This is a genomic window from Polaromonas sp. P1_A2 (genome assembly GCF_056406895.1).
This window is the reverse complement of the sequence record NZ_JBFTZI010000005.1, coordinates 334,460-388,551: the sequence shown is the minus strand read 5'-3', so window position 1 is coordinate 388,551 and position 54,092 is coordinate 334,460. Positions and strand designations below refer to the sequence as shown.

The following is a 54,092-nucleotide window of genomic DNA, read 5'->3' as shown; positions in this document are numbered from 1 at the left end:
GCGGCAAGGCGGGCCAATGGGTGGTTGACAGAGTGCTGGTCTAGAGTGATACTCTAGTCATGGATTCCAGCGCCACCCCTTCCTCCACGCCTTCCACCCCACTCTCTACCCGGGATCGCCTGCTCGAGGCCGCCACCAGGGTGTTCCTGGCCCAGGGCTTCACGGCCGCCTCCATGGACATGGTGCGCCAGGAGGCCGGCGTGAGCAACGGCAGCCTGTACCACCACTTCCCGACCAAGGCGCTGCTGGCCGATGCGCTGTATGCCCACATGCTGCGCGACTTCCACACGGCGCTGATGCAGCCGATTGCCGGCAAGGCCTCGGCCCAGGCCGGCGTCAAGGGCCTGGTGCGCGCCTATATCCAGTGGGTGCTGCAACACCCGGACCAGGCGCGGCTGCTGCACACGCTGCGGCGCGGCGGCGACATGACGGACGGCGCCGAGACCAGCACGGCCAACGAGCACGCCCTTGCCGCGCTGAAGCTGTGGATGGAACAGCGCGTGGAAGCCGGCGAGATACGGGCCATGCCTTTTCATGTGTGGATGGCGCTGGTGTTCTCGCCATCCATGTCGCTGACGCAGCGCTGGGTCAGCCAGCCTGAGCCGGCTGTCGCGCCCAAGCTGCGGGCCGCGCTGGAGCACGGCGCCTGGATGGCCGTGGCGGCCTGAGCCGACTACCCAAGAGAAATTCAACAAGGAGTGTCTGTATGAAAGTCGTGAACGTTCATCAACGCCTGCTGCATGCGAGCCCCGAACGCGTGGGTACGCTGATTGACTCGCTGGGTTCTCCGGCGGATGCGCTATGGCCGGGGTGGGACTGGCCGCGCATGAAGTTCGACAGGCCGCTGGCCGTAGGCGCCATCGGCGGCCATGGCCCGATACGCTATACGGTGGAAGCCTACACACCGGGCCAGTCGGTGCGTTTCCGGTTCACCAGGCCCAAGGGGTTTGATGGCTGGCACGGCTTTGAGGTATTGGACGCTACGCCCGCGCATTGCGTGCTCGAGCATCGCATCGAGATGCGAACGCGCGGCGCTGCCCTGCTCTACTGGCTGTTGGTCATAAGGCCGCTGCACGACGTGTGCGTGGAGGACGTGCTGTCGCAGACCCAGGTCTCGCTGGGCATTGAGCCCCGGCCTGTAGCGCGGACGGCGGGTGTACGGCTGCTGCGCTGGCTGGCCTCGGGCGGCCGCCGGCGGCCGGCACCGCCTTTTGCGGGGAGCCGGCATGCCCGCTGAGCAACCGGATGAGCTGCTGCGCTTCGGCCGCGAGGTATTGAGCCGGCAGCCTTTCAGCGCACTGCTGGATGCGAGGCTCGACGCCTTTACGCCCGGCAGCGCGGAACTGTCGGTGCCGGTGGTGCCCGGCCTGCTGCAGCAGCATGGCTTTGTGCACGGCGGTGTGCTGTCTTATTTAGCGGACAACGCGCTCACCTTCGCGGGCGGTTCGGTGCTGGGCGATTCGGTAACGGCCGAGTTCAAGATCAACTACCTGCGGCCGGCCAGGGATGCCGAACGCCTGCTGGCCGTGGCCACGGTGGTGGGCAGCGGCAAGACGCAGGCCGTGTGCCGCTGCGACATCTTTGTGCTGCGCGGTGGGGAGCGCACGCTGTGCGCCGCGGCGCAGGGCACGATTCGTAAAGCGGCCTAGGGACTGTTAACAGGCTCCAGGCCTCGCAAAACGCGGTGCCGGCGGGACAGCACAAGCCGGGCCATTTGATCGCCTTTGAACGATATATTGACAATATTGTATAAAAACGATATTGTGCAAATATCACTCAAAGGTGGTATTAATGAGCACACTTCAAACCTTTCCTGTTCAGACATCAGCACAGCTGTCAGTGCATTTGAAATCGCTGCGAAAAGCACGCGGGCTGACGCAGACCGCGTTGGGTCAGCGCATAGGCGTCAAACAAGTCCGCATGGCCGATATTGAAAAAAACCCCGGCGCGGTAAGCCTCGACCAGTTGCTTCAGGTGTTGCACGCGCTGGATGCGCGAGTGCTGCTGGCAGACTTGCGGCGCTATGCCGAGACCGACGCACCACCCGCCCCCACCGCGAACAGCCCCACGGCCGATTGGTAGCCGGGGAAAACGCTTGAGAAAATCATGACGAGGCAGTTTCAAAAGGTGGCCCATGGCATTCGCCGATCTTGATGTGTGGATGAACGGCCAGCACGTGGGCCTGTGGTTCTGGACGCGCACCGGCACCCCGGGCTTTCGCTACGACGAGAGCTGGCTGCGCTCGCCCCAGGCGCGCCCGCTGTCGGTCTCGCTTCCCATGCCGGCCGGCGGCGGCGACGTGATGGGCGCCAAGGTCGAGCATTACTTCGACAACCTGCTGCCCGACAGCGGCCGCATTCGCGAACGGCTGCGGCGGCGCTTTGGGACCTCTTCCATTCGCGCGGCCGACCTGCTGGCCGCCGTGGGCCGGGACTGCGTGGGCGCGCTGCAGCTGATGCCGCAAGGTCTGCAACCACCGCCGCACGACCGCATCGACAGCACGCCGCTGAGCGACAGCCAGGTGGAGGCGCTGCTGGGCGAGGTGACAGGCGATGACGCGGAAGGCGCCTCGCTCGCGGATGATTTCAGGGTTTCCATTGCCGGTGCCCAGGAAAAAACCGCGCTGCTGCGCATAGGCCAGCGTTGGCACCTGCCTTCGGGCTCTACGCCGACCACGCACATCTTCAAGCTGCCCTTGGGCCTGGTGGGCAATATGCGCGCCGACATGACGGACTCAGTGGAAAACGAATGGCTCTGCGCCACCCTGCTGGGGGAACTGGGGTTTGAGGTCGCGCCCACACAGATGGGCCGCTTCGGCGATCGAAAAGTGCTGATCGTGGAGCGCTTCGACAGGCGTTGGATGGACGGCGGCGCATGGATTGCGAGGTTGCCGCAAGAGGATTTCTGCCAGGCCACCGGGACGCCCGGCGACCTCAAGTATGAAAGCGATGGCGGCCCCGGCATACGCGCGGGCCTGGACTTGCTGGGCGGTGGCAGCAATGCACGCGCGGACGCACTGCATTTCGCGCAGGTCCAGCTGGCTTTCTGGATCATGGGGGCCACCGACGGCCATGCCAAAAACTTCTCCATCTTCCTGGAGCGCGGCGGCAGCTTTCGCATGACGCCGCTGTATGACGTGCTGTCGGCCTGGCCCATCATCGGCAGCGGGCCCAACCAGGTCAGCCCGCGCCGCGCCAAACTGGCCATGGCCTTGCGCAACAAGAATACGCACTACCACCTGCACGAGATCCGCACCCGCCACTGGGAGGCCCTGGCGCGGCAAAGCGGCGTGCCGGGCGCCTTCGACCAGATGGTGGCGCTGGTGCTGCAGGTGCCCGACGCGCTGGAGCGCGTGGCGGCGCAGTTGCCGCCGGATTTCCCCATGCCCGTATTCACGGCCATACGCGAAGGCATGCTGGCGCAGGCCGAAAAATTCGTGGCTGAGCTGAACTGACATCCATGACAGAACTTCTTTCCAGCCCCGCGGCCCGTAGCACCTATATCGCCCGCATCAACCGCGTGGTGGACCACATCAGCGCCAACCTGGCCGGCACGCTGGATTTGCAGGCGCTGGCCGGTGTGGCGTATTTTTCGCCCTGGCATTTCCACCGCGTGTTCCAGGCGGTGACGGGCGAAACCCTGGCCGACTGCGTGCGCCGCCTGCGGCTGGAGGCCGCCGCCCAGCGCCTGATTTTTACGTCGCAGACCGCGCTGCAGATAGCGCTCGACACGGGCTTTGCTTCAGCGGAAGTCTTCAGCCGTGCCTTTCGCACCCACTTCGGCACGACGCCCACAGCGTGGCGGCGCGGGGGCTGGCGCGAGTGGGCGACGCACCGGCAGATTGAACTTAGCAAGATTCATCAAGGCAATCACAAGCCGAATCAAGAATCCATCATGGCGTTGTTTAAAGATAGAACCCTCTGGCCCGCCGGGCCGGTCCCTTCATCCGAAAGAACCCTTGCCATGCACATTGAACTCAAAACCCTTCCCCCCATGCGCCTGGCCTATCTGCGCAACACCGGGCCTTACGGCGACGGCGTGGCACAGCTGTGGCAACGCTTTGTTGCCTGGTGCGGCCAGAACGGCTACATGAACCCGCGCCCCAAGATGTACGGCATCAGCCAGGACAACCCCGAGATCACGCCGGCGGACAAGTGCCGCTACGACGCCTGCATAGAAGTGGACGAGTCCTTCAAACCCCAGGGCGAAATCGGTGTGCAAAACTTTGGCGGCGGGCGCTATGCCTGCGGCCGCTTCACCGGCAAGCCGGGCAACGATGTGCACGAAGCCTGGACGCACATGTTCGCCGAGTGGCTGCCGCAAAGCGGCTACCAGCCGGACAACAACCCGGCGCTGGAACTGTATGACGAAGACTTTGTGATGGACCCGAAAACAGGAAACTTCAGCTGCTGGCTGTGCGTGCCCGTCAGAGCCCTGTAGTGCTATTGCCTGGCGGCGCGTGCCATACTCCCGCAAAACCACGGGGGGGCGCCGCCATGCACAAGCTTGTTTTTTCCCTGCATAAATTCTTTTTCGCCGGCCTGCTGCTGGCGGCAGGCCATTCCAGTGCCTGGGCGCAGCGCGGCAATCCCGAGGTAGCCTATGCCGGGCAATCGATAGACCAGATGATCTCCACCTTCATGGCCGAACAGGGGATTTCGGGCATGGCGGTGGCGATTGTGCAGGCGCCTTACATCACGCGGGTGACGGGTTACGGGCTCAGCGATGTCGCGTCGCGCCGGCTCTCGGCGTCGAACACGATGTTCGACATCGGCCAGATGGCGAATGCCTACCTTGCGGTGGCGGTGCTGCAACTGGTGGAGGCCAACAAGCTCGGCCTCGACGACGCGGTCTCGCGCTTTGTGCCGGGCGCGCCCGCGGGCCTCACCGTGGGCCAGGCCATACGCGGTGGCAACACGACATCGCAGTGGCTGGCGCCCCTGGTCGCGCAGGCCAGCGGCCTGCCGGCCGAAGACCACATCCGCGTGAACCAGATCGAGCGCCTGGGCCTGAAGCACACCACCTTCGGCAGCACCCTTGCCTCGCTGGCCTGGGAAAAAGACGTGAGGAACGCCCGGCCGCACAGCGCCTTTCTGAAAACCCCGGCCCTGATCAATCCCAGCGAACCGGCCACGGGTTATGCCGCAGGCGGCGCCATCGCCGTGCCCACGGGCCTGCGCATCTATGCCTCGGCGCTCGATGTGTCGCTGTGGGACGTGGGCCTGGCCGGCGAAATTTTGATCGCGTCGCCGGCGCTGCGCAGATGGATTTATTCCGCACCCGAAGGCGGGGTGTCTTCGGGGCCCTGGTATTTCCCGGGGCACAAGGGCTTGATGGTGACGACGGGTGACGGCGCCGGTTTCTCTTCGCTGTTGAGCCGTTTCACCGATGCATCCGAGCTGCTGTGCGTGACGCTGCTGGCCAACAAGGAAGGCGTGGACCTCACGCAGCTGGCGCGCCGCATTGCCGGGGCCTATGACGCGCGCCTGGGCCCGCCGCTGGCGACCGCCAGGCTACGGGTGCAGCAAAGCCCTTTCACGGTGAAGGAGACCATGGCCAGGCTTGAAAAAATCCTGCGCGCGCGGGGCAACGCCATCATCGCGCACATCAACCACGCCCGTGCCGCGCAAGACGCCGGCCTGCAGCTCGCGTCGACCGAAGAACTCATCTTCGGCAACCCCGCCGCCGGCACCCCGCTGATGCAGTCCAACCCGGCCGCGGTAATGGCCCTGCCGCTGCGTGCCGCCGCCTGGGAGAAAGACGGCGCCGTCTGGCTGACCGCCGTGGACCCGGTGGCCATCGCCTCGGAGCACGGTATCAAGGACCAGGGCTCCTTGGTCTTCAAGAGGCGGGCCGACATCGACTCGGCGCTTCGCGAGGCCGTGGCCGCGCCCTGAACAATCAATCGACCCGGATATTGGCGCGCGCCACCAGCGCGCGATAACGCGCGATCTCCGAATCCATCACATCGCGCAGCGCCTGCGGGCCCAGGAAGGCCGGCTCCAGGGACTGCTGCTGCAGCTTCTTGCCTACAGCAGGATCGGCCATCACGGCCGACAAGGCCTGCAGCAGCTGGTCGCGCACGGCCGGTGAAATGCCCGCGGGCGCGGCCAGCGCGTACCAGCCGTCCAGCAAGGCCGGCGACAGCTGCAGTTCGCCGTACGCGGGCACGTTGGGCATCTGCGGGGAACGCTTTTCGCTGATAACGGCCAGGGCGCGCAGCTTGCCCGATTGCACCAGGGGATTGACGGCTGCCAGGGTGTCTATGCCCATGCTGACGTCCGCGCGCACCACGCCGATGTCGGCCTCGGCGCTGCCTTTGTAGGGAATGGCGGAGAACTTCACGCCGGTGGCGCTGGCCAGCAGCTCGCCGGCCAGGTGCGGCGCCGAGCCGGCCCCGAAGGTGGCATAGGTCAGGGTGCCCGGGGCGGCCTTGGCTTTGGCCAGCACGTCCTTGAGGGTTTTGTAGGGCCCGGTGGACGCGGTCACCAGCACCAGCGGCGTGCGCGCGACCATGGCAATGGGCGAGAGCTGCTTGAAGGGGTCGTAGCCCAGCTTGCTGCGCACCGCGGGGTTGACGGTGTAGCTGCTGGAGCCGGAGAACAGCAGCGTGTAGCCGTCGGGCTCGGCCGCGCTGACCATGACCACGCCGATGGCGGTGGAAGCGCCCGGCTTGTTGTCGATGATCACGGGCTGGCCCAGGCGGGCGCTGAGCCGCTCGCCGATGATGCGGGCCGCCACGTCGGTGCCGCCGCCCGGCGGGAAAGGAACGACCAGCTTGATCGGCCTGGCGGGCCAGGCCTGTGCCTGCGCTTGCGACAGGCCGGGAAACGCGAGGGCGGAACAGGCGGCGGCCAGCAGGGCCGCCTGAAGCAGGGACCGGCGTGCAGCGGAAGGCATGGGGAACGGCATGGGCAACTCCAGTGGGGGCAATCAGAACAAAAACAACTCAGGCGGCGGCCGGCGCGGCGTGCCAGGGCAAGCCTGCGGGCTCGCCCAGGTCCCAATACAGGCCGGCCATGATGCGCAGGCCTTCGCGGGCGACGGGCGCCAGCAGGTGTTCGTCGGGCGCGTGCTGGGCGCAGGCCGGGTAGGAGTGCGGCACCCACAAGGTGGGCAGGCCCAGCAGGTCGGCGAAGACGTCGTTGGGCAGCGAGCCGGCCAGGTTGGGCAGGGTGACGACCGGCTTGCCGCTGCTCTGCCCTATGGAGCGCTGCGCCCAGCCCACCCAGGGGTGGTCCAGGTCCAGGCGCGTGGCCGCGCCCGTCAGCGTGATCTCCACCTCGACCCGGTTGAAGCCGTGGCGGTCCAGGTGCTTGCGCAGGATGGAGGCAAGGTCCTGGTAAGGCGTGCCGACCACAAAGCGCAGCTGACAATGGGCCACGGCTTCGCCGGGAATCGCATTGACGGGGCGCTGCGGCGAGCCGGCGCCCAGCGCCAGCACTTCGAGGGTGTTCCAGCCGATCAGGCGTTCGGCCGTGCTGAGGCCGGGCTCGCCCCAGTGGGCATCGGGCAGCGGGTCGTCCTCGCCGCCGCCTATGTGCACATCGGCCAGCGCGCGGCGCACCAACAGGGGCAGCGCGCGCGGCTTGAGGGCCGGCACCAGGATGCGGCCCCGCGCATCGACCAGCGAAGCCACGGCGCTGGCCAGCACGGTGGCCGGGTTCAGCAGGGCCCCGCCCCAGTTGCCCGAGTGGTAGGCCTTGTCGCGCGCGCGCAGGCGCAGGCTGAAATTGATTGCGCCGCGCGAGCCCAGGAACAGCGTGGGCTTGTCGGCATGCACGCGCGGGCCGTCGCAGGCGATCAGCAAATCGGCCTTGAGCTGGGCGCGATGGCTTTCGCAAAAAGCATGCAGGCCGGGCGAGGCGGCTTCTTCGCCCATCTCGAGCAGCAGCGTGACGTTGTAGCCCAGGCGCCCGCCGCGCGCCTGGATCACGCTGGCCAGCGCGGCCAGGTTGACGGTGTGCTGGCCCTTGTTGTCGGCGGTGCCGCGGCCGTACCAGCGTTCGCCTTCGCGCACCAGTTCCCAGGGCTGCAGCCCTTCGCGCCAGCGCCCTTCCTGGCCGCTGACCACGTCGCCGTGGCCGTAGGTCAGCACGGTGGGCAGCGCCGTGTCTTCCACGCGCCGCGCGACCAGGAAGGGGCCGGCGCCCTCGACGGGATTGGGCAGGACGCTGCAGGTAAAGCCGAGCGCGCGCAGGGAGTCCGTCATTTCGCCGCGCAGATAGTCGCCCAGCGCGGGGTTGGGTTTGCCGCTGTCGCTTTCGGTGCGCAGGGCGACGCGCCTTTGCAGGACGTCGAAGAAGTGGCCCTCGTCAAACCAGGCCGTGGCGCTATCAAGGCAGTCGGATCTCAGCATGTTTCATCGTTCTCAAAAAGGGGCGCGGTCATGGCGTGTCATGGGCGCGTCATGAAACCAAATGTAGGAAGAATCAGCCTTTACTACAATGAGAGATATCGCAATAGGGCTTTGCCTTTTTGGCAAAACATCCTTTCGAGCGCCCCGCCACTCCCACCCGCCTTCGCATGAAAACCAATTTTTTCAGCACGCAGATCCGCTACTTCCTTGAAGTGGCGCGCACCGGCTCGGTCAGCCAGGCCGCGGCGCAGTTGCACGTGGCGGCCTCGGCAGTGAGCCGCCAGGTCGGCAAGCTGGAAGACCAGCTGGGCTGCGCGCTGTTCGAGCGCAGGGCGCGCGGCATGGTGCCCACGGACGCGGGCGAACGCCTGATGGCCTATGCGCGCGCGGGCAGCGACGACGCCGAACGCGTGATGGAGCAGGTGCGCGGCCTGGCCGGCTACAGCGCGCGCCGCGTGCGCGTGGCCTGCACCGAGGGTTTCGCCACGGGTTTCATGCCGGAGGTGATGACGGGCTTCAGGCGCAGCCGCCCGGAAGCGCTGATCGAGCTCAGCGTGGGCTCACCCGAAAGCGTCAGCCGCCTGCTGCTGCAGGGCGAAACCGACGTGGCACTCAAGTACACCATGGCGCCGGAAAAAGGCATGACGGTGCGGCATGCGGCCACCGCGCCCATGTATGCGCTGATGCTTCCCACGCACCCGCTGGCGCGGGCCCGCGCGGTGACGGTGGCGGATGTCGTGAAGTACCCACTGGGCATCAGCGCCAAGGGCATGACGGGACGCCAGCTCTTTGACATGGTGGCCAGCATCCAGGGCCTGCAGTACCAGGCCTCGGTGGTCAGCAATTTTTCGTCGGCGCTGCTGCCCAGCACGCGCGGCGACGACATCATGCTGTCGGGCTACCTGACGGCCGCGCACCTGATACGCCAGGGCCAGCTGGTGGCCGTGCCTTTTACCGAGCCGGAACTGCGCCAGCGCGTGCTGCAGGTGCTGTCGCTGGAGGGGCAGACGCTGGCGCCGCTGGTGCTGGACTTCACCGCGCAGCTGATCGCCGCCGTGCGCGAATCGGGCGACGGCATGGCGCCGGCGCGCAGGCGCGGCGCAAAAAAGAGCGGCTGAGCGCCCTTCTTCTCCTGCTTCTTCTTTCTACAACCCCGGCAAGGGCAAGAGCTTGCCTTCGGCCGACGAAGGCGGCGCGATGCGCAGCACACGCGACAGCGTGGGCGCAATGTCCACGACTTCCACCCGCGCATCGATGCGGCCGGCTTTGACCCAGGCCGGGCCGTACATCAGGATGGGCACCTGCGTGTCATACGGGTGGGGCGAGCCGTGCGTGGCGACCGTGTTGCCGAACATCCAGCCGGGCTTGAGCGAGTACTGCACGTCGCCCGAAACCTCGGCATGCCAGGATTTACGGATCTGCTCAAAGAACGGCGCGCCGGCGCGGCTGCCGCTTTGCAGCTCACGCCGCGTGTAGGCCGCGACAAAACCGGGCTCGGCCATCAGGAGCGCGCGGGTTTCCTCGGCCAGGGCGTCGGCGCTGGCCTGCTTTTGCGCGATCAGCTGTTTGTCGAGCAGCACGCTGGAGCCTGAAAAACCCGCGGCCCATTTACCGGGGCCGAAACGTTTTTCGAGCCCGGCGTTGACGCGGCCCAGCACCTGGCTGCTGTTGACGCGGCCGGACTCGCGGCCCTGGCTGGCGTTGTATTCGGGCGCGGGCATGAAGCCGTGGTCGGCGGTGAGCACGGCGATGTAGTTGTCCTTGCCGATGCGCGCGTCCAGGTCCTGGAAGAAGGCCTGCAGCAAACGATCCAGCTGCAGCAGGTGGTCGTGCGAGAGGCGCGACTCGGCGCTGAAGGCATGGTTCACATAGTCGTGGCCCGAAAGGCTGACCGACAGGATGTCGGGAATGTCGTCCTGGCCCAGTTGCTCGCCGGCGATGGCGGCGCGCGCGAAGTCCAGCGACATCGCATCGACAAAGGGGCCGCGCAGCAGCGAGCCGTAAAAGCGCGGGCCGGGCGCGCTGTCGTCCTTCGCCCCGAACATCGCCGGCAGGCCGCCGCCCGCGGGGCCGTACCAGGGCTGCTGGTCGGGCAGCGAACGTGCGTACGCGGCCTCGGGCAGCAAGGCCTTCCACTCGGCCTTGAAGTAGCGGTCGGCCGGCTTGCCGGCGTTGTAGCGGTCCACCCAGGCCGGGTGCGCGGCCATGTAATGGGTGCTGGAGGCGAACTGCCCGGTGGCGCCCATATACATATAGGCGATGCCGGTCTTGCCGGCCGGCAGGATGGCGCCGCGGTCCTTGCCCGAGATGCCTATGACCTTGGAGCGGCTGTCGACGCGCCGCAGCACGTCGCCGACGGTTTCGGCCTTGAGGTTTTTCGGGCTGGTGCCGTCGAGGGCATTGGTTGGGTGGCCGATGTAGGTGGCTGAGGTATCGCCGGTGCAGTAGACGGGTTCGGCGGTGACGGGGTCGCGCCAGTCGTTGCCTATGATGCCGGTGCGCTGCGGATAAGCGCCGGTCAGCATGGTGGCGTGGCCGGCCGCCGTGACGGTGAAGGCATGGCCGTAGTGCGCGTTGGCGAACCAGGCGCCGCGCTCCAGGAAGCGCGCGAAGCCGTCGGGCGCGAGCTGGTCGCGGTAGTCCAGCACCTGGCGTTGCGGCAGGCCGTCGACGACCAGGAAGACCACCAGCTTGGGGCGCGGCGCGGCATCGGCCACCGTGCCGGGTGCGGCGGTGCAGCTGGCAAGCAATGCGGCGGCCAAAGAGGCCGCCAGCAGTCGTAAAAGAGTGTGAGCTTTCATGGCTGCGATGCTAAAGCAGTTCGGGCCGGCACCGCCCCCGTAATGACCCGTGCCGCGCGAGCCGCCATTGGCCCGGCGCGCCACCACGGCGGCGCGCATCATGCCCCCACATCCCCAACGCCGAGTTGCAAGAAAATGTTGCTATCCTTTTCACGAGGCATTTTTGCCACTATTCACCCGCAGCGTTTGGGGGCAGGCATTGACGGGGTTTTTGCTTATCGGGCAGGATGGCCCCATGGTGAACAGCATCGCGCCCTATGCCGCGCCCCCAGGACATCCGGAAGTCGAGCGTGTGGTGACGGCCAGCATCTGCCACATCAAGGAAGGCATCTATGCGCAGATGGAGGACATACGCGCGCACTCCCTGCCCAACAACGCCGCGGACGGCATACGCGCCATCCTGCACTACCAGAGCGGCTGGTTCGTCCACTGGGCCGAGGGCCCGTCGCCCGAGCTGCGCGCCCTGCTGCTGCGACTGGCCGGCGACCCGCGCCACCACTCGCTGCATACCCTGCACAGCAGCCGGGGCCGGCGCATTTTGCCCACGCCCTGGTCCATGGTGATGTCGCAGGCCAGCGAGTCGGCCGTGCAGTTCGGCCGCCGCGTGATGGCGCTGCGCGAGCAGTTCGAAAAAGGCGTGCAGTACGCGCCCTCCTCCGTGCTGCGGCGCCTCTCGGCGCCCATGCAGCTGCCGCAGGCCCAGGGCCTGGCCGACCCCGAGGCCTTCCACCGTGTCGGCATCTGCGCGGCCGGCGGCAACGAGGCCTTCGCCATGGTCGGCTGGCTGGCGCAACGCACCGGCGGGACGGTGGCCAAACGGCGCTTCGCGGGCGAGCAGGACATGGACGGCAGCAGCGAATATGTGGAGTTCATGGAAGGCGGCCATCCGTGCCGCATGATCGCCGTGGCGCGCAACGGCCTGACCCACGGCCTGCGCCGTGCCTTCCTGCCCGACTGGCCGTATTTTGTGATGCTGTTTTCCGGCGCGCCCAAATTCGACGATGCGCTGATGGGCCGCATGATGGCCGCCTGCGAAAACCTGCCGGCCACGCCGGCCCTGCTGGGCGTGGCGCCCAATGCCGAGACACACCAGCGCATGCAGGCCATGGCCGCTGAAGCCCACCTGGCCTATGTCGCGGCCAGCATGGCCAGGCCGGACGATTGCAATGCGATCTGGCAGGCCGTGCAGCAGCAGCTCCAGCGCGCCGGCGAGCCGCCCAGCTCGGTGTGGGACGTGCCGCGCATGGTGGCCTGAACAGCAGCAGTCGGGACACCCCGATACACTGCGGGGCATGAAAAAAGAAGCCATCGCCCCTTTCTTCGCCACGCTCAAGGCCGCCAACCCCATGCCGGTGACCGAGCTCGAATACACCAGCGTGTTCGAGCTGCTGGCCGCCGTGCTGCTGAGCGCGCAGGCGACCGATGTCAGCGTGAACAAGGCCACGCGCAAGCTCTACCCGGTGGCCAACACACCGCAGGCCATCCTCGATTTAGGGCTGGAGGGCCTGGAGTCCTATATACGCACCATAGGCCTGTACCGCACCAAGGCCAAAAACCTGCTGGCGACCTGCGAGATTCTGGTGAAGCAGCACGGCGGCGAGGTGCCGCGCACGCGCGAGGCGCTGGAAGCCCTGCCCGGCGTGGGCCGCAAGACGGCCAATGTGGTGCTGAACTCGGCCTTCGGCGAGGCGGTGATGGCGGTGGACACGCATATCTTCCGCGTGAGCAACCGTACCGGCCTGGCACCCGGCAAGAACCCGCTGGAAGTCGAAATGAATTTGCTCAAGCGCGTGCCCGCCGATTACCTGGTGGACGCGCACCACTGGCTGATCCTGCACGGGCGCTATGTGTGCCTGGCACGCAAGCCGCTGTGCTGGCAATGCGCGGTGGCGCCCTGGTGCGACTTCGAACCGAAGACGCCGCCGCCGGCGGCGTAAGTCTTTAACGCGCGAAGGTTCCGTCTGCCCGAATCATGGTCAGGTTGACGAAACGCGAGCCCAGGTTGCTCTGCTTGCTGTAGGTCAGCGCGAAGCCGCCCAGGTCTTCATTGGTGAAGGTCTCCAGCGTGCTGATGAGCTTGGCGCGCGTGATGGGCGCCGGGGTTTTCTGCAGTGCGCGCACCACCAGCTTGGCGTTGAGGAAACCTTCCATGCTGTTGTAGCTGAACTTCTTGTCGGCGGTTCCCAGGATCACGGTCTGGTATTCCTTCACGACGGCATTGCCGAGTTCGGTAAAGGGATAAGGCACGACCTGCGAGACGATGGTGCCGGCGGCCGGCTCTTTCAGCTCGGCGTGCAGGCCCGAGGAAACGCTGAGCACCATGAACTGCGCGCTCACGCCCTTGGCCTTGTAGGCCCTGATGAAGGCGGCATTGGGCTTGGCCTGGGCGATCAGCATCACGGCCTGCGGCTGGGCGGCGGCGATCACGTCCACCGCCTTGGCCACGTCCACCGTGCCGCGCGGCACCGGGGCCACGGCGGCAGGCGCCGCGCCGCGCTTTTGCATGGCGGCAATGAGCGCGTCCAGGCCTTCCTTGCCGAAGGCGTCGTCCTGGTAGGCGACGGCGATCTTGTTGATGCCTATGGTCCAGGCGTGGTTGACGGCCGCCTCGATCTCGTCGGTGGTGCTGGCGCGCACATGGAACACATTGGGCACATAGGGGTCGCGCAGCGACTTGGCGCCGCTGGTGTTGCCGATCTGGGCGATGCCCGCGCCCTGCACGATGGGCACGATCTTGAGCATATTGGCCGTGCCGCGAAAACCCACCAGGGCCACGGCGTTCTGCTCGATCAGCGCCTTGGTGTTCTCGGCGGTCTTGTCGGGGTTGAAGCCGTCGTCCAGGCTCACGAGCTTGACCTTCTCGCCGCGTATGCCGCCCTTTTTGTTGATGTCGTCAAAGTAGGCATTCATGCCGCGCACATAGTCGGTGGTGAGCGCCGCGCTGGTGCCCGAAAGGTCGCCCGAATGGCCCAGGATGATGTCGGCCGAAGCGCCCACGCTGGCGGCGCACAGAAAAAAACCGGCCAGCACACGGCCGGCCCTTGAAAAATTCACAACTGTCATGAAACGATCCCTAGCCTCTGCTGATAAAAAACTTGTTTGTTGTTAATAAAAAAACCGGCCCGGGGGCCGGTTTCTACCCAGGCGTCCAGTATCAGGCGTCAACCTTAACCTTGGCTTGCTCGGCCACCTGCGCCCATTTTTTCTGCTCGGCCTTGATAAAGGTGGCGAACTTCTCGATGCTGCCGCCGCCGTCCTCGGCGCCGTACTGGTCCATCTTTTCCTGCACGTCAGGCATGGCCAGCACCTTGTTGACGTCCTCATTCATGCGCTGGACCATGGCGTGCGGCATTTTGGACGGGCCCATGAGGCCGTACCACACGGTGGCCTCGAAACCGGGAAAGCCGGACTCGGCCATGGTGGGCACATTGGGATGGCCCTTGGCGCGCTTGAGCCGCGTCTGCGCCAGCGCGATGGCCTTGCCGCTTTTGACATGCGGCGTGGCCGAGGTCATGGTCTCGAAGCAGTAGTTGACCTGCCCGCCTATCAGGTCGACCAGGGCCGGGCCGGAGCCGCGGTAGGGAATGTGCAGCGCGAAAATCTTCGCCTGCAGCTTGAACATCTCCAGCGCGAAATGCTGGGCCGAACCGCCGCCGGCCGAGGCGAAGCTGATCTGGCCCGGCTTGGCCTTGCACAGCGCGACCAGGTCCTTGACGGTCTTGGCGGGCTGGTCGGCGTTGCAGATCAGCATATTGGGCGTGACGCCGACCATGCTGATGGGCACGTAGTCGCGCTCGGGGTTGTAGCCGAGCTTGAGACCCAGCGCCGGCGCCAGCGCGTGGCTGTTGATGTGGGCCATGAGCAGGGTGTTGCCGTCGCCCGGCTGTTTGGCCACATAGTCGGCCGCGATAACGCCCGCGGCGCCGCCCTTGTTTTCAATCACCACCGAGGTGTTCCACATGGTGGAGAGCTTTTGCCCGACCACGCGCGCCAGTGCATCGGTGCCGCCGCCGGGCGGAAAGCCCACGATGATGCGCACCGGGCCGGACGGCAAGGTCTGCGCCTTGAGCATGGGCGACGCCACCAGGGCGGCCGTGGCCGCCGTCGCGCTGATAAAAGTTCTGCGTTGCATGGTTTCCCTCTGATTCAGTAGTAGAACGAAGCGAAGTGACAGTTTGAAGGCGGATGGCGGTGACGGCTCTCAGGCCGCCTTGCGCTGCGGCACCACGGCCGCATGGCTGGAGAAGTGGTCCATGGCGGCCTGCACGCCCGAACCCGCGAGCTTGACACCAGCAAGTTTCAAGCCCATCTCACAACCCGACAAGGCCGCCATCAGCGTGAGGTCGTTGCAGTCGCCCAGGTGGCCTATGCGGAACATGCGGCCCTTGACCTTGCCCAGGCCGGTGCCCAGCGAGCAGTCGAAGCGCTCATAAATGATTTTGCGCACCGCATCGGCATCCACGCCTTCAGGCGTCATCACACCGGTCAGCACCGGCGAATACACGGCCGGGTCGGCGCACTGGATCTGCAGGCCCCAGGCCTTGACCGCCGCGCGCACGCCGACGGCCCAGCGCTGGTGGCGCGCGAACACGGCTTCCAGGCCGTGCTCGAGCAGCATGTCGCAGGCTTCGCTGAGCGCGTACAGCAGGTTGGTGTTGGGGGTGGACGGCCAGTAGCCGGTCTTGTTCATCTCGATGATTTCGTCCCAGGCCCAGAAGGCCTTGGGCAGCGTAGCCTTTTTGCTGGCTTCGAGGGCCTTGGCGGAAACGGCGTTGAAGCTGATGCCGGGCGGCAGCATCAGGCCTTTTTGCGAGCCGCTGATGCTGACGTCCACGCCCCACTCGTCGTGGCGGTAGTCGGCCGAGGCCAGGCCCGAGATGGTGTCGACCAGCAGCAGCGCCGGGTGTTTGGCCGCGTCCATGGCCTTGCGCACGGCCGCGATGTTGCTGGTGACGCCGGTGGAGGTTTCGTTGTGCACCACGCAGACGGCCTTGATGCTGTGCTGGGTGTCGGCTTTGAGGCGCTCTTCAATCAGGGCGGCCTGCACGCCGTGGCGCCAGATATCGGCGCCCGGGTAAGAAATGACTTCGGTCTTCAGGCCCAGGCGCGCGGCGAGTTTTTGCCACAGCGCGGCGAAATGGCCGGTTTCATACATCAGCACGTGGTCGCCGGGGTTCAGGGTGTTGGAGAGCGCCGCTTCCCAGGCGCCGGTGCCGGAGGCCGGGTAGATGATGACGGGTTGTTTGGTCTGGAAGATCTTGCGGATGTCGGCCAGGACCTTCAGGCCCAGCGCCGCGAATTCGGGGCCCCGGTGGTCTATGGTGGGCAGGCTCATGGCCCGCAGGATGCGGTCCGGCACCGGCGAAGGGCCGGGAATCTGCAAAAAATGACGTCCCGTGGGATGAAAGTCAAGCGTCAACATGGCGGTCTGCTCCTGAAGTAAGTCCCTATTTTTTGCATACAAAATTCATTTGTCAAGTCATCAAAGGACTAAACATCGATTTGACAGGGGTAAATTTTGCATACAAAATTTGTCCATGGCTGCTGAAATCATCCCCATCCCGCGCGCCGCCCTGCATGAACAGGTGGCGCACCGACTGCGCCAGATGCTGGTGGAAAACCGCATCCAGCCCGGCGCCAAGCTCAATGAGCGCGAACTCAGCGAGGTGCTCAACGTCTCGCGCACGCCGCTGCGCGAAGCCATCAAGATGCTGGCCGCCGAGGGCCTGGTGGAGCTGCTGCCGAACCGCGGCGCGATCGCGGTGGAACTGACCGAAACCGACGTGCTCAACACCTTCGAGGTGATGGCCGGACTGGAAGCGCAGTCGGGCGAACTGGCCGCCGAACGCATCACCGAGGCTGAGCTGGCGGAAATCAAGGCCATGCATTTCGAGATGCTGGCCGCCTACACGCGCCGCGACCTGCCCAATTACTACCGGCTCAATGCCGCCATCCACAGCGCCATCAACGCGGCGGCCAAGAACCCGGTGCTGGCCAGCACCTATGCGCAGGTCAATGCGCGGCTGCAGGCGCTACGCTTTCGCTCCAACCAGGACGAGGAGAAATGGAAAGCGGCCGTGAAGGAACACGAACTGATGATCGAAGCCCTGCAAGCGCGCGACGGCGCGGCCATGCGCAACGTATTGCTGCGCCACCTGACCAGCAAGCGCGATGTGGTGGTGCAGCAGCTGCGCGCCATCAACGCCACGCACAGCAAGAGCGGCGCCAAGGCCTGAGCCCGGCCCGTCTCCTCCCTAACAGTCCCCCACCCAAAGGCGAAAAGCCGCGATGAACGCTCCCCTCCCCCTCAAGATCAGCCGCGAGGCCACGGCCCAGGCCTATGACGACGTGGCCCGCGTCAGCAACGAAGTTGCCGGCCGGCTGGCCGCGCGCCTGGCCGCCGAAACCCAGGGCGAGGTGCTGTTCTCGCCGGCGGACCGCGGGCGCTATGCCACCGATGCGTCCATCTACCAGGTCACGCCCGTGGGCGTGTTTGTGCCGCGCACCGATGCCGACGTCAAAACCGCGCTGGACATCTGCCGCGACCTGCAGGTGCCCATCGTCCCGCGCGGCGGCGGCACCAGCCAGTGCGGGCAGACGGTGGGCGCGGGCCTGGTGATAGACCATGCCAAGCACCTGCGCAACATCCTGGATGTGAACCCGGGCGAGCGCACGGCCGAAGTCCAGCCGGGCATCGTGCTGGACCACCTGAATGCATCGCTCAAGCAGCACGGCCTCTGGTACCCGGTGGATGTGTCCACCAGCGCGCAGGCCACGCTGGGCGGCATGGCCGGCAACAACTCCTGCGGCAGCCGCAGCATTGCCTACGGCAACATGGTGCACAACGTGCTGGGCGCCAGCGCCTGGCGCTCCGACGGCAGCCTGCTGGAGCTGGGGCGCTACGACACGGCAAGCGGCGCCGCGCGCGAGTTAGGCGACTATGTGAAAGCACTGTCGGACCAGCTGCGGCCTGAGCTTGAGGCCCACTGGCCCAAGGTGCTGCGCCGCGTGGCCGGCTACAACCTGGACATCTTCAACAACCAGAACGAGAAGCCCTACACCCAGGACGGCTCGGTCAACCTGGCCCACCTGCTGGTGGGCAGCGAAGGCACGCTGGCACTGACAAAATCGCTCACGCTGCGCCTGGCCGAACTGCCGCGCACCAAGGTGCTGGGCGTGGTGAACTTCCCGACCTTCTACAAGGCCATGGACACGGCCCAGCACATCGTGAAGCTGGGCGGCGATGGCACGCTGAGCGCGGTCGAGCTGGTGGACCGCACCATGATCGAGCTGTCGTTGCAAAACCCGGCCTTCGCACCCACGGTGCGCACCGCGCTCATCGGCCAGCCCGACGCGATTTTGCTGGTGGAGTTCTCGGGTAATTCCAAGGCCGAGCTGGCGCCCAAGATGCACCAGCTGGTCGAGCTCATGGGCGACCTGGGCCTGCCCGGCTCGGTCGTCGAGATGATGGACGACGCGCCGCAGAAAAACCTCTGGGAAGTGCGCAAGGCCGGCCTGAACATCATGATGAGCCTCAAGGGCGACGGCAAGCCGGTCAGCTTTATCGAGGACTGCGCCGTGCCGCTGGTGCACCTGGCCGAGTACACCGATGCGCTGACGCAGGTGTTCCGCAAGTACGGCAGCAAGGGCACCTGGTATGCCCACGCCTCTGTCGGCACGCTGCATGTACGGCCCATCCTGGACATGCGGCGCGAGGGCGGCGCCAAGATGCGCGCGATCGCCGAGGAGGCCTCTGCCCTGGTACGCCACTACAAGGGCGCCTACAGCGGCGAGCACGGCGACGGCCTGTGCCGCGGCGAGTGGATTGAGTGGCAGTTCGGCCCCAAGATCAACGAGGCTTTTGCGCAAATTAAGAATTACCTGGACCCGCTGAACCTGCTGAGCCCGAACCGCATCATCAACCCGCCCAAGATGGACGACACGCGGCTGATGCGCTTTCCGCCCAGCTACAAGGTGATACCGATCAAGACTGCGCTGGACTGGAGCGCCTGGAACGTGCAGAACGACCCGGTGACCGAGCAGACCAGCGAGCCGGGCACGGGCGGCGACCCGGCCCAGGGTTTTGCCAAGGCCGTGGAGATGTGCAACAACAACGGCCACTGCAGAAAGTTTGATGCCGGCACCATGTGCCCCAGCTACCGCGCGACACGCGACGAAAAACATTTGACACGCGGGCGCGCCAACACCTTGCGCCTGGCACTGTCGGGCCAGCTGGACGGTTTAAAAGCAGAAGATGCCTTTACGAGCGAGGCCGTGCAGGAGGCCATGGACTTGTGCGTGGGCTGCAAGGGCTGCAAGCGCGATTGCCCCACGGGCGTGGACATGGCCAAGATGAAGGTGGAGTTTTTGCACCACTACAAGGCCAAACACGGCTATACGCTGAAAGACCGGCTGGTCGCCCACCTGCCCGATTACGCGCACTGGGCCAGCCGCTTTGCGCCGCTGCTCAACCTGCGCGACAAGGTGCCGGGCCTGGCGGGCTGGAGTGAAAAGCTGCTGGGCCTGTCGGCGCGCCGCACGCTGCCGCAGTGGCACAGCAACACCTTCTGGAAGCGGCTGGGCGCACAGGCTGAAGCCGGCGCAGCGCCGCAGGGCCGTCTCCACACCGCGAGCCGCGAAGAGGTGCTGGCCGCCGCCAGGCCCGTGGTGCTGTTCGTGGACACCTTCAACGGCTATTTCGAATCGGAAAACGCGCTGGCCGCGCTCACGGTGCTGCAGGCGGCCGGCTACACGGTGCATGTGGCGGCCAAAACCACGGCCGACGGCAAAAGCCTGTGCTGCGGCCGGACCTACCTGGCCGGCGGCATGGTCGACAAGGCCAAGGCCAAGGCGCGCGAGGTGGTGGGCGCCCTGCTGCCCTTTGCCGAACGCGGCATCGCCATCGTCGGCCTGGAGCCCTCCTGCCTGCTGACGCTGCGCGACGAGATGCTGGTGATGGGCCTGGGCGAGGCGGCGCAAACCATCAGCCGCCATGCGCTGCTGCTGGAAGAATTCCTGGCGCGCGAGGCGGCGGACGGCTTGCTCGAGACGCTCAAGGGCCGGCTCAAGCCCGCGGACCAGCCCATTCTGTTGCACGGCCATTGCCACCAGAAAGCCTTTGGCGCGGTCAGCCCCATCCTGGACGTGCTGAGGCTGATCCCGGGCGCGCAGCCCGAACTGATCGAGTCCAGCTGCTGCGGCATGGCCGGCAGCTTCGGCTACGAGGCCGGCCACTATGAGGTATCGATGCAGATGGCCGAGCTGAGCCTGTTGCCGGCGGTGCGCAAGCAGCCCGATGCCATCGTGGTGGCCGACGGCACCAGCTGCCGCCACCAGATCAAGGACGGGGCGCAGCGCGAGGCCATCCACGTGGCGGTGCTGCTGGCGCGGCAGTTGCAGGCTTAGGTCTCGTCCTCTAGCGCGGCCCGGGCACTTTCGGGCCGCTTCCCGGCCGCCGCGCAGGAGCATGTCAGAATAGCCCGCAAATTATTCCAACAAGGAGGGCTTTCATGAACCGTTTGTGGATGCGCATCTGCGCGCTGGCTGTCTGTCTGTCCTGCGCCGCCGCCATGGCACAGGCCCTGTCGAAAGAAGAAAGCGAAAAGATCTGGGCCGAGGGCCGCGCCGCCGCCAAGGAAGGGCCGCAGGACATCGCGCTGGCAAGCCAGGCCGTGCTCAAGCTGCCCGCCGGCCGCATCTTTGTGCCGCAGCCCCAGGCGGGCAAGCTGCTCAACGCCATGGGCAACCCGGGCACCGACTCGCGGCTGCAGGGCCTGGTGTTCCCGGCCACGGGCGACAGCTGGTTCATGACGGTGCGCTTCGAGGCGGCCGGCTATGTGAAGGACGACGATGCCAAGGACTGGAACGCGGACGAGCTGCTCAAAAGCTACCGCGAAGGCACCGAGGCCTCGAATGCCGATCGCAAAAAAATGGGTTTCCCTGAAATCGAGATCGTGGGCTGGGCTGAAAAACCGGCCTACAGCGCCGCCACCCACCGCCTGGTCTGGGCCATGTCCAGCAAGGACCGCGGCGCGCCCGCAGGTGCGGCGCAGGGCGTGAACTACAACACCTACGCGCTGGGCCGCGAAGGTTACTTCAGCATGAACCTGGTCACGGCGCTGGCCGACCTGCCCAAGGACAAGCCCGCGGCGGCGGAGCTGCTGGCGGCCCTGCAGTACGACCAGGGCAAGCGCTACGCCGACTTCAATTCCAAGACCGACAAGGTGGCCGAATACGGGCTGGCCGCGCTGGTGCTGGGTGTGGCCGCGAAAAAACTGGGCTTCTTCGCGGTGATTGCGCTGTTTTTCGCCAAGTTCGCGAAGGTGATCGTCCTGGCCCTGGCGGGTTTGGGCACGGTGTTCGTGAAGTACTTCAAGCGCAAACCGGCCCCTGTGCCTGCGCCTATGCCGGCGGTCAGCCGGGCCGAGCAGGACACCGTGCCCGCCGCGTTCGGCGGCGGCGCACCGGACGTGCCGCCCGCGCCACCCAAAGCCTGAGCAGCGAAGCGGCATGGCCAAGCTCCTGTTGCTGCTTTTCACGGGCGCCAAGTTCGGCAAGCTGCTGCTGACCGGCGGCAGCATGCTGGTGTCGGTGTTCGCCTATGCGCTGCTGTTCGGCTGGCGTTATGCGGTGGGCTTTGTGCTGCTGCTGTTCGTGCATGAGATGGGCCACTACATCGCCGCCCGCCGGCGTGGCCTCAATGTGGGCGCGCCCACCTTCATCCCCTTTGTGGGCGCCTGGGTGGAACTCAAGGACATGCCGCATGACGCGGAAACCGAGGCCTATGTGGGCCTGGGCGGCCCGCTGCTGGGCACGGTGGGCGCGCTGGCCTGCTACTTCCTGGCGCGCGACCAGGACAGCAACCTGCTGCTAGCCATCGCCTATTCCGGCTTCTTCCTGAACCTCTTCAACCTGATCCCGCTGTCACCGTTTGACGGCGGGCGCATTACCGCGGTGCTGTCGCCGCGCATCTGGCTGCTGGGGGTGCCGGTGCTGGTGGCACTGTTCTTCTGGCGGCCCAGCCCCATGCTGATCCTGATGGCGCTGCTGGCCGCGCCGCAGCTGCTCAAGGCCATACGCTACAAATCGGACAGCGAGGAGGCCCAGACCTATTACGCGGTCAGCGCGGCCACACGTTTCGAATATGGTTTTTATTACCTGGCGCTGGCGGGCTTCCTGGCCGTGATGACGCACGACGTGCATGAAATGCTGCGCGGCGTGGGCGCCGTTCGTTAGGCGCGTGTGGCGGGCGCTTCAGTCCGGCACGAACCTGGCGTTGAAGCTGGCTTCGTCTTCGGCCAGCTCCAGCGTGACCAGCTGGCCCATGCGCATGTCGGCCAGCCGGCAAGCGCCGAACAGGCTGTATTTGCCTTTGAGCTGGTAGCTTTCCATGTCGATCAGCATGTAGGAGTGCGGCACAAACACCTGGTGCAGGAAAATCGTGCGGTGCCGGTTACGCGGCGACGGAAAGAGCTTGTAATGCTCGGTAGTGATGCTTTGTGCGGCCATGGTGAAGTCAGGAAACGGGTTGCCCGAAATGGCGCCCTACCCCGACTGTAAGCTCTAGCCCTGCCGATTCCTGTTTTTTTTGAACGCCCTTTTCGCATGGATCCCTATGACCGAGCGCCATCCCACCCCCGGTAAAGAAGAAATCGCGCTGCTCGAGCCCTTCGAGCGGCTGGGCCTGGACCAGATCGAAGTCGTGTCCACAGCCGAGCGGGCAGCCCAGGCCCTCAAGGACCTGACCGGCGCCACCGTGCTGGGCTTTGATACCGAGTCCAAACCCACCTTCGCCAAAAATGAGGCCTCGGATGGGCCGCACATCGTGCAGCTCGCGACACTTCACAAGGCCTGGATCTTCCAGCTTGAAGACGCCGAATGCCGGCGCGCCGTAGGCCTGGTGCTGAGCTCACCCGCCGTGATCAAGGCCGGCTTCGGCCTGGGCGACGACCAGCGCCGCATCATCCGCAAGCTGGGCACGGACCTGCAGGGTGTGCTGGACCTCAACGTGGTGTTCCGCGAGCGCGGCTACCGCAAGGACATGGGCGTGCGCGGCGCCGTGGCCGTGATGTTCAACAAGCGCTTCCTCAAGTCCAAGAAAGCGGCCACCTCCAACTGGGCCAATGAAAGGCTCACGGAGGCGCAAATCATTTATGCGGCCAATGACGCCTATGGGGCGCTGCGGGTGTACCGGGCGCTGGGGCTGGATTGACGCAAGCTTTACATTAACCCCATCAAGGAAATTCTCATGAAAAACACCTACGTGCTGTCTTCGCTGCTGCTGGCCGGCGCCCTGCTCTCCGGCTGTGCCGCCGAACTGCTGAGCAACAGCGAAAAGCTGATCATCGTCAAAGGCCGCCCTTCACAGCTGCCCGATGCCACGGAGATCGCCGAAACCGAATGCCAGAAGCGCGGTGGCCGGCACGCCCGCTTGATCACCAAGCCGGCTGAGGGCCAGTACGGCTTTGAGTGCGTGCGCTGAGGCGCATCTTCTCCAACACCGCCCGGGGGGCGGCGGCTTAGCGGCCCTGCAAGGCAGCCCCGGCCCAGCGCAGAAAGCCTTGGCCCGCCGCGGTAAAACGCGCGTGCGCGCGCAGCAGTTCGAGCCCTTCGCGCGCCTGTGCCCGCAATTCATCCAGCCGGCTTGCAAGCTCGCGCCGCGCCGCGGCATCCAGGTAAGGGGCCTGCAGGTAGCGGACCAGCGCCATGACGCAGTGCAGGTGTACATACACCCCCTCGAAGATGCCGACCACCGGGCGCGGGTCGGTGCGCCAGCCGACCGGAAAGCGCGCGCCGGTCTGCACGGGCTGCAGCAGCGGAACGGCTTCCTCGACATAACGCAGCTTGACGTGGCTGTGCTCGTGGACCAGGCTTTCGAGGGTACGCAAGGTATCGGACGGGTGTATCCATGCCGCCCCCTGCATGGAGGAGATCGTGAACCCTTCCATCTGCCAGCCCGGCGGCGGCAGGCGCGGCACCACCACGCGCATCATGCAGCGCCAGTCCTCGTACTCCTCGGGCCAGGCCGACAAAAGGGCCTGCGCCGCCTCCACGATGGGGCGATGGCGGCCCTGCGGATAGGAGCGTTCGCGCGCGTCGGTTTCCTGTTCGCGCACGGTGCTGCCGCGCTCGGGTGTGCGGGTCTCGTCAAGCGACACCCGCAGGCCCGGCAGATCGTTGCGGACCACGATGTGGGACCGCGGCAGCAGGGCCTGCGGCGCGGCAAGACAGGAACTCAGGGTCTGGCCGCCCGAGGACGGCCGGCTCAGGTGGACCCACGCGCCTTTACGCCGGCATAACCAGGCGCCGTCGGCATGGCCGGCCGGCAGTTCGACGCTGCCGGCGCAATCCCAGGTCTCGATGCGGCCGCCGCGTGACATCAGCACCCTGCTGCGCGGTGACATCTCGGTGAAACCCGGCACATAGTTGGCAACCGACGCGAGCAAGGGCTCGACCGCCGGCAGCGGTGCGCCGGCGATCAGCGCGCGCCCGATCGCATGCAGCCAGCGGCGGTACAAAGGCGAGGAGCCGATGGCGGTGCGCTCATGCGGCAGCAGGGCCTGCAGGTCGAGCACCGCTTGTTCCCAGCGCTCGCGATGCGCAGCCAGCGCCGGTGAAGCCCGAACGATCTCGGCCAGGGCCAGAAAGTCGTCCAGGCGGCCTGCGGCGGATTCATGGACCAGATCGGCCGTGATCACGGCGTCCGGCATCAAGGCCAGCTCGGCAAAGTCGGCGCACTGCAATTCAGGCTTGGCTGCCTGCAGCGGCGGCATTTTCCGGGTCATTGTGGGCATGGCTACCTCGCGGTTGAAAGGAAGATTCGATAAGGCCGAGCGCGGCGTCAAAAAAATACATCTGGTCCGCACACAGCACGGACTCGCGCGGCGTGATGCCGCCCTTCACATCGCTGCGGCCGGGAAGGAAGCCGCCGCCGCAGATCAGGCGGTGGCGGCAGCCGGAGCATTTCAGCGGAAGTTCGGCGCGCAGGTCGAGGAGCCGCGCGAACAGCGGGTCGCCGGCCAGCGCGGCGATGCCGTCCGTGGCTATGTGGAAAGATGTGCCGGCCGAGCCGTCTGCGGCCACACGCAGGTAGTCGGGGTATTCGTAGCTGCCGTCGGTATTGACGACGAACATGTTGTAGCTGTCGTTCACCAGGGCGTCGATATGGCCCTGCCCTCCCAGCGCGACGTGAAGCAGGTTGTTGAAGAGCCGGATGGTGATGCCCGGATCGTCCAGCGCCCACCAGGCGCGAAACAATTCGGCATACCAGGCGCCGTAACGCGGCGCGGCGGCATAGGCCTTTGACGCTCCCAGCGGCCACGGAGGATGGCGCCAGTTGAATTCGATGGGCCACAACACGTCGACCTTGGAAACCGGCAGGCTGCGCACCCAGGCGAGGAACTCCGCCGGAGGCAGCGAAGGGTTGGCCACGGCCAGAAAGCCGCCTATCAAACCGCCGTCGCCGCCCGCCAGCATGCGCTCGACGTTGGCCATGACACGCGCATAGGTGCCGCGGCCGAGCTTGTCCACGCGCGCGGCATCGTTCACCTCGCGCGGGCCGTCCAGGCTGACGCCCAGCGACACGCGGTGTTCGCGAAAAAGGGCAAGCAGTTGCGGGGCGATCGGCTGCACCAGGTTGGTCTGTACCGCGACGTCGAGATTCCAGCCCTGTTCGCGGCGCCGCGCAATCTGCGAAAGCAGTTCGGCAAAACTGGCATCGGGCCAGAGCATGGGTTCGCCGCCATGCAGGACGATGGAGAAGGGCTCGGGTTCACCCCGGGGGTGGTAGTCGCAGATGCGGTCCAGCAGGCGCAAGGCCGTGGGCAATGCCATGCGTGCCGGCATGCGCTCGAACGTGCGGTCCGCCTGGTTGAACATGTAGCAGTAGCTGCAATCGATGTCGCACACCGCGGTCAGCTTGATGATGGCCGAACGAAACATGGGAACAGGCGAGTAAAGGACCGGAGCCGGAACGGGGCGCGCGAAAAAATATCCGCGCGCCCCGCGGCGGCTAGCCGGCTGTTACCACTTCAGGCCGAACACGATGCTGATCGCCGCCGGATTGAAACCGGGCCGGCCCGCAAGCTGGGCGATGGCGGTTTCCAGGATGCGGCCTTCGACGACCTTCTGGTTGAGCGAATTCACGTCGCCCTTGAAATTGGACGTCAGGTTACGCGACAAGGTGTGGGCTTCCGCGTTATTCGAGGTGGTAGGCATAGGATTTTCCTTGTAGGTTGGTTAGTTGAAAACTTCCACTTCAAGTGACGGTTCGGGTGCCCGCGAGACAACCGGACGGAACAAGCCCTGCTTCCAGACGAACGCGGATCAACCTTGCCGTCCCGGCGGATGCTAGCCAGTCCGAGCGGCAAAGAACAGGCCAAAGCAGGCCGGATTCGGGAAATCCGACAAACATCTACCACGCACAGACAATTCGCGCGGCCTCCCCTGGCGAACTCGAATACCTTTCAACCTCTTCACAAGAGTTCGGCAAGCCGCCAGCGAAGTTTTCGAGGAGGGGGAGAACGATGCCAGAAAGCGCCATCAACAAACACCATCACATCCCGGCGCCGCACTCCGGCTTCGGCCGGCGGGTTCGATGCCATCCGAGACCAGAACAAACAAGGGAGAAAGCCGTATGGATGAACGCCTGACGGTCCGCCTGCACAAAATCCTGAGGGCTCCTTGGGCCATTCCGCCGGTGGACTGCTACCGCGTGATCGGAACCGTGCACCGCGGTATGGAGTTCGGTTTTCTGGCCATTGCGCGCGACGGTGCCTACTTGCAGGTCAATGGGTCCGTGGTTCAGCGGCTGAACCGCGGCGACGTCGATGCCGCCATCAGCAGCGCCGAGCACCTGTTCGCCGCCAGGCCGGTGCAAGCCCCGGCAGCGGCGAATGTCGCCGGAGCGGTGACGGTCATACGCAAAAAAAGGCGCACGCCTGCCGACGCGGGCGTTGCGCCCTGAGCCCTCGCTCCGATGGCTAGAAGTCCCCGGACGCGCCGTGAGCCAGGCTCTCGAACTTGGTGATGCGGTTGATGAAGGCCAGCTTCACCGTGCCGGTGGGGCCGTTACGCTGCTTGCTGATGATGACCTCGGCCACACCGGGCTCCTTGCAGGCCTCCTTGGTGTAGTACTCGTCGCGGTAGATGAACATGATGATGTCGGCGTCCTGCTCGATGGCACCGGACTCGCGCAGGTCGCTCATCATGGGGCGCTTGTCGGTGCGCGACTCGACGCCGCGGCTGAGCTGCGACAGCGCAATGACCGGGCACTGCAGTTCCTTGGCCAGCATCTTCAGGCCGCGCGAGATTTCACCGACGGCGGTGGCGCGGTTTTCTTCGGCCATGCCGCCGGAGACGCTCATGAGCTGCAGGTAGTCGACCACGATCAGGCCCAGCTTGCCGCACTGGCGGGCCAGGCGCCGGGCATTGGCGCGCAGCTCGCTCACGGTCAGTCCCGGCGTTTCATCGATGTGCAGCGAGACGGTGCGCAGCTTTTCAATCGCTTCGGTCAGGCGCGGCCACTCCTCGTCGGTCAAGGCGCCTGTGCGCAAATGGGTCTGGTCGATGCGGCCTATGGAGCCGACGATACGCACGGCGAGCTGGGATGCACCCATTTCCATGGAAAACACCGCCACCGGCAGGCCTTCATTGAGCGCGACGTGTTCGGCGATGTTGATGGCCAGCGCGGTCTTGCCCATGGAGGGGCGCGCCGCCAGGACGATCAGGTCGCCGGCCTGCAGGCCTGACGTCATATGGTCAAAATCCCTGAAGCCCGTGGGTACGCCGGTGACGTCCTGCGGGTTCTCAGCCATCTCGGTCACGCGGTCCAGCAGGCTCACGACCAGCGTGTCCATGCTCTGGAAGCCTTCCTTCATGCGCGAGCCCTGCTCGCCGATCTTGAAGATCTTCTGCTCGGCTTCGTCGAGGATGGTGGCGACGTCCTTGCCCTGCGGGTTGAAGGCGTTGGTGGCGATTTCGTCGGACGCCGACACCAGCTTGCGCAGGATGGAGCGCTCGCGCACGATCTCGGCGTAGCGGCGGATATTGGCTGCGCTGGGCACGTATTGCGCGAGCGAATTGAGGTAGCTCAGGCCCCCTACTTCGTCGGCCTTGCCCTGGTTCTGCAGGTATTCGTAGACCGTGATGATGTCAGCCGGCTTGTTCGCGTTGATGAGTGCGCCCACGGCGGCAAAGATCAGCTTGTGCTCGGAGCGGTAGAAATCCTCGTCGACCAGCAGGTCGCCCACCCGGTCCCAGGCGCCGTTGTCGAGCAGCAGGCCGCCCAGCACGCTGGATTCACCCTCGATGGAATGCGGCGGAATGCGCAGCTGGGCGATCTGGCGGTCGGGGCTGTAGCCGGGATCGTCATAGGTGGAAAGTACGGCGGACATGGGTTTCCTTGGGAGAGGGTGAATGGTACGCCGTGGGCGCAAAACACCGCGGGATAAGGCTGTGGATAACCGGGGGAAATCGGGTGGAAATGGACCGGGAAGGTGTGCACAGCCGGGGGATGCGGCCGGGCATGAAAAAAGCCGCTCGGCGAGCGGCTTTTTTCGTGAAGGGAAAAAGCGCTTAAGCGGTTTCGCCGTACACGGTCACGGTGATGTCCACAGCCACATCGGTGTGCAGGGCCACGGTCACGGCATGGTCGCCGACGATCTTCAGCGGGCCGTTGGGCATGCGGATTTGCGACTTCAGCACGGGGAAACCCTGCTTGGTCAGCTCGGCCGAGATATCGTGGTTGGTGACGGAGCCGAACAGGCGGCCGTCCACACCGGCTTTTTGCGTGAGCTTGACGGTGGTGCCGCTCAGCTTTTCGCCCTGGGCTTGCATTTCGGCCAGCTTGGCGGCCGCAGCCTTTTCGAGTTCGACGCGCTTGGCTTCGAATTCGGCCTTGTTGGCTTCCGTGGCGCGGCGTGCGCGGCCCGAAGGGATCAGGAAGTTGCGTGCGTAGCCGTCTTTGACCTTGACGATTTCGCCGAGGTTACCGAGGTTCACGACTTTGTCGAGCAGAATGATTTGCATGGTCGCGCTCCTTACAGGGTACGGTGCTGGTCGCTGTAAGGCAGCATCGCGAGGAAGCGAGCGCGCTTGACGGCGGTGTTGATCTGGCGCTGGAAAATCGCGCGCGTGCCGGTCAGGCGCGCGGGGATGATTTTTCCGTTTTCGGCAACGAAATCGCGCAGGGTGTCGATGTCCTTGTAGTCGATTTCTTCAACGCCAGCGGCTGTGAAGCGGCAAAAACGCTTGCGCTTGAACAGCAGGGATTGGGTATTGCGCTTGGGGCGCTTGTCTTTGTTGAAACGTTTTGGTCCGGCCATGATGGACTCCTTAAATGGGGTTCGGTACTTGCTCTACCTTGTGAAGAGCTTGAATATGGAAAACAACACCTTTGCTGGTGCGCGCATTGATGAGGAAACCGGTGAACCTGAAGGGCTGGCCTAAGGGTGACTTGGCTGATTGCTCAGCCAGCGCTCCGAAGGCAACCGCCCTGACCGTCAATTTGACCTGTCTGGTGATTCCGGCCTCGACAACTTCGGACTCGTGTTCGAGGACGAAATTGGCGGCGGGGATTCCAGCGGGCGTGTAGCGAAGAGGACTTGCCTCGGCGATACAGGCGGTCAGTTCAACGTGGTTCACTGCGGGCTTTTGCTCAGTGGCAGCTGCGCGGCAGCGAGGCGTTCAACAGCATGGTGGCAATTAAGCCGCATACTCCTGCTGTTGGGCTTTACGGGCTTCTTCCCTCTCGACGTTGCGCATCATGAGGGATGGGCCGGTTTCGGCCTTTTTCTTGACCACGGTCAGGTGGCGCAGCACGGCATCGTTGAACTTGAACGCGTGTTCGATTTCTTCCATCACGGCCTGGCTGGCTTCGATGTTGATGCAGAGGTAGTGGGCTTTCGCGAGCTTCTGGATCAGGTACACCAGCTGGCGGCGGCCCCAGTCTTCAACACGGTGCACTTTTCCGCCGCCGGCGGTGATCATGCCCTTGTAACGTTCCAGCATGGCTGGGACTTGCTCGCTTTGATCCGGGTGGATCAGCAAGACGATCTCATAGTGACGCATAAACTCTCCTTGTGGTTGATTAAAGCTGCCCCAGCGTCGTTAAGGGTGCAGCAAGGCGAAGCCCAAGAGTATAGCATGCCCCCACGGTCGCTCACTTTGTGTAGCTCCCTGCCCCCGAGGGGGCCGCCCGCCTGTGGCCCGGCAAAGCCGGTTCCACGGCTCATGCTGGTACGGATAGGGGGATCAGGCAGGCTCTGCCCATTTTTTGGGGGAAAGCCCTAAAACCGCCGAAAAACCCTCGAATAACCGCCCCGGCCGTGTTTTAGAGGCGTTTTAGGTCCGGGTAGCGGATGTATTCGACCAGCTCCTGGATTTTTTGGCTGGGCGCCGGGGTGAGCAGGCTCACCAGCACCATCACGGCAAAACCCACAGGCACGCCGAACAGGCCGGCCGAAATCGGGTCTATGCCCCACCACAGCTGCACCGGCGAACTGATGCCGAAGGTGGCGCGCAGCCAGGGCTGGTTGGTGAACATGTAGTAAGACGTCACGCCCAGGCCCGACATCATGCCAAGGACGGCGCCTGCGCCGTTGGCGCGCTTCCAGAAGATGCCCAGGCTCAGCGCCGGGAAAAAGGAGGCGGCGGCGAAGGAAAACGCCGCCGACACCAGGAACAGGATGTCCGCCGGCTTTTGCGCCGCCACATAGGCCGCCAGCAGGGCCACGATGAGCAGCAGGATCTTGGACACCGTGACCCGGCTCACGGTGGAGGCGTTGGGGTCGATCATCTTGTAATAGAGGTCATGGCCCAGCGCGTTGGCGATCGTCAGCAGCAGGCCGTCGGCGGTCGACAGCGCGGCGGCCAGGCCGCCGGCCGCCACCAGGCCCGAAATGACATAGGGCAGGCCCGCCAGCTCGGGCGTGAGCAGCACGATGATGTCGCCGCCTATGGTCATTTCGTTGAGCTGCAGGATGTTGTCGCGGTTGATGTCGGCCACCGACAGCAGGCTGGCGTCCACCCGGCTCCAGGCGCCGACCCAGGACGGCAGCTGGTCAAAACGCGTGCCGACCAGCACGGTGAAGACTTCGTACTTCACCAGAACGGCCAGGGCCGGCGCCGTGAAATACAGCAAAAAGATGAAAAACAGCGACCAGGTGACCGACTGCCGCGCCTCCCGCACGCTGGGCACCGTGTAGTAGCGCATCAGGATATGCGGCAAGGCGGCCGTGCCCACCATGAGGCAGAACACCAGGGCCAGGAAATTGCGGCGCGAGGTGTCGTAGGCCTCCTGCTCCCGGGGCGTGCCCTCGGGGTCGCCCGAGAACTGCGCAGCATGGGCGGGCATGCCGTTGAGCGGCTGGGTCTTGACCTCGGCTGCGGCTTTGGCCGCCGTCCAGGCCTTGACGGCCGCCGCCTCGTCCCTGGGCATGGCAGCCAGGGTCTTGGCCGCCGAGGTGATTTCGGCCACCGAGGCATTGCCGCCCTTGAGCTGCTCCATGCGTTTGGCGGCGGCCAGCTTGTCGGCGGCCAGCGCCTCGGCCGGGTGGGCCAGCTTGCCGGACAGCGCCTCGGAGCGCTGCCGGAACAGCTCACGCACCTGCAACTCCTTGGGATCCGCAGCCAGCTCTTTTTCCTTGGCGCTGACTTTCTCGAGCTGCAAGCCGTAAACCAGCTGCGGCACCGGAACACCGGTCTGCTTGACCGACAGCCACACCACCGGGATCAGGTAGGCCACCACCAGGATGATGTACTGGGCCACCTGCGTCCAGGTCACGGCGCGCATGCCGCCCAGGAAGGAGCACACCAGGATGCCGCCCAGGCCCAGGAAAATGCCCAGTTCGAAGGCAATGCCGGTCAGGTAGGAGGTGATCAGGCCCACACCGTAAATCTGCGCGACCAGGTAGGTGAAGGAACACAGGATGGCCGCGCCCACACCGAGCAGGCGCGGCAGCTTGCCATAGCGCTCCCCCAGGAAGTCGGGAATGGTGAACTGGCCGAACTTGCGCAGGTAAGGCGCCAGCACCAGCGCCACCAGGCAATAGCCGCCGGTCCAGCCCATGATGAAGGCCAGGCCGCTGTAGCCCGTGAGGTAAAGCGTGCCGGCCAGGCCGATGAAGGAGGCGGCCGACATCCAGTCGGCGCCGGTGGCCATGCCGTTGTAGACCGCCGGCACGCGCCGGCCCGCCACATAGTATTCGCCGGCGTCGGTGGTGCGGCTCATGATGCCTATGCCCGCGTACAGCCCTATGGTGGCCAGCAAAAATGCCGTGCCTATCCACAGGCGCGGCAGGCCCATGCGCTCCAGGCCCGCGAGGATGAGCACAAATACCACCAGGCCCACGGTGTACCAGCGGTAGACGCGGTTGAGCTGCGCCTTGAACTGCTGGCTGGACAGCATGACCCCGTCGCGGGAACCGAAGAAGCCGGCCATCTAGTCCCCGTCCGCCACGTCGTGTTCGATGTCGAGCCGGTTCATGTACCAGGCATAAAAGCCGATGATCAGGCAGTACACCAGCAGGGCGCCCTGCGCGCCCACCCAGAAACTGAAAGGCCAGCCAAAGAACCGGAAATTCAGCGCGCGCGCGAAGTAGCTGACACCGAAGGTCACGCTGAACCAGAGCAGCAGCAGCAAGGCCGTCACCGCGAGGTTTTTGCGCCAGTAGCGGCGGTGGCTGTCACCGGGTTGCATGGCGCGCCTCACCGGTGGCTACCCTGCCCGCCTGCAACGCCGCGGCGTTTTCGCGTTCCAGCTGCGCGGCCACGCGCGGCTCGAAACGGCGCAGGTGGGCGATGACCTTGCATGCCTTGCCCGGCTCGCCCAGCGCCAGCCAGACCTGCGCGAGCCGGTACCAGCCATACGGCCCCAGCGGCTGCAGCGTGGTGTTGCGCTCCAGCGCCTGGGCGGCCTCCTGCCAGCGTTGCTGGTGGATACACACCAGCGCCAGGCCGTACCAGGCCCGGTCCAGACGCGGATCCAGCGCCAGCGCGCGCTCGAAGGCGGGGCCAGCCTCCTCATGGCGCCCGGCCTGCTGCAATACATAGCCCAGGTTGAACCATCCCGCGGCCTGCTGCGGCCAGGCGCCGGTCAGTTGCCGCAGGCTGTCAATCGCCTCCTGCGTAAGCTGCAGCTGCGCCTGCACATGGCCACGGCTGGCCAGAGCGTAAGGGTCGGCCGGCCGCAGGCGCAGCATCCGCGCGAACTTCGGCAAGGCGGCCGCGCGCTTGCCCGCCGCGAGCAGCAGCAAGGCCTGCGCTTTCAGCAAGTGGTACTGCAGGGCGGGTGCAAGCGGCAGGCTCATTTGCACAACGCCACCCCGATTTCCAGGCAGATGCGGACTTTTGTGACGGCCGCCGCAAGCCAGACCAGCGCCAGCACCAGGAAGGCCACCAAAGGCAGGTGGCGGTCCAGCACCACGGGTGGGGCGATCCAGCGCGCCGCCCTCACCCAGGGCCGGCCCAGCAGTTCCAGCAGGCGGTAAAACGGGTTACCGCTGCGCCCGGCACCGGCCAGCATCCCCAGCACCCATTGGCCGGCCAGCGCGAGCAGCGCAATTTCAGCTAGCAGTTTGGCGGTGGTGGCGACGGCAAGCATGGCTGGGGGCAGACAAGTAAGGCAGTGCCTCCGATTGTCATCGGAGGACTTGCCAATTGCTTACCACGGGGGCACCGCCCACCGGGGGTTTTCCCTCGGTGGGCGCGGTGGGCCTGGCTCAGCCGGCCAGCTGTTTCCAGGTGTCCATCACCGTATCGGGGTTCAGCGAGATGGAGCCTATGCCCTGCTCCTTGAGCCACAGGGCGAAGTCGGGATGGTCGCTGGGGCCCTGGCCACAGATGCCGACGTATTTGTTGGCACGCTTGCAGGCGGCGATGGCTTGGCCCAGCAGCGCCTTGACGGCCGGGTCGCGTTCGTCGAAGTCCTTGGCCAGGATGTCCAGGCCCGAGTCGCGGTCCAGGCCCAGCGTGAGCTGGGTCAGGTCGTTGGAGCCAATCGAGAAGCCGTCGAAGTACTCGAGGAACTGGTCAGCCAGCACCGCATTGCTGGGCACCTCGCACATCATGATGATCTTCAGGCCCTGCTCGCCGCGCTTGAGGCCGTGTTTGGCCAGCAGCTCGGTCACGGCCTTGGCCTGGCCCAGGGTGCGCACAAAGGGCACCATGACCTCGACGTTGCTCAGGCCCATGTCGTTGCGCACGCGCTTGAGCGCCTCGCACTCCATCGCGAAGGCCTCGGCGAAGTCGGGGCTCAGGTAGCGCGCCGCGCCGCGGAAGCCCAGCATGGGGTTTTCTTCCTCGGGCTCGTAGCGCGAGCCGCCTATCAGCTTGCGGTACTCATTGGACTTGAAGTCCGACAGGCGCACGATCACCGGCTTGGGCCAGAAGGCCGCGCCTATGGTGGCGATGCCTTCGGCCACCTTGTCGACGTAGAAGGCGCGCGGCGAGGCATGGCCGCGGGCCACGCTTTCCACGGCTTTTTTCAGGTCGGCGTCGATGTTGGGGTACTCGAGGATGGCCTTGGGGTGCACACCGATGTTGTTGTTGATGATGAACTCCAGCCGCGCCAGGCCCACGCCGTGGTTGGGCATCTGGCAGAAGTCGAAGGCCAGCTGCGGGTTGCCCACGTTCATCATGATCTTGAGGTTTATGGGCGGCATGGTGCCGCGCTGCACCTCGGTCACCTCGGTTTCGAGCAGGCCGTCATAGATGTTGCCGGTGTCGCCTTCGGCGCAGCTCACCGTCACCAGCATGCCGTCTTTCAGCGTCTCGGTAGCGTCGCCACAGCCGACCACGGCCGGAATGCCCAGCTCGCGCGCGATGATGGCCGCGTGGCAGGTGCGCCCGCCACGGTTGGTGACAATGGCGCTGGCGCGCTTCATCACCGGCTCCCAGTTCGGGTCGGTCATGTCGGTGACGAGGATGTCGCCGGCCTGCACCTGGTCCATGTCCTTGATGTCGTGCACGATGCGCACCGGGCCGGTGCCGATTTTCTGGCCGATGGCCCTGCCCTCGGCCAGCACCGTGCCGGTGCCCTTGAGCTTGTAGCGCTGCTCGGCCTTGCCCTTGGCCTGGCTCTTCACCGTCTCGGGGCGGGCCTGCAGGATGTAAAGCAGGCCGTCGGTGCCGTCCTTGCCCCATTCGATGTCCATGGGGCGGCCGTAATGCGCCTCGATGATGAGCGCATAGCGGGCCAGTTGCTCGACGTCGTCGTCGGTCAGCGAATAGCGGTTGCGCAGCTCCGTCGGCACGTCGGTGGTCTTGACCAGCTTGCCGCCGGCTTTTTTCTCTTCCGGCGTGGCGAACTCCATTTGCAGCAGCTTGGAGCCCAGGTTGCGGCGGATCACGGCGCGCTTGCCGGCTTTGAGCATGGGCTTGTGCACGTAGAACTCGTCGGGATTGACGGCGCCCTGCACCACGGTTTCACCCAGGCCGTAGCTGGAGGTGATGAAGACCACGTCCTCAAAGCCGCTTTCGGTGTCTATGGTGAACATCACGCCGGCCGCGCCCTTGTCGCTGCGCACCATGCGCTGGATGCCGGCGGACAGCGCCACGTCGGAATGGGCAAAACCCTGGTGCACGCGGTAGCTGATGGCGCGGTCGTTGTAGAGCGAGGCGAACACCTCTTTCATCTTGTGCAGCACGTCCTCGATGCCGACCACGTTCAAAAAGGTTTCCTGCTGGCCGGCAAACGACGCGTCGGGCAGATCCTCGGCGGTGGCCGAGGAGCGCACCGCGAAGCTGGCCTGGGCGTTGCCGGCGCTCAGAACGGCAAAGCTGTCGCGCACGGCTTTTTCGAGGTCGGCCGGAAAAGGCTGGGCTTCGACCAAGGCGCGGATTTTGGCGCCGGCGTCGGCCAGGGCGCGCACGTCGTCGGTGTTGAGCGCGTCCAGCACGCCGTTGATTTTTTTGTCCAGCCCGTCGTGGGCCAGGAACACGCGAAAAGCGTGGGCCGTGGTGGCGAATCCGGTGGGCACCCGCACGCCCTCGGGGCCGGTGGGCAGTTGCGAGATCATCTCGCCGAGGCTGGCGTTTTTGCCGCCAACGGCCTCGACGTCTGTCATCCTCAGGTTTTCAAACGGTACGACCAGGGCGGTCGCCTCAAACAGCTTGGACATGAAAATACTCCGGGAGGTTTAAAAACCGGGGAATTCGCCATGCGCGGCAGGCAACCTTGTTGTTGTTCTAGGGGGTTGTGGCGGGGCATAGCGTGGCAAACTGGATAATTGGCCCAATTGTAGGGGCCCGCCGCCGGATGTGCCGCGTCAGCCTTTCACCCAGCTTTCAATCAGCCAAACACCCACCATGTCCCAACGCACCGTGTTTTTCATCTCCGACGGCACCGGCATCACCGCGGAAACCTTTGGTAACGCCATCCTGGCCCAATTCGAGTTCAAGCCGCGCCACGTCCGCCTGCCCTTTATCGACAGCGTGGACAAGGCCCACCAGGCGATACGGCAGATCAACCACACGGCCGAAGTCGAGGGCAAGCGTCCCATCGTCTTTACCACGCTGGTCAACATGGAAATCCTGGCCGTCATCAAGACCCACTGCAACGGCATGCTGCTGGACATGTTCGGCATGTTCGTCGCGCCCCTGGAGGGCGAACTGGGCATCAAGTCCAACCACCGGGTGGGCCGGTTTTCGGATGCCTCCAAGAGCAAGGAATACGACGACCGCATCGAGGCCATCAATTTCTCGCTGGCGCACGACGACGGCCAGAGCAACCGCGACCTGGAGAACTCGGACGTGATCCTGGTGGGCGTGAGCCGCAGCGGCAAGACGCCGACCTCGCTCTACCTGGCCATGCAATACGGCCTCAAGGCCTCCAATTACCCGCTGATCCCGGAAGATTTCGAGCGCCGCCAGCTGCCGCCGGCGCTGGTGCCGCACCGCAAGAAGATCTTCGGCCTGACCATCGCGCCGGAACGCCTGAGCCAGATCCGCAACGAACGCCGGCCCAACTCGAAATACGCGAGCCTGGAGAACTGCCGCGACGAAATCCACGAGGCTGAGGCCATGATGCGGCGCGAAGGCATACGCTGGCTCTCGACCACCACCAAGTCGATCGAAGAGATTTCGACCACCATCCTGCAGGAAATCCGGCCGGAACGGCTGGAGTATTAGCCCTTTCCGGCCCGCATACGCCAGCGCAGCCACCACAGCCAGGTGCCGCTGACACCAAAACCGAACAGCAAAAAGCCGCCCGCCGCCGTGGCCAGCACCCCGATCACGCCGGCCAGCTTGCCGGCGTGCAGCGGGTAAATCCAGGCATAGGAACGCGCGCCGAGGTCCAGATCACTCCAGCGGTCCACGCGTATCACCTCGCCGCTCAGCGGGTGCAGCCAGACCGAGGACAGGCCGTTGGGATGCGGGTCGTCGTCCAGCTTCTTGCGTATGCGCACCGGCGCCGTGGGCTTGGCCGGCAGGCCGACATAACCCACAATGCCGCCGGGCAAGGCGGCGTTGGCGGCGGCCACCATCTCATCGGCCGTGGCGGCCCGCCCCGATGGGGCGCCGGGTTTGACGGCGGGCGGCAGCACCTGCTTTTGCCCCGCCAGCTGGGTCACCCACTGCGAGACCGGCCGCCAGGCCATCCAGGTGCCGGTCAGCACACATGCCAGCACCCAGGCGCCCAGCATCGCACCGCCCACCCGGTGCAAATCGAACAGCCCGCGCAGCAAACCGCCTTTGAGGCTGACGGAAAACGCGCCGCGCCAGCTCCGGGCCGGCCACCACAGCAGCACGCCGGTGACCAGCATCGCCAGCATGGTCACGGTGTTGAAGGCCAGCACGGTCTTGCCCGTGTCGCCGGCAAGCAGCGCCGAATGGAACTCAAACAGCGCGTTGGCAAAACCCTCGTGTTCTTCGCGCGCGCCCAGCTTGCGGCCGCTGTAGGGGTCGTAATAAGCCTGGCCCTGCCAGCCGTCGCCGGCCACATAGACCAGGATGGACTCTTCAGGCTCGCGCGGAGGTCGGATGGTGAAACGCGCCTTTCCACCGTAGTCGGCCACCAGCACCTGGCGAATTGCCTCCAGCGGCACCGGCTGGCCCGCAGGCTTCACCTCGAAGAGCTGTGCATTGAGCACGCGGTCCAGCGGCCGCGCGCCCAGCATCAGCGAGCCGGTAAAAGCGTTGAGCATCAACAGCAGGCCGGCCGTCAGCCCCAGCCAGCGATGCAGCTTGAGCAGCACCGGCCGCGATGTGCGCAGCCCCATCAGAAGTCAAACTTCGCGGCGACGCGCAGCGTGCGCGGCGCGCCCACGCCCAGCAGGCCGTTGCCGGCCGTGCTCCAGTAGACCTTGTCGGTGGCGTTGTCCAGGTTGGCCTGCAGGGTGGTGTTAGTGCCGAAGAGTTTGGTGCGGTAGCGCGCGCCCAGCGACAAGGTGCCGGCACCGTCGATATAGGCCTGGTTGGCGTTGTTGACCGGGCGCTTGCCGGTGAAATACCAGCCGGCGTTGAGCGCGAGGCCGGGCACCGAGGGCACGCGGTATTCACCGAATACGCTGTAAGTCAGCTTGGGCGCGTTTTCGGGCGTCTTGTCGAGTTCGGCCGCCACCGTGGTCTTGGTGATCTTGGGGTTCATCACCAGGGCCGAGGCCACGACCGACCATTGTTTGTTGATCTCGCCCGAGGCGGCGAATTCAAAGCCCTTGTACTCGGCCTCGCCGCCCAGCACAAAACGGTTGGCCGCGTCGACGGTGGTGGACGGGCGCTTCACGTCAAAGTAGGCCGCCTGCAGCAGCAGGCCCTGGGCCACTTCGGCCTTGATACCGAGCTCGACCTGCTTGTTCAGCGAGGGTGCGAGGACCTCGCCCGCGTTCGCGCGGTTGGCCGGCGCCGTGCCGCTTTCCTCCATGCCCTCGATGTAGCTCGCGTAGACGGACGTGCGCGCCGTCGGCTTGTACATCACCGAAACCGAGGGGCTGGTTTTCTGGGCTTCATAGCGTGTGGTGGTGGTCACGCTGGTGTAGTCGGAGCGCCGCGCACCGGCCATGAACTGCCATTGTTCGGACAGCACGATGCGGTCGAACACATAAAGGCCGTTATCGGTGATCTTGGACGGTGCGCTCGCATTGGCGGCGGTGCGCGGCGTGTACGGGATCAGCACCGGGTTGTAGAGGTTTTGCGCGAAAGTCAGCGTCGGCGAATTGCGGCTGTCCTGCTTGCGCTCATTGCCGGTGTAGCCTATGGACAGCTCGTGCGCGATGCTGCCGGTGGCGACGCGCCCGCTCAGTTCGGTGCGAAAGTTGTTGTTCTCATATTCCTGGCCGTCCTGCTGGCTCACGGTCAGGGTGCCCGCGCCGGTGACCGCATTGGTGAGGTTGAACTGTGAAAAGCGCCGGTCGCGGTTGTTGCGCGCCTGGCCCAGCTCAAAAATGGCCGACCAGTCGTCGCTCAGCGCCACGTCGGCGCGCGCCAGCAGATTGGTGGCGTCGGCCACATAGCGCTGCCATTCGCCGGCCAGGTTGACCTTGTTGCCCGTGAGGCGCGGCAAGGTGATCACGCCGTTCACCGCGGTGGGCAGGGTGATGCCGGCCTGCTCGGAGGAGTCTTTTTTGTAGTACTCGGCGTCGAACTTGAGGTTGACCGAAGGCGACACCTTGACGTCCAGCGCGGCCGACAGCATCTGCCGCTTGCCCGAAAAATTGTCGATGCCGATATCCTCATGCCCGGCCGCGGCGTTGATGCGCAGGCCCGTGTTGTTGTCCGGGCCGAAGCGCCGGCCTATGTCGGCGTGCAGGTCCACCGCGCCGTACTGGTTCAGCGAGGTCGACAGGCTGGTCACCGGCGTCGCGCCGGCTCGCTTGGTCACATAGTTGACGATGCCCGAAGGCGGTACAAAGCCGTAATACAGCGAGGACGCGCCCTTGAGCACCTCCACGCGTTCCTTGTTCTCCAGCGGCACATCGACCAGGTTGATGATGGGCAACGAGCCGTTGAGGCGGTAGTTGCCGCGGTTTTCCACCAGGATGCCGCGGATCGCGACGTTGTCGTAGGCCGAGCCGTTGAGCTGCGAGCGCGTGACGCCCGCGGTGTTGCGCAGCGCGCCGTACAGCGTGCGCTGGCCCTGGGCGTCTATCACCTCGCGAGTGATGACGTTGCTGGTGAGCGGCACGTCCAGCGGGCTCTGATCGCGGAAAGTGCCGACCTGCACAGTGTTGGAGGTGAAACTGCCCTGGCGTTCGCTGCTGACGGTGACCGTGCCGAGCGAGCCGGCGCTTGCCGCGTCCGGCGAGGCGTCTTGCGCATGAACGGGCGTGGCGCCCAGCAAGGCCATAGCGGCGGCCAGCGGTGCGAGGGAAAAACGGGAAGGAAAAGAAGAAGGAGAGTGGGATTGCATAAGCCAGCAGACAAGTTGAGGAACTCGATTGGCTGGCTGGGCGCGGCGGACGCGCCCCTTGGCTGGCTTCAATGCGGATTATAAAAGGCCGGGCCTGCTCGCGTGCGGGTTTGCCGCCGACCGGTAGCGACTGGGATTGGCGCCCGCTGATTTGCGCATCAGCCGCCGCAAGGCCGTCGCGTCCTCATAACCCACCTGTCCGGCCACCTGTTCTATGCTCATGCGGCTGGACTCGATCAACATGCGGGCGCGGTTGAGGCGCACGCTTTGCACCAGCGCCAGCGTGCTCCGGCCCGTGGCCTCGCGCACGCGCCGCGACAGGGTTCGCTGCGACATCGCGAACTCGCCGGCCAACGCCTGCACGCTGGGCGGATGCGGCAGGGCCGATTCGATGCGCGCCATCAGCCGGGCCACGAGCTCGTTGCCGTTGGAAAGCATGGCCGGCAGCACAAACGGCGCCTGCGCCTGCCGCCCGTCTATCAGCAGGATGCGCCCCACCGCGTCGGCCAGCCCCGGGCCGAACTGCGTGCGCAGCAGGTGAAGCATCAAGTCCGTCTGTGCGAAAGCGGCGCCCGCCGTGCTCACGGGGCCGTCGGCGCAGACCATGCGGTCGGCATCCACGGTGCAGCGCGGCTCCAGCCGCCGCAGCTCGGCCGCCATCCACCAGGAGGTCGTGGCGCGGCGACCGGCCAGCAGGCCTGCCGCCTGCAACAAAAACACCGCCGAGCAGGAGGCCGCGACACGGCCGCCCCGCGCCGCGTGAGCGGTAACGGCTTGGATGGCGCGCTGTGCATCCGCGCCCGCCAGCCCGGCCGCGACCGCCTGGGCGTTGTCCAGGCCCAGCCCCGGGATGATCCAGGTCGACGTGTCGGCACGCCGGCGTTTGGGCAGCGCCGTGGTATCCAAACGCATGCCGCTACTCAGGGGCACGGCGCCGCCGGATGGCGACAGCACGCGCCAGCCGGGGCGCACCAGCTTCAGGCGCGGCGCCAGTGTGGCCGCCGCCTGCAGCACGTCCAGCGTGACCGCGACACTGGCCGCAAAAGCCCCGGGCAGGACCAGAACGGTGAAATCACTCATTGACTGAAAAAGCCTTAAAGATGTCTAAATAGACACTCGCAGTTTAGCCGCCCGCCGCGTCCAATGCAGGTTTTCCACCCAAAAAGCACGACCATGGCCCACTCTGCCTCCCCCGCACAACGCAGCATGAATGAGGACGACCCCCTCGAAGATTTCACGGCCCGCACCATCACGCTGGACGGCGTGGCCAAAAAAGTCTACGTGGCCGGTTCGGGCCCGGCCGTGATCGTCATGACCGAAATGCCGGGCATCAGCCCGCAGGTCGCGCGTTTCAGCCGCTGGGTGCGCGATGCGGGTTTTACCGTTTACATGCCTTCGCTGTTCGGCCGCGACGGCGCGGTGCCCGGTGCCGACGAAGGCGCGGCCGTTTTCCAGCGTGCCTGCGTCAGCGCCGAATTCCGCGCGCTGCGCGCCAATGAGACCAGCCCGGTGACGCAATGGCTGACGGCACTGGCCAGGCTGGCGCACCGGGAATGCGGCGGGCCCGGCGTGGGCGCCATCGGCATGTGCTGGACCGGCAACTTCGCGCTCTCCATGATGCTGGAGCCCGCGGTGCTGGCGCCTGTGCTGTCGCAGCCCTCGCTGCCGCTCAACGACCCGGCCGGCCTGGAGATCTCGCCCGCCGACATCCAGGCTGTGCGCCGGCGGCTCGATAGAGAGAAGCTCACCGTGCTGGCCTACCGATTCGAAGGCGACAAATTTTGCCGGGCCCAGCGCTTTGCGGCCTATGCCGAGGCCCTGGGCGACCGTTTTGTGGGCAGGGTGCTGCCGGACAGCTCCGCCAATACCGAAGTGCCGCCCTTCTTCGCCCGGCATGTACCCACGCCACACAGCGTGGTGACCGCCCACCTGGTCGATGAGGCGGGCCAGCCCACACTGGCGGCGCGCGACGAGATCCTGGCCTTTTTTGCCCAGCGCCTCAGACCGTCAACAGGTTCTTAGCCCAACACCGCCACGCCCTTGACCTGGGCGAACACGCGGCTGCCCGGCTGCAATCGCAGTGCCTGGGCCGACTTCTGCGTGATGCGGGCCAGCAGCGCGCTGCCGCCGGCGTCCAGGCCCACCATGAGCTGGCCCGGGCTGTCGGCCGCCAGGCCGGTGACGGTGACCGGGAAGATGTTCTGCACGCTGGTGCCCTCCTGGCGCGCCAGCGTGAGGCTCACGTCGCGCGCCTGGATGCGCACGCGCACGCGCTGGCCGACCTGCAGCGTGGGGTTGAGCAGGCTCACGCGGCCGCCGGGGAACTCGGCATGGCTCATGTGCCAATCGGGCTCGACGGCGCTGACCACCGCGTCCAGCACAGCGGCCGCGGCATCGCCGTGCGCCAGCGGCAGGTCCAGCCGCGTCATCAGTTCGCGCGTGGGGCCCGAAGCCGTGACCCGGCCGGCATCCAGCAGCACCAGGTGGTCGGCCAGCCGCGCGACTTCATCAGGCGCATGGCTCACATAAAGCACGGGCATGTCGAGTTCGTCATGCAGGCGTTCCAGGTATGGCAGGATTTCAGCCTTGCGGGCGACATCCAGCGAGGCCAGGGGCTCGTCCATCAGCAGCAGGCGCGGGCTGGTGGCCAGCGCCCGGGCGATCGCCACACGCTGGCGCTCGCCGCCCGAGAGTGTGGCCGGCATGCGCTGCATCAGCGCCTGCAGGCCCAGCAGCGCGATGACTTGTTCGAGCGAGACACGGCGCTGGGCCGGCGGCACACGGCGCAGGCCGAAGTCGAGGTTGCGGCGCACGTCCAGGTGCTCAAACAGGCTGGCCTCCTGGAATACATAACCCAAGGGGCGCTGGTGCACGGGCATAAAGACACCCACGGCATCGTCTTGCCAGAGCTCGCCGTTGACGGCAAGGTAGCCACTGCCGGATCGCTCCAGCCCGGCGATGCTGCGCAGCAGGCTGGTCTTGCCGGAACCCGAAGGGCCGAAGATGGCTGTGACGCCGCGCCCCGGCACGGCCAGTGACACATCGAGCGAAAAGCCGGGGAATGCCCGGCGGAAAGATGCGGTGATACCGCCTTCGGATGGGACGGCGGGCTTCATGTGCCCTGCCCTTTGCGCCGGCCCGGCTGCAGGGTATTCAAGGTGTAGAGCGCCAGCAGCACCAGGAAGGAAAACACCAGCAGGCCGCCGGCCAGCCAGTGCGCCTGGCTGTATTCGAGCGCCTCCACATGGTCGTAGATCTGCACCGACATCACACGCGTCTTGCCGGGGATGTTGCCGCCCATCATGAGCACGATGCCGAACTCGCCCACCGTGTGCGCGAAGCCCATGACGGCGGCCGTCAGGTAGGCGGGCCGTGCCAGCGGCAGCACCACGCTGAAAAAAGTATCCAGCGGCGAGGCCCGCAAGGTGGCGGCGGCCTCCAGCGGCCGCTCGCCCAGGGCTTCAAAAGCGTTTTGCAGCGGCTGCACCACAAAAGGCATGGAGTACAGCACCGAACCGACCACCAGGCCGGCAAAGCTGAAAGGCAGCAGGCCCCAGCCCAGCGACTGCGTGAGCCGGCCGACCGCGCCGTTCGGCCCCATCAGCACCAGCAGGTAAAAGCCCAGCACCACCGGCGGCAAGACCAGCGGCAAGGCCACCAGCGCGCCCACCGGCCCCTTGAGCCAGGAGCGCGTGCGCGCCAGCCACCAGGCCAGCGGCGTTCCGGCCAGCAACAACACCAAGGTGGTGGTCGCCGCCAGCCGCAAGGTCAGCGCGAGTGCCTGCAGTCCTGCGGTATCCAGCATGGCCGGCCGTGCTTCAGGGCTCATAGCCGAAGGAACGGATGACCGCCTTGGCCTTGTCGGTTTTGAGATAGGCCATCAGCTGCGCCGCGGCCTTGCTGTCCTTGGCCCTGACCAGCAGCACCGCATCCTGGCGGATGGGGCTGTGCAGGCTCTCGGGAACTATCCAGGCCGAGCCCGACTTGATCTTGCCGCCTTCGTAGACCTGCGACAACGCAATAAAACCGAGTTCGGCATTGCCGGTGGAGACAAAGCTGAAGGCCTGGCCTATGCTTTCGCCCTGCACCAGCTTGGGCTCCAGCGCGGCCTGCAGGCCCAGCTTGTTCATGGTTTCGACGGCGGCCGCGCCATAGGGTGCGAGCTTGGGCGCGGCGATGGCGATCCTTTTGAAGTCGCCCTTTTTCAGGACCTCGCCCTGCGCATCGACCAGGCCGGACTGCGCCGACCAGAGCACCAGCTTGCCGGTGGCATAGGTGAAGCGGCTGCCGTTCACGGCGGCGCCCTCTTTCTCAAGCCTGGCGGGGGTTTCATCGTCGGCCGCGAGGAACACCTCGAAGGGCGCGCCGTTGCTGATCTGCGCGTAGAACTTGCCGGTGGCGCCAAAGGTCAGCACCGCCTTGTGGCCGGTGTCTTTTTCAAAGTCGGCGGCAATCAGCTTCATGGGCGCCGTGAAGTTGGCCGCGACCGCGACCTGGATTTCTTCGGCCAGCGCAACGGCCGAGGCCAGTGCGAAACACAGCGCAGGCAGCCAGCGCAACAGGGTTTTGGACATCAGAAGGCTCCGGAACTGAAAGAGGGAAAGTGATGGGCGAAGCGGCCTTGGCAGCCAAGCCTTCCACCCAAGCGCTATTCTATTTTAGAATAGCGCTGCCTGCCCTTGGGCCTTCCATGAAAAAACCCGCAGCCACATCCACCGCCCCCTCCTTCGCCAGCGCCTTGGGCCACGAACCGGCCGACAAGCGCATCGACATCCTGCGCCTGGTCGGCGAAAGCGGCTCGATCTCGCAGGCAGCGCGCCAAGCCGAAGTCAGCTACAAGGCCGCCTGGCAGGCCATCGACACCCTGAGCAACCTGGCCGGCGTGGCGCTGGTGGAGCGCGCCGTGGGCGGCTCGGGCGGCGGCGGCGCGACGTTGACGCCGGCGGGCCAGAAATTGCTGGCGGTCGCCGGCCTCCTGAACGAAACCCGCAGCCAGGTACTGGCCGGTTTCAAGTCCAATGAACTGCTGCTGCCGCGCGCGCTGCCCACACTCTCCAACATGGGTGTGCGCACCAGCATGCGCAACCAGCTGCCTTGCGAAGTCGACAAGCTGGCGCTGCGGGGCCAGGTGGCGCATGTGCATCTGAGGCTGGCCGGCGGCGCCGCGCTGGTCTCGCGCATCACCAAGGCCAGCGCCGAGCTGCTCGGCCTGAAAAAAGGACAGGCCGTGCTGGCGCTGTGCAAGGCCACAGCGGTGGTGGTCAGCGCGCAAAACCCCACACCGCCAGGTGTGCAAAGCCTGAGGGGCCAGGCCGTGCGGATCAGTCGCGGGACCGGCGGCGACGAGGTGTCGCTGCAGCTTGACGGCGGCTTGCAGCTGGTGGGTTTTGCGGCGCCGGGCAGCGGGCTGAAAACCAAAAGCCCTGTGCAGGCGCAGATCGACGAGTCGGCCGTCGTGATTGCCTTGTCGGCCTAGCGTCTAGACAGGCGCCTCAAAAAGGTACTGGTGGGGCCCCGGTGCCCCGCCCTGCGGCGCCACCGGGTGTGCCACCACGCCCCAGACTTTTTCAATGCAGAGCGGCGTGAGCACCTCGGCGGTGGTACCGCTGCCCACCACCTGCCCGCCCTGCAGCACCACACAGCGGTCGCTGTAGCGCAGCGCCAGGTTCAAGTCATGCAGCACGGCCACCACACCCACACCCTGGGCGGTGGCCCAGGCGCGCACGAGTTGCAGCATGCGGTGCTGGTGCTGGAGGTCGAGCGCGGCGGTAGGTTCATCGAGCAGCAGCCAGCGCGCGGACTGGCCCGCCAGAGGCTCCCACACCTGTGCCAGCGCGCGCGCCAGGTGGACACGCGCTTTTTCACCGCCCGAGAGCGTGTTGAGCACGCGGTGCTGCAAATGCTCGACCGCGGTGGCCTGCATGGCCTGCAGCACCACATCGGCTTCGCTCCGGCCCAAATGGCGGCGGTGCGGATAGCGGCCCAGCTCCACCACTTCGCGCACGGTGAACTCGAACGCGACCTGGGTTTCCTGCGCCACGCAGGCGCGCATACGGGCCAGCTCGGCGGGGGCATGGGCAGGCAGCGCCTTGCCGGCCAGGCAGACATGGCCGCCCGAGGGCTGGCGCTGGCCGGTCAGCAGCGACATCAAGGTGGACTTGCCTGCGCCGTTGGGCCCAAGCACCGCCGTGACCTGGCCCGCGATGAATTGCGCCGAAACCGCTTGCAGCAGCGAACGGCCAGGCACCTCGACGCCCACGCCGGCCACTTCGAGCATGCCGGCCAGCGGCAAAAAATCAGTCTGGTTGCGCGCGTTCATGGACGGGTTCTCATACCCGGTTGCGGAAATGCCGCAGCAGCAACAAAAAGAACGGCACGCCGACAAAAGCCGTCAGCACGCCCAGCGGCAGCTCGGCCGGCTTGACCATGGTGCGCGCCGCGCTGTCCGCCGCCAGCACCAGGGCCGCGCCCAGCAGGGCCGAGCCCGGCAGCACGACGCGGTGGTCAGGCCCGGCCACCAGGCGCACGCAGTGCGGCGCCACCAGGCCGATGAAACCGATGATGCCGGTGGTGGCCGTGACGGCGCCTACCGCCAGCGCCGTCAGCAGCACCGCAAGGCGCTTGACGCGTTCCACCGGCACGCCCAGCAGCGCCGCCTGCGCCTCGCCCAGTGCGATGGCATTCAGCGGCCTGGCCAGCGCGATACCCGAGCCCACGGCCGCCGTCACCACCGACAACACCAGGGCCACCGCGCTCCAGCGCGCGCCGCCCAGGCTGCCCAGCAGCCAGAACTGGATGTTGCGCAGTTGCTCGTCGGTGGCCAGGAAGGTGAGATAACCCAGGCCGGCACCGGCCAGTGCGTTGATGGCGACCCCCGCGAGCAGCATCAGGCCGACCCGCGTCGCGCCGTCCTGTTGGGACAGGGCATACACCAGCATGGTGACCAGCAGGCTGCCCGTGAAAGCCGCGGCCACCAGCGTCCAGCTGCCCAGCGTGCGCGGCATCTCGGGGAACCACAGGCTGCCCAGCACGATGGCCATGCCGGCGGCCAAAGCCGCGCCGCTGCTGACGCCTATGAGGCCGGGGTCGGCCAGCGGATTGCGAAACAGGCCCTGCATCAGCGCGCCGGACAGACCCAGCGCCGCGCCGGCCGCCACACCCAGCAGCAGCCGCGGCAGGCGTATGTTCATGAAGACCAGGTGCTCCGGTGTGGGCTGGGCACTGCCGCCCAGCATGTCGAGCAGCACATTCCACAGCTGCAGCGGGCTGATGGCATAAGCGCCGCGCGCGCTGCCGGCGATAAAACTCAGGGCCAGCAGCAGCACGCCCGCACCCAGCACCAGCGCCGCCGGCCAGCGCCTGTGGTCGCCGTGCAAGGCGGCCTTCATGCGCTGGCCTTGCGCCTGGCGGCGTGCGGGGCCGACTGCACCAGCAGCAGCCGGTTGCCTTCACAGTCACTGATACCCCATTCAGTGCCCCACTCCTGCTCCAGCAGCGCGGGCAGCGCCTGGCCGGGCGCCGATTGCAGGGCCATGTGCCATTGTTCGATGTTGTCTACCAGCAGGCGGCAGGCGAATTGCTGCGGCGCCATGTCGGCGCGGCGCTGCCAGAGTTGCACCGTGACCGACTCGCGCCTCAGAACCGCGATCACGCCGGGCACGCTGTGCCGCAGGGCAAAACCCCAGGAGTCGCGGTAAAACGCCAGCGCCTGGCGCAAATCGGTGCAGTGGAGCACGGCCGGCGTGCGCGCGCAAAGGACTTCGGTCATGGCGGTTCTCTTGGGCTGGTCGTTCATGCGGCGGCCTTCAGGCCGGCCTGGTGCAGCTCGGCCACGGCCTGCGGCAGGCGCGGGCCGAAACCGATCAGGTAGAGCGCGTCCAGCGCCACCAGCGCGCGGCGCTTGTAGGCGGGTGTGAGCTCCAGGCCGGGACGCTGCCAGAATTTTTCGAGCCCGCCAACGGCCTCGATGCCTTGCGTGGTGGTAATGATCACGTCGGGCGCGGCGGCGACCACCGCTTCGGGCGTCATGGCGCGGTAGCCGGCGAAATTGCTGGCGCTGCCGGCAGTGATCAGGGCGTTGTCCAGGCCCGCGTAGTTCAGCATCGCATGCGCGGCGGTTTTCTCGCCGGCCACCTGCGGCGAACCCGAATGCGAAAGAATAAAGATGGCGCGGGGTTTGCGGCCGCTTTTGCGGGCCACGGCGGCCAGCACCTCGGCCCATTGGGCATCGAGTTTGGCCTGCAGCGCGGCGGCCTGGGCCACGCGGGCCGTGGCCCGCCCCACCGCGGCGACCTTGCGCTGCACTTCAGCCCAGCTGTGGTCGGCCTCCACCAGTTCGACCTTGACGCCGGCGTTGCGGATCTGGTCCATCACCACATGCGGGCCGGCTTCGGTCGTGCCTATCACCGCGTCGGGTTTGAGCGAGAGCAGGCCTTCGGCCGACAGCTGGCGCATATAGCCGACCTTGGGCGTCTGCAGGGCCGCGGCCGGGTAAAGACTGGTGGTGTCGGTGCCGACCAGCTGCTTTTCAGCGCCCAGCGCGTAGACGATTTCCGTGGTCGCGCCGCTCACCGAGACGATGCGCGGCATCTTCGCCGGCACCGGCGCCTGGGCCCGCGCAGCAGTCGCAGACAGGCCGCAAACGCTGGAGACGGCGGAAACCACCGGCAGTGAAAAATACCGCAGGGCGTCGCGCCGATGGAGTGGGGATGGAGGTGTTTTCATGGAAGCCCTTGCGTGGGGAAATGCTGCGAAAAAGCGCTGTCATGAGCCGCTCAGGCAGTTTCCTTGAGCCTGGGCAGGCGCGCCACGATGTCGCGCCAGGCCTGCAGCTCGGGAACACCGGGTTTGCGCGCGCCGAAGAACATCGCCATCAACTCGCCCGCGCCGTCGAAGACTTCCACCGAGGTGACCAGGCCTTCGGTCGTGGGCTTCTCGACAATCCAGGCGCTTTTGACCCTGTCTTCGCGCAGGTGCAGGTTAAAGCCCGCATCCAGCACGTTGATCCACTGCGCGGTGGGCGTGACCATGGGCTCGACGCGCTTGACAGGCCCGGTGTGGATCTGGATGCAGCCCGGGCTGCCGACGAACACCATGATGGGTGTGCCGTCCACGGAGGCTTCATCGAGCAGCTTGCGCACGATGCCCAGGTCGGCTTTCTGTGTGAAGCGGCCTTCGACCAGGCGGAAAGCCTGCTGGCGCTCGGCACCGGCCTTGCCGATCAGGCCGAAAAATTCGTGCGTGTCCTTCATCTGGCTCCAGCCCTGGGCCAGTGCGGCAGCATCGATGTCCGCGTCGGGCTTGGGCGCGGCCTTGGGCTCAGCGGGCGTGAAGGCATAAGCCTTGCCGGCGTCGCCGAACTGGTTGGCGACATCCCTGAAGGCTTCGCGGTCGGTCTCGGGCCGGGCGAACACCTTGTGTACGGCCACACCGTGCGCGTCAAAAAACTGCAGGCTTTCCGAGGCCGGGTTCTTGGGATCATTGGCCGGCTCGAAGACGTAAAAGCCGGCATGCCAGCGGCTGAAGAAAATGCGCAGGTCGATCTCTTCGCCCAACGCCAGGCCCATATGGCCCTGAGCGCTGATGTTGCGGTAGACACCGGTTTTTTCATGCACGGTGGCTTCATTGCGCGTAAGCGCCATAACCGGGCCGCACAGCTCCAGCGCCTGCAAGAGTTCGACCCAGGGGCCTTTGAGCGGCGTAGCCTTGAGCGCGAGGTCGTGCGTACCCGCGTGGGCGGCCACAGCCTGGCCTTCGGTAATGCCAAGGCTCTCGGCGGCATCCTTGGCACGCATGCCGCTGCTGCGCACGGCGGCAAAGCGCTCGCGCAGCGCGGCAGGGTTCAGGGGAGCAGTGCCGGCATCGGTCTGGCTTGCGGCGTCGGACCGCGTCGGGGTTTGAAGGACTGCGCTCATTGAAGGGTCTCCGGGGTTGTGTGCCAAAGCACGCGATGGGTATCAGAAGGGTCCGCAGGTGAAAGCCCCTGCTGTGGCTGGTCGGGGCCCTGCTGCAACAGGCGCACCCACAGGGGATGCAGGTTGGCGGCAATGGCCCTGAAATTCGGCGGCGCGCCGGCGTGGCGCGACAGCATGAGGAGGTTGTCGGTGATCTTTTGGGCCAGCAAGGCGCGCTGCCCTTCGCAGCAGGCCTGGGCATGGCCGGTCATCAGCGCCAGCGTCCCGGCCAGCAGGGCTTGCGCCGGGGGCAAGCCCTGCACGTCGGCTGCAGCGGTGTCGCCGTCGTTGGCACCATGGTCGGGAGACTGGCTCATGCGCTTTCCTTCTGGCTTGAAAAAGGTGCAGGTCGGTATCAGAAATCGGCGACCAGCGAGACGTTGAAGTACCTGCCAGGCTGGCTGTAGGCGTCGCGGAAGGAGGAGTTGGCCGCCACACCGCGGACGTCCGACCAGTTCCAGTACTTCTTGTTCGTCAGGTTGATCAGGCCGGCGTTCAGGCGCAGGGTTTTGCTGAAACGCCACTGGCCGGTCAGGTCCAGCGTGGTCGCGGACGGCACGGCGAACTGGGTGGTCGCCACCGGCACCGCGGGCGGCGAGGCGGCAATGGTCTGCGCGCTGATGTCGTCGAACTTCTTGGCCGAATGGTGGTTCGCGTCCAGGCGCACATCCCATGTCGCGGTCTCGTACTTCAGGCCGACGCTGAGTTTGGCCGGATCTATGGTGTCCAGCGGTTTGCCGGTGTTCTTCACGGTGCCACGGGTGTAGCCGTAGGAGAATGGCGTGCTGAGCTTGCCCTCACCGAACTTGCCCCAGCTCATGTCGCCCTTGATCTCAAAACCGCTGATGGTCGCGTTGTCGATGTTGATCGACTGGATCACAGCGGGGTTGGCGGGGTTGCCGAAGGCGCCGCTCACGATGGCGCCGTCCTGGATCAGGTCTTTGAAGCGGCCATAAAACACGGCAGTGTCGAAGCTAAGTTGCTCCAGCCGCGCGCGAACGCCGAATTCGATGTTGCGGCTCTTCTCAGGCTTGAGGTTGGGATTGGGCACGGTGCGGTAGCCGCCGGCCAGGTTCTGGAAGAAGCCGTTGACCTGCCCCGCATTGGGCGCGCGGAAACCGCTGGCGTAGTTGCCGAAGAAGCTCCACTGCGGCGTAGCGCGGTAAATGACGCCGACCTTGGGTGATACCGCCGAGCCCGACATCGACACCGCGGGGACCGGGAAACCGGCCTGCGCCGCGTCTATCTTGAAACTGTCGGCGCGCACGCCTGGCGTCACGCTCCAGTCGCCGAGGATGAATTCGTCCTGCACATAGACGGCGGTGGCGGTTTCCGTGGTGTCGGGGAAGCGCTTGAGCGGGAAGGTTTCGCCGGCGGGCGGCACCAGGCCGGTCTGCAGGTTTTCGATTTTTGCGCTGGTGTGGTCCAGGCCGTAGGTGATCTTCTGAGCTGAGTTGGCACCCATGCGCAGGGTCTTGTCAGCCTGGATGCTGGCCTGCAGCGTGCGTTCGCTGTAGGTCGTGTCGCGCACGCGCTCCTGCGGCAGTGCCGTGCGCCGCTCGTAGGTGTAGTCGCTGGACTTCGCATCCTGGTAGCTGAGTACGGTCTGGATGTTGTCGGCCAGCGTGCTACCCACCTTGTATCTGGCGTCCCAGGTCAGCCGGTCGCGGTCCATCTTGCCGGTCGAATAGGAATCCAGCACCGTGGTCGAGCGCGCAGTCAGCAGGTTGTAGTCGCTCTTCTTGTCGACGTGCTCGAAGGTGATCACGTGTTTTTGCGAAGCGGTCGGCGTCAGCACGACCTTAGCCAACAGGGAATTGGTCTTGTCGCTTTGCGGGTTGGGCGCCGTGCGGGTAAAGCCGGTGCCGCTGTTGTCGCCGCGGTTTTCCAGTTCCTTGCCGCTGCTGGTGGCCACATTCAGCTGCCAGGCCAGCATCTCGTTGACACGACCGGCAACCGTGCCGCTGACGGCGCTCTCGTTGTTGTCGCCGCTGTAGCTGATGGACGCGCGGCCGCCCAGCGACTTGCCGTCCTTCAGGTAGTCGTCCGGCTCGTAGGTAATGAAGTTGACCAGGCCGGCAATGCCGTCGGAGCCATACAGCGCGGAAGCCGGACCCTTGACGATTTCGATGCGCTTGATGAGGTCTATGGACACGCTGTCGCGCCCGAAGGAGTTGGGGCTGAAGGCATAGCTGCGCGGAATGCGTATGCCGTCCACCATCATCAGCACGCGGTTACCGTCGAGGCCGCGGATGTTGAAGCCGGCATTGCCCTCGCGGCCGGTATCGCCTTGCGCCAAGCCGAAACGCGCCGGCGCGCGGCGCACGGAGACGTTGGGAATATTCTTGGCCGCATCGCGGATGTCCCTGATCTGCCCCTGCTCGATGTCAGCGGCATTGATCACGTCTATGGTTTGCGGGATGTCGTCAACCGACTGCTCGCCGCGCGAACCGCTGACGACGACTTCTTTCAGGGCGGCGACTTGCACCGCGGCTGGTGCAGCCGTTTGCGCCTGCGCGGCAAAGCCGGCGCCACAGGCCAAGGCGGTCAACAGGGAGATTTCGCGCAGCGCGAAGCGGGAGGATGGATGGATGGAAGTCATGCAAGCCCAAAGTAAGAGGTTTGGAGGGCTTGCTGCGGCAACGCGAATGAGCCTGTCGGCTCCCGGTCACTTGTGGCTGGCTCTGGAGAGACCGAAGTATATGCGAATTATTCTCATTCGCAACATTTGGATGCAAAAAAAAACGGGGAAACATTTGTCCTGGTGCGTCTCCCACTCTGTGTGGGTCACCATGAAGTCACAAGGAGCGACAAGGATAGTGGCCGGACAGGCTGCATCGCGCCTATCCACTTAATAGCTAATGTCAATCGTTTATGAGTAATTAAAAGCTATATACTATCGATTCGCCGGCAAGTTTTTAGCCTTTTTTTCATCACCTATAGGAATCCAACTAGATGTCCCTGATCAATACCCAAGTCCAGCCCTTCAAAACCCAAGCCTTCCTCAATGGCAAGTTCATCGACGTTTCCGACGAATCGCTGAAGGGCAAATGGTCGGTCCTGATCTTCATGCCGGCTGCATTCACTTTCAACTGCCCCACGGAAGTCGAAGATGCCGCCGACAACTACGCCGAATTCCAGAAGGCCGGTGCAGAGGTCTACATCGTGACCACCGACACCCATTTCTCGCACAAGGTCTGGCACGAAACCTCCCCCGCCGTCGGCAAGGCCAAATTCCCGCTGGTGGGCGACCCGACCCACACGCTGACCAAGGCCTTTGACGTGTTCATTCCCGAAGAAGGCCTGGCACTGCGCGGCACCTTCGTGATCAACCCCGAAGGCGTCATCAAGACCGCCGAAGTGCACTCCAACGAGATCGCACGCGACGTCAAGGAAACCCTGCGCAAGCTGAAGGCAGCCCAATACACGGCAGCCCACCCCGGCCAGGTTTGCCCCGCGAAGTGGAACGAAGGCGCCAAGACCATCGCCCCGTCCATCGACCTGGTCGGCAAGATCTAAGCGCCCTGCTGCCCTCCTGACAAGGCCCGGGGGCCCGGCACATGTGTGCCGTCCCGGGCTTTTTTGTTCCCTTTTCATCCCGTTTTGCCATTGAAAGTGAGTCCCCCATGCTCGAC

The 54,092-nt window shown here is 65.7% G+C and carries 55 protein-coding genes (1 of these 55 cut by a window edge); 22 read left to right on the top strand and 33 right to left on the bottom strand.

Annotation, left to right across the window (positions count from 1 at the left end; genetic code table 11):
• Nucleotides 1-59 precede the first annotated feature (59 nt).
• From AC1D09_RS20430 to AC1D09_RS20400, 7 genes are all read left to right on the top strand, one after another.
• Nucleotides 60-668 carry a TetR/AcrR family transcriptional regulator gene (locus AC1D09_RS20430; protein ID WP_477701203.1) on the top strand — a complete coding sequence of 203 codons (609 nt, stop codon included), beginning with the start codon at nt 60-62 and terminating at the stop codon, nt 666-668.
• A 38-nt stretch (nt 669-706) separates the two neighbouring features.
• The gene (locus AC1D09_RS20425) at nt 707-1,237 is read left to right on the top strand and encodes an SRPBCC family protein (RefSeq protein ID WP_413328329.1); all 531 of its coding nucleotides are present in this window, start codon (nt 707-709) and stop codon (nt 1,235-1,237) included.
• Complete coding sequence (locus AC1D09_RS20420) at nt 1,227-1,649, top strand: PaaI family thioesterase (protein WP_477662016.1); 423 nt, start codon at nt 1,227-1,229, stop codon at nt 1,647-1,649. The genes AC1D09_RS20425 and AC1D09_RS20420 overlap by 11 nt, the downstream gene beginning before the upstream one ends.
• Before the next feature lie 142 nt (nt 1,650-1,791).
• Nucleotides 1,792-2,082 carry a helix-turn-helix domain-containing protein gene (locus tag AC1D09_RS20415; RefSeq protein WP_007873948.1) on the top strand — a complete coding sequence of 97 codons (291 nt, stop codon included), beginning with the start codon at nt 1,792-1,794 and terminating at the stop codon, nt 2,080-2,082.
• Nucleotides 2,083-2,134: 52 nt separating this feature from the next.
• Nucleotides 2,135-3,454: a type II toxin-antitoxin system HipA family toxin gene (locus AC1D09_RS20410; protein ID WP_477662015.1), complete on the top strand. Its 1,320-nt coding sequence runs from the start codon at nt 2,135-2,137 to the stop codon at nt 3,452-3,454.
• Between the two features lie 5 nt (nt 3,455-3,459).
• Entirely contained in the window at nt 3,460-4,440 is a 981-nt protein-coding gene (locus AC1D09_RS20405; protein ID WP_477701202.1) for an AraC family transcriptional regulator, read from the top strand.
• Nucleotides 4,441-4,496: 56 nt separating this feature from the next.
• Nucleotides 4,497-5,897, top strand: a complete 1,401-nt coding sequence (locus AC1D09_RS20400; protein ID WP_477662013.1) for a serine hydrolase — start codon at nt 4,497-4,499, stop codon at nt 5,895-5,897.
• A 4-nt stretch (nt 5,898-5,901) separates the two neighbouring features.
• Here the strand turns inward: AC1D09_RS20400 and AC1D09_RS20395 are convergent, their stop codons facing one another.
• Both AC1D09_RS20395 and AC1D09_RS20390 read right to left on the bottom strand, forming a co-directional pair.
• Nucleotides 5,902-6,912, bottom strand: a complete 1,011-nt coding sequence (locus tag AC1D09_RS20395) for a Bug family tripartite tricarboxylate transporter substrate binding protein (RefSeq protein ID WP_477662012.1) — start codon at nt 6,910-6,912, stop codon at nt 5,902-5,904.
• Between the two features lie 37 nt (nt 6,913-6,949).
• Nucleotides 6,950-8,359, bottom strand: coding sequence for a M20 family metallopeptidase (locus AC1D09_RS20390; RefSeq protein ID WP_477662011.1), 1,410 nt, complete (start codon nt 8,357-8,359; stop codon nt 6,950-6,952).
• A 167-nt stretch (nt 8,360-8,526) separates the two neighbouring features.
• Here AC1D09_RS20390 and AC1D09_RS20385 point away from each other — a divergent pair, with 167 nt between their 5' ends.
• The gene (locus AC1D09_RS20385) at nt 8,527-9,477 is read left to right on the top strand and encodes a LysR family transcriptional regulator (protein WP_477662010.1); all 951 of its coding nucleotides are present in this window, start codon (nt 8,527-8,529) and stop codon (nt 9,475-9,477) included.
• 27 nt (nt 9,478-9,504) lie between these two features.
• On the opposite strand, the gene AC1D09_RS20380 is transcribed toward AC1D09_RS20385, so the two are convergent.
• Nucleotides 9,505-11,160 (bottom strand): alkaline phosphatase family protein, encoded by a 1,656-nt coding sequence (locus AC1D09_RS20380; protein ID WP_477662009.1) that lies wholly within the window; start codon nt 11,158-11,160, stop codon nt 9,505-9,507.
• Nucleotides 11,161-11,395: 235 nt separating this feature from the next.
• Here AC1D09_RS20380 and AC1D09_RS20375 point away from each other — a divergent pair, with 235 nt between their 5' ends.
• A complete protein-coding gene (locus AC1D09_RS20375; protein ID WP_477662008.1) occupies nt 11,396-12,415 on the top strand; it encodes a BLUF domain-containing protein in 1,020 nt (339 codons plus the stop codon).
• 37 nt (nt 12,416-12,452) lie between these two features.
• Entirely contained in the window at nt 12,453-13,097 is a 645-nt protein-coding gene (nth, locus tag AC1D09_RS20370; protein WP_477662007.1) for an endonuclease III, read from the top strand.
• A gap of 4 nt (nt 13,098-13,101) precedes the next feature.
• Here nth and AC1D09_RS20365 read toward each other — a convergent pair whose 3' ends face one another.
• The 3 genes from AC1D09_RS20365 to AC1D09_RS20355 all read right to left on the bottom strand — a co-directional run bounded on the left by AC1D09_RS20365 (nt 13,102) and on the right by AC1D09_RS20355 (nt 16,582).
• Nucleotides 13,102-14,223 carry an ABC transporter substrate-binding protein gene (locus AC1D09_RS20365; protein WP_477662006.1) on the bottom strand — a complete coding sequence of 374 codons (1,122 nt, stop codon included), beginning with the start codon at nt 14,221-14,223 and terminating at the stop codon, nt 13,102-13,104.
• A 91-nt stretch (nt 14,224-14,314) separates the two neighbouring features.
• Nucleotides 14,315-15,292, bottom strand: coding sequence for a Bug family tripartite tricarboxylate transporter substrate binding protein (locus AC1D09_RS20360; RefSeq protein WP_477662005.1), 978 nt, complete (start codon nt 15,290-15,292; stop codon nt 14,315-14,317).
• Nucleotides 15,293-15,361: 69 nt separating this feature from the next.
• Nucleotides 15,362-16,582, bottom strand: coding sequence for a pyridoxal-phosphate-dependent aminotransferase family protein (locus AC1D09_RS20355; RefSeq protein WP_477662004.1), 1,221 nt, complete (start codon nt 16,580-16,582; stop codon nt 15,362-15,364).
• A gap of 115 nt (nt 16,583-16,697) precedes the next feature.
• Between AC1D09_RS20355 and AC1D09_RS20350 the strand changes: the two genes are divergently transcribed.
• The 4 genes from AC1D09_RS20350 (at nt 16,698) to AC1D09_RS20335 (ending at nt 22,395) form a co-directional block, all read left to right on the top strand.
• Complete coding sequence (locus AC1D09_RS20350; RefSeq protein ID WP_477662003.1) at nt 16,698-17,396, top strand: GntR family transcriptional regulator; 699 nt, start codon at nt 16,698-16,700, stop codon at nt 17,394-17,396.
• 52 nt (nt 17,397-17,448) lie between these two features.
• A complete protein-coding gene (locus AC1D09_RS20345) occupies nt 17,449-20,565 on the top strand; it encodes an FAD-binding and (Fe-S)-binding domain-containing protein (protein WP_477701201.1) in 3,117 nt (1,038 codons plus the stop codon).
• Between the two features lie 104 nt (nt 20,566-20,669).
• Nucleotides 20,670-21,656 (top strand): DUF2167 domain-containing protein, encoded by a 987-nt coding sequence (locus tag AC1D09_RS20340; RefSeq protein WP_477662001.1) that lies wholly within the window; start codon nt 20,670-20,672, stop codon nt 21,654-21,656.
• A gap of 13 nt (nt 21,657-21,669) precedes the next feature.
• Nucleotides 21,670-22,395: a site-2 protease family protein gene (locus AC1D09_RS20335; RefSeq protein ID WP_477662000.1), complete on the top strand. Its 726-nt coding sequence runs from the start codon at nt 21,670-21,672 to the stop codon at nt 22,393-22,395.
• An 18-nt stretch (nt 22,396-22,413) separates the two neighbouring features.
• Here AC1D09_RS20335 and AC1D09_RS20330 read toward each other — a convergent pair whose 3' ends face one another.
• Entirely contained in the window at nt 22,414-22,668 is a 255-nt protein-coding gene (locus AC1D09_RS20330) for a hypothetical protein (protein ID WP_477661999.1), read from the bottom strand.
• A 106-nt stretch (nt 22,669-22,774) separates the two neighbouring features.
• Between AC1D09_RS20330 and AC1D09_RS20325 the strand changes: the two genes are divergently transcribed.
• Both AC1D09_RS20325 and AC1D09_RS20320 read left to right on the top strand, forming a co-directional pair.
• Nucleotides 22,775-23,371: a 3'-5' exonuclease gene (locus AC1D09_RS20325; protein WP_074574896.1), complete on the top strand. Its 597-nt coding sequence runs from the start codon at nt 22,775-22,777 to the stop codon at nt 23,369-23,371.
• Between the two features lie 36 nt (nt 23,372-23,407).
• Complete coding sequence (locus tag AC1D09_RS20320) at nt 23,408-23,641, top strand: hypothetical protein (RefSeq protein ID WP_477661998.1); 234 nt, start codon at nt 23,408-23,410, stop codon at nt 23,639-23,641.
• Between the two features lie 37 nt (nt 23,642-23,678).
• On the opposite strand, the gene AC1D09_RS20315 is transcribed toward AC1D09_RS20320, so the two are convergent.
• From AC1D09_RS20315 to AC1D09_RS20305, 3 genes are all read right to left on the bottom strand, one after another.
• Nucleotides 23,679-24,953: an aKG-HExxH-type peptide beta-hydroxylase gene (locus AC1D09_RS20315; protein WP_477661997.1), complete on the bottom strand. Its 1,275-nt coding sequence runs from the start codon at nt 24,951-24,953 to the stop codon at nt 23,679-23,681.
• Nucleotides 24,904-26,100, bottom strand: a complete 1,197-nt coding sequence (locus AC1D09_RS20310) for a radical SAM protein (RefSeq protein ID WP_477661996.1) — start codon at nt 26,098-26,100, stop codon at nt 24,904-24,906. Before AC1D09_RS20310 ends, AC1D09_RS20315 begins: the two co-directional genes overlap by 50 nt.
• 81 nt (nt 26,101-26,181) lie before the next feature.
• Nucleotides 26,182-26,376 carry a hypothetical protein gene (locus AC1D09_RS20305; RefSeq protein ID WP_007871063.1) on the bottom strand — a complete coding sequence of 65 codons (195 nt, stop codon included), beginning with the start codon at nt 26,374-26,376 and terminating at the stop codon, nt 26,182-26,184.
• A gap of 418 nt (nt 26,377-26,794) precedes the next feature.
• Here AC1D09_RS20305 and AC1D09_RS20300 point away from each other — a divergent pair, with 418 nt between their 5' ends.
• The gene (locus tag AC1D09_RS20300) at nt 26,795-27,124 is read left to right on the top strand and encodes a hypothetical protein (RefSeq protein WP_477701200.1); all 330 of its coding nucleotides are present in this window, start codon (nt 26,795-26,797) and stop codon (nt 27,122-27,124) included.
• A 16-nt stretch (nt 27,125-27,140) separates the two neighbouring features.
• Here AC1D09_RS20300 and dnaB read toward each other — a convergent pair whose 3' ends face one another.
• From dnaB to ppsA, 10 genes are all read right to left on the bottom strand, one after another.
• Nucleotides 27,141-28,553, bottom strand: a complete 1,413-nt coding sequence (gene dnaB, locus AC1D09_RS20295; RefSeq protein ID WP_074574908.1) for a replicative DNA helicase — start codon at nt 28,551-28,553, stop codon at nt 27,141-27,143.
• Between the two features lie 181 nt (nt 28,554-28,734).
• Nucleotides 28,735-29,187, bottom strand: a complete 453-nt coding sequence (gene rplI, locus AC1D09_RS20290; RefSeq protein ID WP_007871075.1) for a 50S ribosomal protein L9 — start codon at nt 29,185-29,187, stop codon at nt 28,735-28,737.
• An 11-nt stretch (nt 29,188-29,198) separates the two neighbouring features.
• Nucleotides 29,199-29,483, bottom strand: a complete 285-nt coding sequence (gene rpsR / locus AC1D09_RS20285) for a 30S ribosomal protein S18 (protein WP_007871078.1) — start codon at nt 29,481-29,483, stop codon at nt 29,199-29,201.
• Between the two features lie 10 nt (nt 29,484-29,493).
• Nucleotides 29,494-29,802, bottom strand: coding sequence for a primosomal replication protein N (priB, locus tag AC1D09_RS20280; protein WP_477661994.1), 309 nt, complete (start codon nt 29,800-29,802; stop codon nt 29,494-29,496).
• Nucleotides 29,803-29,862: 60 nt separating this feature from the next.
• Nucleotides 29,863-30,228 (bottom strand): 30S ribosomal protein S6, encoded by a 366-nt coding sequence (gene rpsF / locus AC1D09_RS20275; protein WP_007871089.1) that lies wholly within the window; start codon nt 30,226-30,228, stop codon nt 29,863-29,865.
• A gap of 262 nt (nt 30,229-30,490) precedes the next feature.
• The gene (locus tag AC1D09_RS20270; protein WP_477661993.1) at nt 30,491-32,599 is read right to left on the bottom strand and encodes a sodium:solute symporter family protein; all 2,109 of its coding nucleotides are present in this window, start codon (nt 32,597-32,599) and stop codon (nt 30,491-30,493) included.
• The gene (locus AC1D09_RS20265) at nt 32,600-32,857 is read right to left on the bottom strand and encodes a DUF4212 domain-containing protein (RefSeq protein WP_477661992.1); all 258 of its coding nucleotides are present in this window, start codon (nt 32,855-32,857) and stop codon (nt 32,600-32,602) included.
• A complete protein-coding gene (locus AC1D09_RS20260; protein ID WP_477661991.1) occupies nt 32,844-33,467 on the bottom strand; it encodes a tetratricopeptide repeat protein in 624 nt (207 codons plus the stop codon). Before AC1D09_RS20260 ends, AC1D09_RS20265 begins: the two co-directional genes overlap by 14 nt.
• A complete protein-coding gene (locus AC1D09_RS20255) occupies nt 33,464-33,760 on the bottom strand; it encodes a hypothetical protein (protein WP_477661990.1) in 297 nt (98 codons plus the stop codon). The genes AC1D09_RS20260 and AC1D09_RS20255 overlap by 4 nt, the downstream gene beginning before the upstream one ends.
• Nucleotides 33,761-33,878: 118 nt before the next feature.
• Nucleotides 33,879-36,278, bottom strand: a complete 2,400-nt coding sequence (ppsA, locus tag AC1D09_RS20250) for a phosphoenolpyruvate synthase (RefSeq protein WP_477701199.1) — start codon at nt 36,276-36,278, stop codon at nt 33,879-33,881.
• Nucleotides 36,279-36,465: 187 nt separating this feature from the next.
• Here ppsA and ppsR point away from each other — a divergent pair, with 187 nt between their 5' ends.
• Entirely contained in the window at nt 36,466-37,287 is an 822-nt protein-coding gene (gene ppsR, locus AC1D09_RS20245) for a posphoenolpyruvate synthetase regulatory kinase/phosphorylase PpsR (RefSeq protein WP_074574924.1), read from the top strand.
• On the opposite strand, the gene AC1D09_RS20240 is transcribed toward ppsR, so the two are convergent.
• From AC1D09_RS20240 to AC1D09_RS20230, 3 genes are all read right to left on the bottom strand, one after another.
• Nucleotides 37,284-38,378 carry a PepSY-associated TM helix domain-containing protein gene (locus AC1D09_RS20240; RefSeq protein ID WP_477661988.1) on the bottom strand — a complete coding sequence of 365 codons (1,095 nt, stop codon included), beginning with the start codon at nt 38,376-38,378 and terminating at the stop codon, nt 37,284-37,286. The two genes, ppsR and AC1D09_RS20240, sit on opposite strands and share 4 nt — an antisense overlap.
• Entirely contained in the window at nt 38,378-40,504 is a 2,127-nt protein-coding gene (locus tag AC1D09_RS20235) for a TonB-dependent siderophore receptor (RefSeq protein WP_477661987.1), read from the bottom strand. The genes AC1D09_RS20240 and AC1D09_RS20235 overlap by 1 nt, the downstream gene beginning before the upstream one ends.
• Nucleotides 40,505-40,582: 78 nt before the next feature.
• Nucleotides 40,583-41,584, bottom strand: coding sequence for a GlxA family transcriptional regulator (locus AC1D09_RS20230; RefSeq protein WP_477661986.1), 1,002 nt, complete (start codon nt 41,582-41,584; stop codon nt 40,583-40,585).
• 93 nt (nt 41,585-41,677) lie between these two features.
• Between AC1D09_RS20230 and AC1D09_RS20225 the strand changes: the two genes are divergently transcribed.
• The gene (locus AC1D09_RS20225) at nt 41,678-42,526 is read left to right on the top strand and encodes a dienelactone hydrolase family protein (RefSeq protein ID WP_477661985.1); all 849 of its coding nucleotides are present in this window, start codon (nt 41,678-41,680) and stop codon (nt 42,524-42,526) included.
• On the opposite strand, the gene modC is transcribed toward AC1D09_RS20225, so the two are convergent.
• The 3 genes from modC to modA are packed head-to-tail and all read right to left on the bottom strand — an operon-like array spanning nt 42,523 to nt 45,078.
• Complete coding sequence (gene modC / locus AC1D09_RS20220; RefSeq protein WP_477661984.1) at nt 42,523-43,620, bottom strand: molybdenum ABC transporter ATP-binding protein; 1,098 nt, start codon at nt 43,618-43,620, stop codon at nt 42,523-42,525. The two genes, AC1D09_RS20225 and modC, sit on opposite strands and share 4 nt — an antisense overlap.
• On the bottom strand, nt 43,617-44,309 hold the full coding sequence (modB, locus tag AC1D09_RS20215; protein WP_477661983.1) for a molybdate ABC transporter permease subunit: 693 nt from the start codon (nt 44,307-44,309) through the stop codon (nt 43,617-43,619). Before modB ends, modC begins: the two co-directional genes overlap by 4 nt.
• 13 nt (nt 44,310-44,322) lie before the next feature.
• Nucleotides 44,323-45,078 (bottom strand): molybdate ABC transporter substrate-binding protein, encoded by a 756-nt coding sequence (modA, locus tag AC1D09_RS20210; protein WP_477661982.1) that lies wholly within the window; start codon nt 45,076-45,078, stop codon nt 44,323-44,325.
• A 116-nt stretch (nt 45,079-45,194) separates the two neighbouring features.
• Here modA and AC1D09_RS20205 point away from each other — a divergent pair, with 116 nt between their 5' ends.
• Nucleotides 45,195-45,980: a TOBE domain-containing protein gene (locus AC1D09_RS20205; RefSeq protein ID WP_477661981.1), complete on the top strand. Its 786-nt coding sequence runs from the start codon at nt 45,195-45,197 to the stop codon at nt 45,978-45,980.
• Between the two features lie 3 nt (nt 45,981-45,983).
• On the opposite strand, the gene AC1D09_RS20200 is transcribed toward AC1D09_RS20205, so the two are convergent.
• The 7 genes from AC1D09_RS20200 to AC1D09_RS20170 are packed head-to-tail and all read right to left on the bottom strand — an operon-like array spanning nt 45,984 to nt 53,059.
• On the bottom strand, nt 45,984-46,823 hold the full coding sequence (locus tag AC1D09_RS20200) for a heme ABC transporter ATP-binding protein (protein WP_477661980.1): 840 nt from the start codon (nt 46,821-46,823) through the stop codon (nt 45,984-45,986).
• 10 nt (nt 46,824-46,833) lie between these two features.
• Nucleotides 46,834-47,892: a FecCD family ABC transporter permease gene (locus AC1D09_RS20195; RefSeq protein WP_477661979.1), complete on the bottom strand. Its 1,059-nt coding sequence runs from the start codon at nt 47,890-47,892 to the stop codon at nt 46,834-46,836.
• On the bottom strand, nt 47,889-48,272 hold the full coding sequence (locus tag AC1D09_RS20190) for a VOC family protein (RefSeq protein ID WP_477661978.1): 384 nt from the start codon (nt 48,270-48,272) through the stop codon (nt 47,889-47,891). The genes AC1D09_RS20195 and AC1D09_RS20190 overlap by 4 nt, the downstream gene beginning before the upstream one ends.
• Nucleotides 48,273-48,295: 23 nt before the next feature.
• Complete coding sequence (locus AC1D09_RS20185; RefSeq protein ID WP_477661977.1) at nt 48,296-49,228, bottom strand: heme/hemin ABC transporter substrate-binding protein; 933 nt, start codon at nt 49,226-49,228, stop codon at nt 48,296-48,298.
• A gap of 50 nt (nt 49,229-49,278) precedes the next feature.
• Nucleotides 49,279-50,418, bottom strand: coding sequence for a hemin-degrading factor (locus tag AC1D09_RS20180; RefSeq protein WP_477661976.1), 1,140 nt, complete (start codon nt 50,416-50,418; stop codon nt 49,279-49,281).
• Nucleotides 50,415-50,774, bottom strand: a complete 360-nt coding sequence (locus tag AC1D09_RS20175) for a hypothetical protein (RefSeq protein WP_477661975.1) — start codon at nt 50,772-50,774, stop codon at nt 50,415-50,417. The genes AC1D09_RS20180 and AC1D09_RS20175 overlap by 4 nt, the downstream gene beginning before the upstream one ends.
• 38 nt (nt 50,775-50,812) lie before the next feature.
• A complete protein-coding gene (locus tag AC1D09_RS20170) occupies nt 50,813-53,059 on the bottom strand; it encodes a TonB-dependent hemoglobin/transferrin/lactoferrin family receptor (RefSeq protein WP_477661974.1) in 2,247 nt (748 codons plus the stop codon).
• Between the two features lie 353 nt (nt 53,060-53,412).
• Between AC1D09_RS20170 and ahpC the strand changes: the two genes are divergently transcribed.
• Nucleotides 53,413-53,976 carry an alkyl hydroperoxide reductase subunit C gene (ahpC, locus tag AC1D09_RS20165; protein ID WP_007874200.1) on the top strand — a complete coding sequence of 188 codons (564 nt, stop codon included), beginning with the start codon at nt 53,413-53,415 and terminating at the stop codon, nt 53,974-53,976.
• 107 nt (nt 53,977-54,083) lie between these two features.
• Nucleotides 54,084-54,092 carry the 5' portion of an alkyl hydroperoxide reductase subunit F gene (ahpF, locus tag AC1D09_RS20160; protein WP_477661973.1) on the top strand. The gene runs 1,563 nt beyond the window's last position, so the window shows 9 of its 1,572 coding nt (coding positions 1-9); its start codon is at nt 54,084-54,086; its stop codon lies beyond the right edge, outside the window.

Excerpts from the sequence above, each read along its gene's own strand:
- AC1D09_RS20430 (WP_477701203.1), top strand. The coding sequence starts at position 60 with ATGGATTCCAGCGCCACCCCTTCCTCCACGCCTTCCACCCCACTCTCT.
- AC1D09_RS20425 (WP_413328329.1), top strand. The coding sequence starts at position 707 with ATGAAAGTCGTGAACGTTCATCAACGCCTGCTGCATGCGAGCCCCGAA.
- AC1D09_RS20420 (WP_477662016.1), top strand. The coding sequence starts at position 1,227 with ATGCCCGCTGAGCAACCGGATGAGCTGCTGCGCTTCGGCCGCGAGGTA.
- AC1D09_RS20415 (WP_007873948.1), top strand. The coding sequence starts at position 1,792 with ATGAGCACACTTCAAACCTTTCCTGTTCAGACATCAGCACAGCTGTCA.
- AC1D09_RS20410 (WP_477662015.1), top strand. The coding sequence starts at position 2,135 with ATGGCATTCGCCGATCTTGATGTGTGGATGAACGGCCAGCACGTGGGC.
- AC1D09_RS20405 (WP_477701202.1), top strand. The coding sequence starts at position 3,460 with ATGACAGAACTTCTTTCCAGCCCCGCGGCCCGTAGCACCTATATCGCC.
- AC1D09_RS20400 (WP_477662013.1), top strand. The coding sequence starts at position 4,497 with ATGCACAAGCTTGTTTTTTCCCTGCATAAATTCTTTTTCGCCGGCCTG.
- AC1D09_RS20395 (WP_477662012.1), bottom strand. The coding sequence starts at position 6,912 with ATGCCGTTCCCCATGCCTTCCGCTGCACGCCGGTCCCTGCTTCAGGCG.
- AC1D09_RS20390 (WP_477662011.1), bottom strand. The coding sequence starts at position 8,359 with ATGCTGAGATCCGACTGCCTTGATAGCGCCACGGCCTGGTTTGACGAG.
- AC1D09_RS20385 (WP_477662010.1), top strand. The coding sequence starts at position 8,527 with ATGAAAACCAATTTTTTCAGCACGCAGATCCGCTACTTCCTTGAAGTG.
- AC1D09_RS20380 (WP_477662009.1), bottom strand. The coding sequence starts at position 11,160 with ATGAAAGCTCACACTCTTTTACGACTGCTGGCGGCCTCTTTGGCCGCC.
- AC1D09_RS20375 (WP_477662008.1), top strand. The coding sequence starts at position 11,396 with ATGGTGAACAGCATCGCGCCCTATGCCGCGCCCCCAGGACATCCGGAA.
- nth (WP_477662007.1), top strand. The coding sequence starts at position 12,453 with ATGAAAAAAGAAGCCATCGCCCCTTTCTTCGCCACGCTCAAGGCCGCC.
- AC1D09_RS20365 (WP_477662006.1), bottom strand. The coding sequence starts at position 14,223 with ATGACAGTTGTGAATTTTTCAAGGGCCGGCCGTGTGCTGGCCGGTTTT.
- AC1D09_RS20360 (WP_477662005.1), bottom strand. The coding sequence starts at position 15,292 with ATGCAACGCAGAACTTTTATCAGCGCGACGGCGGCCACGGCCGCCCTG.
- AC1D09_RS20355 (WP_477662004.1), bottom strand. The coding sequence starts at position 16,582 with ATGTTGACGCTTGACTTTCATCCCACGGGACGTCATTTTTTGCAGATT.
- AC1D09_RS20350 (WP_477662003.1), top strand. The coding sequence starts at position 16,698 with ATGGCTGCTGAAATCATCCCCATCCCGCGCGCCGCCCTGCATGAACAG.
- AC1D09_RS20345 (WP_477701201.1), top strand. The coding sequence starts at position 17,449 with ATGAACGCTCCCCTCCCCCTCAAGATCAGCCGCGAGGCCACGGCCCAG.
- AC1D09_RS20340 (WP_477662001.1), top strand. The coding sequence starts at position 20,670 with ATGAACCGTTTGTGGATGCGCATCTGCGCGCTGGCTGTCTGTCTGTCC.
- AC1D09_RS20335 (WP_477662000.1), top strand. The coding sequence starts at position 21,670 with ATGGCCAAGCTCCTGTTGCTGCTTTTCACGGGCGCCAAGTTCGGCAAG.
- AC1D09_RS20330 (WP_477661999.1), bottom strand. The coding sequence starts at position 22,668 with ATGGCCGCACAAAGCATCACTACCGAGCATTACAAGCTCTTTCCGTCG.
- AC1D09_RS20325 (WP_074574896.1), top strand. The coding sequence starts at position 22,775 with ATGACCGAGCGCCATCCCACCCCCGGTAAAGAAGAAATCGCGCTGCTC.
- AC1D09_RS20320 (WP_477661998.1), top strand. The coding sequence starts at position 23,408 with ATGAAAAACACCTACGTGCTGTCTTCGCTGCTGCTGGCCGGCGCCCTG.
- AC1D09_RS20315 (WP_477661997.1), bottom strand. The coding sequence starts at position 24,953 with ATGCCCACAATGACCCGGAAAATGCCGCCGCTGCAGGCAGCCAAGCCT.
- AC1D09_RS20310 (WP_477661996.1), bottom strand. The coding sequence starts at position 26,100 with ATGTTTCGTTCGGCCATCATCAAGCTGACCGCGGTGTGCGACATCGAT.
- AC1D09_RS20305 (WP_007871063.1), bottom strand. The coding sequence starts at position 26,376 with ATGCCTACCACCTCGAATAACGCGGAAGCCCACACCTTGTCGCGTAAC.
- AC1D09_RS20300 (WP_477701200.1), top strand. The coding sequence starts at position 26,795 with ATGGATGAACGCCTGACGGTCCGCCTGCACAAAATCCTGAGGGCTCCT.
- dnaB (WP_074574908.1), bottom strand. The coding sequence starts at position 28,553 with ATGTCCGCCGTACTTTCCACCTATGACGATCCCGGCTACAGCCCCGAC.
- rplI (WP_007871075.1), bottom strand. The coding sequence starts at position 29,187 with ATGCAAATCATTCTGCTCGACAAAGTCGTGAACCTCGGTAACCTCGGC.
- rpsR (WP_007871078.1), bottom strand. The coding sequence starts at position 29,483 with ATGGCCGGACCAAAACGTTTCAACAAAGACAAGCGCCCCAAGCGCAAT.
- rpsF (WP_007871089.1), bottom strand. The coding sequence starts at position 30,228 with ATGCGTCACTATGAGATCGTCTTGCTGATCCACCCGGATCAAAGCGAG.
- AC1D09_RS20270 (WP_477661993.1), bottom strand. The coding sequence starts at position 32,599 with ATGGCCGGCTTCTTCGGTTCCCGCGACGGGGTCATGCTGTCCAGCCAG.
- AC1D09_RS20265 (WP_477661992.1), bottom strand. The coding sequence starts at position 32,857 with ATGCAACCCGGTGACAGCCACCGCCGCTACTGGCGCAAAAACCTCGCG.
- AC1D09_RS20260 (WP_477661991.1), bottom strand. The coding sequence starts at position 33,467 with ATGAGCCTGCCGCTTGCACCCGCCCTGCAGTACCACTTGCTGAAAGCG.
- AC1D09_RS20255 (WP_477661990.1), bottom strand. The coding sequence starts at position 33,760 with ATGCTTGCCGTCGCCACCACCGCCAAACTGCTAGCTGAAATTGCGCTG.
- ppsA (WP_477701199.1), bottom strand. The coding sequence starts at position 36,278 with ATGTCCAAGCTGTTTGAGGCGACCGCCCTGGTCGTACCGTTTGAAAAC.
- ppsR (WP_074574924.1), top strand. The coding sequence starts at position 36,466 with ATGTCCCAACGCACCGTGTTTTTCATCTCCGACGGCACCGGCATCACC.
- AC1D09_RS20240 (WP_477661988.1), bottom strand. The coding sequence starts at position 38,378 with ATGGGGCTGCGCACATCGCGGCCGGTGCTGCTCAAGCTGCATCGCTGG.
- AC1D09_RS20235 (WP_477661987.1), bottom strand. The coding sequence starts at position 40,504 with ATGCAATCCCACTCTCCTTCTTCTTTTCCTTCCCGTTTTTCCCTCGCA.
- AC1D09_RS20230 (WP_477661986.1), bottom strand. The coding sequence starts at position 41,584 with ATGAGTGATTTCACCGTTCTGGTCCTGCCCGGGGCTTTTGCGGCCAGT.
- AC1D09_RS20225 (WP_477661985.1), top strand. The coding sequence starts at position 41,678 with ATGGCCCACTCTGCCTCCCCCGCACAACGCAGCATGAATGAGGACGAC.
- modC (WP_477661984.1), bottom strand. The coding sequence starts at position 43,620 with ATGAAGCCCGCCGTCCCATCCGAAGGCGGTATCACCGCATCTTTCCGC.
- modB (WP_477661983.1), bottom strand. The coding sequence starts at position 44,309 with ATGCTGGATACCGCAGGACTGCAGGCACTCGCGCTGACCTTGCGGCTG.
- modA (WP_477661982.1), bottom strand. The coding sequence starts at position 45,078 with ATGTCCAAAACCCTGTTGCGCTGGCTGCCTGCGCTGTGTTTCGCACTG.
- AC1D09_RS20205 (WP_477661981.1), top strand. The coding sequence starts at position 45,195 with ATGAAAAAACCCGCAGCCACATCCACCGCCCCCTCCTTCGCCAGCGCC.
- AC1D09_RS20200 (WP_477661980.1), bottom strand. The coding sequence starts at position 46,823 with ATGAACGCGCGCAACCAGACTGATTTTTTGCCGCTGGCCGGCATGCTC.
- AC1D09_RS20195 (WP_477661979.1), bottom strand. The coding sequence starts at position 47,892 with ATGAAGGCCGCCTTGCACGGCGACCACAGGCGCTGGCCGGCGGCGCTG.
- AC1D09_RS20190 (WP_477661978.1), bottom strand. The coding sequence starts at position 48,272 with ATGACCGAAGTCCTTTGCGCGCGCACGCCGGCCGTGCTCCACTGCACC.
- AC1D09_RS20185 (WP_477661977.1), bottom strand. The coding sequence starts at position 49,228 with ATGAAAACACCTCCATCCCCACTCCATCGGCGCGACGCCCTGCGGTAT.
- AC1D09_RS20180 (WP_477661976.1), bottom strand. The coding sequence starts at position 50,418 with ATGAGCGCAGTCCTTCAAACCCCGACGCGGTCCGACGCCGCAAGCCAG.
- AC1D09_RS20175 (WP_477661975.1), bottom strand. The coding sequence starts at position 50,774 with ATGAGCCAGTCTCCCGACCATGGTGCCAACGACGGCGACACCGCTGCA.
- AC1D09_RS20170 (WP_477661974.1), bottom strand. The coding sequence starts at position 53,059 with ATGACTTCCATCCATCCATCCTCCCGCTTCGCGCTGCGCGAAATCTCC.
- ahpC (WP_007874200.1), top strand. The coding sequence starts at position 53,413 with ATGTCCCTGATCAATACCCAAGTCCAGCCCTTCAAAACCCAAGCCTTC.